The organism is Undibacterium hunanense, from assembly GCF_014284335.1.
Lineage (GTDB): Bacteria > Pseudomonadota > Gammaproteobacteria > Burkholderiales > Burkholderiaceae_D > Undibacterium > Undibacterium hunanense.
On sequence record NZ_JACOGF010000001.1, the window covers coordinates 346,030 to 403,700 of the forward strand.

48 protein-coding genes (2 of these 48 only partly in view) are annotated in these 57,671 nt (G+C 51.2%); 15 read left to right on the forward strand and 33 right to left on the reverse strand.

Annotated features, from left to right (window positions below):
- From H8L32_RS01545 to H8L32_RS01560, 4 genes are all read left to right on the forward strand, one after another.
- Positions 1–37: the final stretch of an arginine/lysine/ornithine decarboxylase gene (locus H8L32_RS01545; RefSeq protein ID WP_186945395.1), read on the forward strand. Its footprint begins 2,234 nt before the window's first position; 37 of the gene's 2,271 nt are visible here — the last part of the coding sequence; its start codon lies beyond the left edge, outside the window; it ends in the stop codon at positions 35–37.
- Positions 38–210: 173 nt separating this feature from the next.
- A complete protein-coding gene (locus H8L32_RS01550; RefSeq protein WP_186945396.1) occupies positions 211–1,140 on the forward strand; it encodes a flagellar brake protein in 930 nt (309 codons plus the stop codon).
- A 369-nt stretch (positions 1,141–1,509) separates the two neighbouring features.
- Positions 1,510–4,002, forward strand: coding sequence for a DUF1800 family protein (locus H8L32_RS01555; RefSeq protein ID WP_186945397.1), 2,493 nt, complete (start codon positions 1,510–1,512; stop codon positions 4,000–4,002).
- A 12-nt stretch (positions 4,003–4,014) separates the two neighbouring features.
- On the forward strand, positions 4,015–5,466 hold the full coding sequence (locus tag H8L32_RS01560; RefSeq protein ID WP_186945398.1) for a DUF1501 domain-containing protein: 1,452 nt from the start codon (positions 4,015–4,017) through the stop codon (positions 5,464–5,466).
- A gap of 99 nt (positions 5,467–5,565) precedes the next feature.
- On the opposite strand, the gene H8L32_RS01565 is transcribed toward H8L32_RS01560, so the two are convergent.
- Together H8L32_RS01565 and dcd are read right to left on the reverse strand one after the other, a co-directional pair.
- Positions 5,566–6,486 carry a glutaminase gene (locus H8L32_RS01565; protein ID WP_186945399.1) on the reverse strand — a complete coding sequence of 307 codons (921 nt, stop codon included), beginning with the start codon at positions 6,484–6,486 and terminating at the stop codon, positions 5,566–5,568.
- On the reverse strand, positions 6,486–7,052 hold the full coding sequence (gene dcd / locus H8L32_RS01570) for a dCTP deaminase (protein WP_186945400.1): 567 nt from the start codon (positions 7,050–7,052) through the stop codon (positions 6,486–6,488). The genes H8L32_RS01565 and dcd overlap by 1 nt, the downstream gene beginning before the upstream one ends.
- A gap of 356 nt (positions 7,053–7,408) precedes the next feature.
- Between dcd and H8L32_RS01575 the strand changes: the two genes are divergently transcribed.
- The 6 genes from H8L32_RS01575 to H8L32_RS01600 all read left to right on the forward strand — a co-directional run bounded on the left by H8L32_RS01575 (position 7,409) and on the right by H8L32_RS01600 (position 16,004).
- A complete protein-coding gene (locus tag H8L32_RS01575; RefSeq protein WP_186945401.1) occupies positions 7,409–9,814 on the forward strand; it encodes a YgiQ family radical SAM protein in 2,406 nt (801 codons plus the stop codon).
- Between the two features lie 158 nt (positions 9,815–9,972).
- Positions 9,973–10,263: a hypothetical protein gene (locus H8L32_RS01580; protein ID WP_222619123.1), complete on the forward strand. Its 291-nt coding sequence runs from the start codon at positions 9,973–9,975 to the stop codon at positions 10,261–10,263.
- A gap of 262 nt (positions 10,264–10,525) precedes the next feature.
- A protein-coding gene (gene prfB, locus H8L32_RS01585; protein ID WP_186945403.1) for a peptide chain release factor 2 occupies positions 10,526–11,630 on the forward strand; the annotation gives its coding sequence in 2 pieces (ribosomal slippage) (positions 10,526–10,606 and positions 10,608–11,630; 1,104 coding nt in all).
- Between the two features lie 92 nt (positions 11,631–11,722).
- Positions 11,723–13,264, forward strand: coding sequence for a lysine--tRNA ligase (gene lysS / locus H8L32_RS01590; protein WP_186945404.1), 1,542 nt, complete (start codon positions 11,723–11,725; stop codon positions 13,262–13,264).
- A 371-nt stretch (positions 13,265–13,635) separates the two neighbouring features.
- On the forward strand, positions 13,636–15,423 hold the full coding sequence (locus H8L32_RS01595; RefSeq protein WP_186945405.1) for an ABC transporter ATP-binding protein: 1,788 nt from the start codon (positions 13,636–13,638) through the stop codon (positions 15,421–15,423).
- Positions 15,424–15,530: 107 nt separating this feature from the next.
- Complete coding sequence (locus H8L32_RS01600) at positions 15,531–16,004, forward strand: cupin domain-containing protein (RefSeq protein ID WP_186945406.1); 474 nt, start codon at positions 15,531–15,533, stop codon at positions 16,002–16,004.
- A 97-nt stretch (positions 16,005–16,101) separates the two neighbouring features.
- Here H8L32_RS01600 and H8L32_RS01605 read toward each other — a convergent pair whose 3' ends face one another.
- Entirely contained in the window at positions 16,102–17,103 is a 1,002-nt protein-coding gene (locus H8L32_RS01605) for an NAD(P)/FAD-dependent oxidoreductase (RefSeq protein WP_186945407.1), read from the reverse strand.
- Positions 17,104–17,188: 85 nt separating this feature from the next.
- Positions 17,189–17,638 (reverse strand): CBS domain-containing protein, encoded by a 450-nt coding sequence (locus H8L32_RS01610; protein WP_186945408.1) that lies wholly within the window; start codon positions 17,636–17,638, stop codon positions 17,189–17,191.
- Between the two features lie 187 nt (positions 17,639–17,825).
- On the opposite strand from H8L32_RS01610, the gene H8L32_RS01615 reads away from it, so the two are divergent.
- From H8L32_RS01615 to H8L32_RS01625, 3 genes are read left to right on the forward strand one after another with little or no spacing between them, the layout of a single operon-like run.
- Positions 17,826–19,136 (forward strand): O-acetylhomoserine aminocarboxypropyltransferase, encoded by a 1,311-nt coding sequence (locus H8L32_RS01615; protein WP_186945409.1) that lies wholly within the window; start codon positions 17,826–17,828, stop codon positions 19,134–19,136.
- A gap of 1 nt (position 19,137) precedes the next feature.
- On the forward strand, positions 19,138–19,944 hold the full coding sequence (locus H8L32_RS01620) for an alpha/beta fold hydrolase (protein WP_186945410.1): 807 nt from the start codon (positions 19,138–19,140) through the stop codon (positions 19,942–19,944).
- Positions 19,945–19,960: 16 nt separating this feature from the next.
- Positions 19,961–20,584 (forward strand): LysE family translocator, encoded by a 624-nt coding sequence (locus tag H8L32_RS01625; protein ID WP_186945411.1) that lies wholly within the window; start codon positions 19,961–19,963, stop codon positions 20,582–20,584.
- Positions 20,585–20,603: 19 nt separating this feature from the next.
- Here H8L32_RS01625 and H8L32_RS01630 read toward each other — a convergent pair whose 3' ends face one another.
- From H8L32_RS01630 to H8L32_RS01645, 4 genes are all read right to left on the reverse strand, one after another.
- A complete protein-coding gene (locus H8L32_RS01630; protein WP_186945412.1) occupies positions 20,604–21,674 on the reverse strand; it encodes a sulfotransferase family protein in 1,071 nt (356 codons plus the stop codon).
- Between the two features lie 86 nt (positions 21,675–21,760).
- Positions 21,761–22,771 carry a hypothetical protein gene (locus H8L32_RS01635; RefSeq protein ID WP_186945413.1) on the reverse strand — a complete coding sequence of 337 codons (1,011 nt, stop codon included), beginning with the start codon at positions 22,769–22,771 and terminating at the stop codon, positions 21,761–21,763.
- Between the two features lie 11 nt (positions 22,772–22,782).
- Positions 22,783–23,337 (reverse strand): adenylyl-sulfate kinase, encoded by a 555-nt coding sequence (cysC, locus tag H8L32_RS01640; RefSeq protein WP_230412036.1) that lies wholly within the window; start codon positions 23,335–23,337, stop codon positions 22,783–22,785.
- Positions 23,338–23,515: 178 nt separating this feature from the next.
- Entirely contained in the window at positions 23,516–25,267 is a 1,752-nt protein-coding gene (locus H8L32_RS01645; RefSeq protein ID WP_186945414.1) for a methyl-accepting chemotaxis protein, read from the reverse strand.
- A gap of 513 nt (positions 25,268–25,780) precedes the next feature.
- On the opposite strand from H8L32_RS01645, the gene H8L32_RS01650 reads away from it, so the two are divergent.
- Entirely contained in the window at positions 25,781–26,113 is a 333-nt protein-coding gene (locus tag H8L32_RS01650; protein ID WP_186945415.1) for a DUF962 domain-containing protein, read from the forward strand.
- A gap of 69 nt (positions 26,114–26,182) precedes the next feature.
- Here the strand turns inward: H8L32_RS01650 and H8L32_RS01655 are convergent, their stop codons facing one another.
- The 11 genes from H8L32_RS01655 to H8L32_RS01705 all read right to left on the reverse strand — a co-directional run bounded on the left by H8L32_RS01655 (position 26,183) and on the right by H8L32_RS01705 (position 36,794).
- On the reverse strand, positions 26,183–26,617 hold the full coding sequence (locus tag H8L32_RS01655; protein ID WP_186945416.1) for a GNAT family N-acetyltransferase: 435 nt from the start codon (positions 26,615–26,617) through the stop codon (positions 26,183–26,185).
- Positions 26,614–27,057, reverse strand: a complete 444-nt coding sequence (locus tag H8L32_RS01660) for an acyl-CoA thioesterase (RefSeq protein ID WP_186945417.1) — start codon at positions 27,055–27,057, stop codon at positions 26,614–26,616. The genes H8L32_RS01655 and H8L32_RS01660 overlap by 4 nt, the downstream gene beginning before the upstream one ends.
- 5 nt (positions 27,058–27,062) lie before the next feature.
- Complete coding sequence (locus H8L32_RS01665) at positions 27,063–27,959, reverse strand: alpha/beta fold hydrolase (RefSeq protein WP_186945418.1); 897 nt, start codon at positions 27,957–27,959, stop codon at positions 27,063–27,065.
- A gap of 33 nt (positions 27,960–27,992) precedes the next feature.
- On the reverse strand, positions 27,993–28,892 hold the full coding sequence (locus H8L32_RS01670) for an SDR family oxidoreductase (protein ID WP_186945419.1): 900 nt from the start codon (positions 28,890–28,892) through the stop codon (positions 27,993–27,995).
- 57 nt (positions 28,893–28,949) lie between these two features.
- A complete protein-coding gene (locus H8L32_RS01675) occupies positions 28,950–29,882 on the reverse strand; it encodes a glutathione S-transferase family protein (RefSeq protein WP_186945420.1) in 933 nt (310 codons plus the stop codon).
- A gap of 33 nt (positions 29,883–29,915) precedes the next feature.
- The gene (locus tag H8L32_RS01680) at positions 29,916–30,926 is read right to left on the reverse strand and encodes an NADP-dependent oxidoreductase (protein WP_186945421.1); all 1,011 of its coding nucleotides are present in this window, start codon (positions 30,924–30,926) and stop codon (positions 29,916–29,918) included.
- 7 nt (positions 30,927–30,933) lie between these two features.
- Complete coding sequence (locus H8L32_RS01685) at positions 30,934–32,193, reverse strand: serine hydrolase domain-containing protein (protein WP_230412019.1); 1,260 nt, start codon at positions 32,191–32,193, stop codon at positions 30,934–30,936.
- A gap of 104 nt (positions 32,194–32,297) precedes the next feature.
- Entirely contained in the window at positions 32,298–32,771 is a 474-nt protein-coding gene (locus H8L32_RS01690) for a PaaI family thioesterase (protein WP_186945423.1), read from the reverse strand.
- An 11-nt stretch (positions 32,772–32,782) separates the two neighbouring features.
- Positions 32,783–33,577 carry an SDR family oxidoreductase gene (locus H8L32_RS01695; RefSeq protein ID WP_186945424.1) on the reverse strand — a complete coding sequence of 265 codons (795 nt, stop codon included), beginning with the start codon at positions 33,575–33,577 and terminating at the stop codon, positions 32,783–32,785.
- A 128-nt stretch (positions 33,578–33,705) separates the two neighbouring features.
- A complete protein-coding gene (locus tag H8L32_RS01700) occupies positions 33,706–35,523 on the reverse strand; it encodes an acyl-CoA dehydrogenase (RefSeq protein WP_186945425.1) in 1,818 nt (605 codons plus the stop codon).
- A 92-nt stretch (positions 35,524–35,615) separates the two neighbouring features.
- Positions 35,616–36,794 (reverse strand): acetyl-CoA C-acyltransferase, encoded by a 1,179-nt coding sequence (locus H8L32_RS01705; RefSeq protein ID WP_186945426.1) that lies wholly within the window; start codon positions 36,792–36,794, stop codon positions 35,616–35,618.
- Between the two features lie 469 nt (positions 36,795–37,263).
- On the opposite strand from H8L32_RS01705, the gene H8L32_RS01710 reads away from it, so the two are divergent.
- A complete protein-coding gene (locus H8L32_RS01710) occupies positions 37,264–38,928 on the forward strand; it encodes an MFS transporter (RefSeq protein ID WP_186945427.1) in 1,665 nt (554 codons plus the stop codon).
- Positions 38,929–39,031: 103 nt separating this feature from the next.
- Here the strand turns inward: H8L32_RS01710 and H8L32_RS01715 are convergent, their stop codons facing one another.
- The 14 genes from H8L32_RS01715 to guaB all read right to left on the reverse strand — a co-directional run.
- The gene (locus H8L32_RS01715; protein ID WP_186945428.1) at positions 39,032–39,934 is read right to left on the reverse strand and encodes an LD-carboxypeptidase; all 903 of its coding nucleotides are present in this window, start codon (positions 39,932–39,934) and stop codon (positions 39,032–39,034) included.
- 82 nt (positions 39,935–40,016) lie between these two features.
- A complete protein-coding gene (tadA, locus tag H8L32_RS01720; protein ID WP_186945429.1) occupies positions 40,017–40,550 on the reverse strand; it encodes a tRNA adenosine(34) deaminase TadA in 534 nt (177 codons plus the stop codon).
- Positions 40,550–40,993 (reverse strand): 6-carboxytetrahydropterin synthase QueD, encoded by a 444-nt coding sequence (gene queD, locus H8L32_RS01725; protein ID WP_186945430.1) that lies wholly within the window; start codon positions 40,991–40,993, stop codon positions 40,550–40,552. Before queD ends, tadA begins: the two co-directional genes overlap by 1 nt.
- A 6-nt stretch (positions 40,994–40,999) precedes the next feature.
- The gene (gene queE, locus H8L32_RS01730; protein ID WP_186945431.1) at positions 41,000–41,635 is read right to left on the reverse strand and encodes a 7-carboxy-7-deazaguanine synthase; all 636 of its coding nucleotides are present in this window, start codon (positions 41,633–41,635) and stop codon (positions 41,000–41,002) included.
- Positions 41,636–42,045: 410 nt separating this feature from the next.
- Entirely contained in the window at positions 42,046–43,611 is a 1,566-nt protein-coding gene (locus H8L32_RS01735; RefSeq protein ID WP_186945432.1) for a hypothetical protein, read from the reverse strand.
- A gap of 11 nt (positions 43,612–43,622) precedes the next feature.
- Positions 43,623–44,648, reverse strand: coding sequence for a hypothetical protein (locus H8L32_RS01740; RefSeq protein WP_186945433.1), 1,026 nt, complete (start codon positions 44,646–44,648; stop codon positions 43,623–43,625).
- A 125-nt stretch (positions 44,649–44,773) separates the two neighbouring features.
- Entirely contained in the window at positions 44,774–47,503 is a 2,730-nt protein-coding gene (locus H8L32_RS01745; RefSeq protein WP_186945434.1) for a hypothetical protein, read from the reverse strand.
- Between the two features lie 437 nt (positions 47,504–47,940).
- Positions 47,941–50,514 carry a TonB-dependent siderophore receptor gene (locus tag H8L32_RS01750; RefSeq protein ID WP_230412020.1) on the reverse strand — a complete coding sequence of 858 codons (2,574 nt, stop codon included), beginning with the start codon at positions 50,512–50,514 and terminating at the stop codon, positions 47,941–47,943.
- A 109-nt stretch (positions 50,515–50,623) separates the two neighbouring features.
- Entirely contained in the window at positions 50,624–51,661 is a 1,038-nt protein-coding gene (locus tag H8L32_RS01755; RefSeq protein ID WP_408058791.1) for a FecR domain-containing protein, read from the reverse strand.
- Between the two features lie 13 nt (positions 51,662–51,674).
- On the reverse strand, positions 51,675–52,184 hold the full coding sequence (locus H8L32_RS01760; RefSeq protein ID WP_186945435.1) for a sigma-70 family RNA polymerase sigma factor: 510 nt from the start codon (positions 52,182–52,184) through the stop codon (positions 51,675–51,677).
- A 250-nt stretch (positions 52,185–52,434) separates the two neighbouring features.
- Positions 52,435–53,985 carry a KAP family P-loop NTPase fold protein gene (locus tag H8L32_RS01765; RefSeq protein WP_186945436.1) on the reverse strand — a complete coding sequence of 517 codons (1,551 nt, stop codon included), beginning with the start codon at positions 53,983–53,985 and terminating at the stop codon, positions 52,435–52,437.
- A 206-nt stretch (positions 53,986–54,191) separates the two neighbouring features.
- Positions 54,192–55,784, reverse strand: coding sequence for a glutamine-hydrolyzing GMP synthase (gene guaA, locus H8L32_RS01770; protein WP_186945437.1), 1,593 nt, complete (start codon positions 55,782–55,784; stop codon positions 54,192–54,194).
- A 3-nt stretch (positions 55,785–55,787) separates the two neighbouring features.
- Positions 55,788–56,837 (reverse strand): GGDEF domain-containing protein, encoded by a 1,050-nt coding sequence (locus H8L32_RS01775; RefSeq protein ID WP_186945438.1) that lies wholly within the window; start codon positions 56,835–56,837, stop codon positions 55,788–55,790.
- A 37-nt stretch (positions 56,838–56,874) separates the two neighbouring features.
- Positions 56,875–57,671: the 3' portion of an IMP dehydrogenase gene (guaB, locus tag H8L32_RS01780; protein WP_186945439.1), read on the reverse strand. The gene runs 664 nt beyond the window's last position; the window shows 797 of its 1,461 coding nt (coding positions 665–1,461); its start codon lies off the right edge, out of view; the stop codon is at positions 56,875–56,877.

The window sequence follows — 57,671 nt, forward strand, 5'->3', positions numbered from 1 at the left end:
TGATTGCGTCAAATCCAGCGCCGAAATCGTCAAATAAGCCCTGCATCGTCATATCCAGGTATTTTGCAAAAAAAAAGCACTTGTCACTGCATTAAAGTGACGGGTGCTTTTTTATTATGCGGAGCAACAACACCACAATTAAATTAAAATCGTTTTCGAGATACAATCAACGCGACATTCAACGCGATAATCAGAAGACGGAAACAGGACATGGGTAGCACGATAGGATTAATGCCAATCAAACATGCTGAAATCAGCGTAGGCGAGACTGTACCCTGGCCTATCTATGATGAGCAGGGGCATTTATTGATGGCCTCCGGTGTCAAGGTAGAAACCCAGAATCAGCTAAACAGCCTGCTGGAACACGGCTATTGCAATCCGGACGCAATGTGGGACACCATTCCCTCGAAACTGACACCGGTATCACGTCCTGTATCGGCGCAATCCAGCCCGGCTGCCAGCACGCCTGCACCAGCACAAGAGTCGAACAAAGACACGCTCATGGAGCTCGACAGCGTACGCTGGAATGTTGGCGAAACCCTGTATCTGCAAGTCCATGACAATGTCGCCACCCGATACACAGTCAAACTGATCGGTTTTGTCAAAAACATGTCGATTCTTGTTACGGCGCCAACAATTGATGGCAGGTCCGTTATCGTCAGAGATGGCCAGACTTTCATCGTCCGCGCCTTTCCTGGCAAAAGAGCCTACGCGTTTTCGGCGTCTGCCATCAAATCGGTCTACACCCCGCACGCCTATCTGCACATTACCTACCCCAAGCAAGTGCGCTGCTCGACCATCCGTCAGGGCTCACGTGCTTCAGTCAAAATCATTGCGTCAGTCACCATAGGCGATCCGGAACAAACAGCAGCAGCAACACTGGGCGATCTGAGCATGGGTGGTGCATCGGGCGTGATTAAAAAATCGCTCGGTAAAAAAGGCGATGTGGGCATTATTAAATTCAAGGTCAGCGCCGCTGGCAATGACGAATACCTCACGCTGAATTTCATCCTGCGCTCGCAAGCCCCGACCGAAAATGGCCTGGAGTTCAGGCATGGTTTTGAATTCGTTGATGTATCAGCACAATCGAAGCTGATACTGTCTGCCTTTGTCCATCAGACCCTGGCGGAAATGGATTAAGTCCGCAAGACCTGACAATAAACACCGCACATAATTGTCGCGACTACATCGCTTCACACACAGCAGGCATTGAAGCTGAGATTTAAAACTGTGATTTAAAGCTGTGATTCAAAGCTGTGACTCAAAGCTGATACTTATGTCATGCCTTGTTGTCGCTGGCATACACCTTGACAAGCAGACCATCAAAGCCTCTCGTCACTGCGAGAACATCAGCCTGCGCGCCACATCATCTTACGCCTTGTTACACACACCCATAGTTTAAGTAAAACTTCACTGTTTGTTACACTTTATGGCGATCACGTAAAGACCCTTGCATTAAAATTGGTTTTCCCAAACGAAATTCTCCGGAATGGATAATCAGGAGTCACCATGCCACCTATCCGGCTAAATGCACGCAAACACTATCTTGTTGCCTTATTCGTTCTGGCGCTCAGCGCCTGCGGTGGCGACGAAAAAACCGCTAGCACCAACACGGCAAATAATCCACCGCCTGCTGCTCCCAGCATGTTGGAACGCCTGTTTGCGCCAGCACCTGTGGTGTCGAGTACAACGGTCAGCTTCAGCGGCAACCGTTCGAATTACACCATCACCAAGGTCACTGGCGGCTATACAGTCAAAGACAACGTAGGCAGCGATGGCACCACCAGCATTACAGCAGATATTCAACAGTTGCTGTTCAAGGATGTATCCGTCAACCTGATCATCGCCGACCTGTCGACGACCATCTCGGCGACCGATCTGAACGCGATCATTGAACTGTATATTGCCTACTTCAACCGGATTCCCGATGCCAATGGGCTGGCTTACTGGATCAATCAGTTCAAGAGCGGCGTGAGTATAGAAAAGATCGGTGAATCTTTTTATATCGCAGCGATACAGGATGCGGCGCTGACTGGCTACCTGCCCAACATGACCAATGCCGATTTCGTCACGGTCGTTTATAAAAATGTATTGAGCCGCACTCCTCCGGATAAAGCCGGACTGGATTACTGGGTGAATGGCCTGGCCAATGGCACAGTAAGCCGTGGTAATGTGGTGCGTTCCATGCTGATAGCCGCCCACGGTTATGCCGGTGATCCGGTATATGGCTGGATCAGCAGCCTGCTGGACAACAAAGACAGCGTTGCCAAAAATTTCTCCATTCAGCAAGGCCTGAGTTACATCAAAACCGAAGATTCCATCAGCAAGGGTATGACGCTGGCGGCGACCATCTCGGCCAACGATACCAGTGTTGCCAATGGTCTTATACAGTCACTGGTCGGCTTTCAGACTGCCAGCGGCAATGCACCAACACCAGCACAGGCATCGCGCTTCCTGGCACAAACCAGTTTTGGCGCCACCAATAATGACATCAATGGCCTGACCAGCAGCAGCTATGATGCCTGGATAGAAAAGCAGTTTGCCATGCCGCAAAAACTGCACCGAAGCTACATGGATGCACAGGCGGCAGGTTTCATCAATGGCTTGAGCGATCTGAGTCAAAACAATTTCTTTGAATCCTTCTGGCAGCAAGCCATTAAGGGGGATGATCAGTTACGTCAGCGCACCACCTTTGCCCTATCGCAAATTTTTGTGGTCTCTTTCCAGGACAGCACCGTGGCCAACTATCCACGTGGTGTTGCCTCTTACTACGATACGCTGGGGGCGAATGCCTTTGGCAATTTCCGTAATCTGCTGGAATCGGTGACCCTGCACCCCATGATGGGCACCTACCTGACTTCCCTGCGCAACCAGAAAGAATCCGGCACCCAGGTCCCGGATGAAAACTATGCGCGTGAAGTCATGCAGTTGTTCACCATAGGCCTGTATCAGTTGAATCAGGATGGCAGTTATGTACTGAATGCCGGCAAGCCAGTCGAAACTTATTCCAGTGTCGACATCAGCGGCCTGGCCAAAGTTTTCACCGGCTGGAGCTGGGCTGGCCCTGACAAGAGCGATACCCGCTTCTTTGGCGGCAATGCCGACCCTAACCGGGATTGGCTGCCGATGCAGAGCTACCCGAAATACCATTCGATTTCAGCCAAGACCTTCCTCGGCACGACCATCGCTGCGCAGTCTGCAGCCAACCCGGAAGCCAGCCTGAAAACCGCACTGGATACGCTGTTCAATCACCCGAATGTTGGCCCTTTCGTTGGCAAGCAGTTGATACAACGTCTGGTGACCAGTAACCCAAGCCCACAATATGTGTCGCGTGTTGCTGCTGCCTTCAACAATAATGGCCAGGGTGTGCGGGGTGACATGCGCGCCGTCATCAAAGCCATCTTGCTGGATAATGAAGCACGCAACGACGCCACACTCGCCTATGCCAATACGGGTAAATTGCGGGAGCCGGTATTGCGTCTGGCGAACTGGATGCGCACTTTCAGTGTCAACTCGACTTCTGGCCGCTTCCTGATGACCAATATGGATGATCCGCTGAGTGGCCTGTCCGAGACACCGATGCGCTCACCTACCGTGTTCAATTTCTATCGCCCTGGTTATGTACCACCCAATTCCGGCATCGCTTCCGCTGGCCTGGTATCGCCAGAGATGCAGATCACCGGTGAAACTTCGGTGGTCGGTTATCTGAATTTCATGCGCGATATTATTCCAAATGGCACGGGTTCTTCGCGTGACGTCAAGGCCGATTACACCAGCATGATAGCCCTGGCAGCGACGCCGGATCAAATGCTGGATCAATTGAATTTACTACTGATGGCAAACCAGATGAGCAGCGGCCTGCGCAGCCAGATATTGACTGCCGTGAATTCCGTCACCATTCCCACCAATAACACTGCCAATGCAGATGCAGCGAAAAAGAACCGTGTTTATCTGGCGACATTCCTGACTATGGCATCACCTGAATATCTGGTCCAAAAATAAAGGGGATCCATCATGACTAAAGTTAATGCTTCACGCCGCCAGTTTTTGCGTTATTCGTCCGCCCTGGGTGCCGCCGGGACTATCGGCAGCGCCAGTCTGCCGTTTGCCCTGAACCTCGCCACCATGGGTTCAGCCGCTGCACAGACGTCAACCGGCGGCTACAAGGCGCTGATCTGCCTGTTCCTGTATGGTGCCAATGACCATGCGAATACCGTGCTGGCAACCGACAGCACCTCATGGACCCAATACACCACCGTACGCACCACCAACGAAGCCGGGTCGATTGCCCTGCCGCCAGTGGGCAGTAACGGCGGCGTCTTGCCAATTACCCCCAACACGACGCAGGCAGGCCGCAGTTTTGCCCTGCACCCTGCCCTGGGCTCATTAAAGACCCTGTTTGACAGTGGCCGCGTGGCTATCGTCAGCAATGTCGGCCCCTTGATCGTACCGACCACGCTACAGCAATACAAGGCAGCCAGCGTGCCGTTACCACCCAAGCTGTTTTCCCATAACGACCAGCAATCCCTGTGGCAGGCCTATGCGCCTGAGGGTGCGACTTATGGCTGGGGCGGACGTATGGGTGATTTGCTGGCAGCCGGCAATGCCTATCCGGTATTTACGGCGATTTCTGCCTCTGGCAATGCAGTGTTCCTGTCCGGGCGTACCGTCAACCAGTATCAGGTCAGTGCTTCAGGTGCAGTACCTATAGGTGGGCTCACCGGTGCGCTGTTTGGCTCGACTACGGCAGGCAATCCACTGAAGTCCATCATCACGACAGACAGCAACAATCTGTTCCAGAAAGAACACGCCAACGTCACCAACCGCTCGATCAACGCACAAAGCCTGCTCAGTCCTGCCATGGCACCGGCAGGCGGTACCGGGGTACCTAATCCTACCCAATATACCAACCCCAACACAGGTGCTTTGGCAACCAATGGCCTGGCCTCACAATTGCAAACTGTGGCACGCATCATCGCTGGCCGCAGTGCACTTGGAGCGCAGCGTCAGGTATTTTTCGTCAGTATGGGCGGTTTTGATACTCATGACTTCCAGCGCACGGCACATGCCGATCTGATGGCGAGACTGGCACATGCCATCACCTATTTCGACGGTGTCCTTGGCAGCTTGCAAGGCACGGACATGCGCAATCAGGTCACCATGTTCACCGCCTCTGATTTTGGCCGGACCTTTACCAGCAACGGCGATGGTACGGATCATGGCTGGGGTTCACACCACTTTGTCATTGGCGGTGCGGTAAAGGGTAAGAACATTTATGGCGAATTCCCGGTCACAGGCCTGAAACATACGCTGGATGTGGGTTCCGGCAGCCTGCTACCGCAAATCTCCGTCGATCAGTATGGCGCCACACTGGCAAACTGGTTTGGTCTCAGTACATCGCAGATCAATGATGTCTTCCCGAATATCGTGAATTTCTCCAATCGCAATCTGGGCTTCCTGGGCTAAAATTCCGACAAACAAAAACACCCTGTTGCCCGGCAAGGCAACAGGGTGTTTTGCTTTCAGGCTGGCAAACAAGCCAGCCAGCAGCAATAATCTGAAAAATCAGAAAATCGATCTGGCAGTCAGCGTCGTAAAGCGTTCCAGCGCATAGGTGCCTGCCAGTGAATTGCCGGTAGCATCCAGACCCGGTGACCAGACGGCCACGGCCAGCTCGCCCGGCACCAGCGCCAGTATGCCGCCGCCGACTCCACTCTTGGCTGGCAAACCGACGCGGTAGGCAAAGTCACCTGCTGCATCATAGGTGCCGCAGGTCAGCATCAGTGCGTTCAGGCGCTTGGCTGAACTGGGATCCAGTATCTGCAGACCACTCCAGGGTATCGTGCCGTGATTGGCCAAAAAACTGCCTGCCTTGGCCAGTTCAGCACAGGTCATGGTAATGGAGCATTGACGGCAATAACTGTCGATGACTGCCTTGACCGGATTATGCAGATTGCCAAAATCTTTCATCAGATGGGCGATGGCGTAATTACGATGTGCCGTCATCCGTTCTGACTGGGCAACTGCCATATCAAAGTCCACACTGTTTTCGCCGGCGATGGTGCGGGCAAACTGTAGCACCGCAATATCTGACTGCACAAAGCGCCCCGACAGGATATCCGTCATGACCAGCGCACCGGCATTAATGAAGGGATTGCGCGGCTTGCCTTTTTCATACTCAAGCTGCACCAGGGAATTGAAAGGATTGCCTGAAGGCTCACGCCCCACCCTTTCCCAGATGGCATCGCCTTCACGGGCAAATGCCAGCGCCAGGGCAAACAGCTTGGTAACGCTTTGCAGCGAAAATTTTTGCCCGCCGTCACCTATCGAATACGTACTGCCGTCGAGGCAATGCACTGCCATGCCAAAATGCTGGGCAGAGACCTTAGACAATTCCGGAATGTACGAAGCAACCTTGCCTTGTGACAACAGAGGTTGAACTTCCGCAAAAATCGTCTCAAGGATTGCGGTGTAATCAGGCTGCATCAGGTTTTTGGTAAGGTCACGCCAACTTGTCCCTGGTATTTACCGCCACGGTCCTTGTATGAGGTCTCACACACTTCATCACTCTCAAAGAACAATACCTGCGCACAACCTTCGCCAGCGTAAATCTTGGCTGGCAACGGTGTGGTATTGGAAAATTCCAGCGTGACATAGCCTTCCCATTCTGGCTCGAACGGTGTGACGTTGACGATGATGCCACAACGGGCATAGGTTGATTTGCCCAGGCAGATCGTCAATACGCTGCGTGGTATGCGGAAATATTCCATGGTGCGGGCCAGCGCGAAAGAATTCGGCGGGATGATGCAGACATCTCCCTTGAAATCGACGAAAGACTTTTCATCGAAGTTTTTCGGATCAACGATAGTGCTGTTGATATTGGTAAAAATCTTGAATTCATCGGCGCAGCGAATATCGTAGCCATAAGACGACGTGCCATAGCTGACGATGCGGTTACCATCACGCTCGCGCACCTGGCCCGGTTCAAACGGCTCTATCATGCCAGTTTGCTCAGCCATACGACGTATCCACTTGTCTGATTTGATGCTCATCTACTTCTCCTGCCCAATTGATATTGGCGCGATTTTACGCGAAAACAGCTATATCTAATATGGAATTAGCTCTGAAAAATACAAACAAATTCGAGAAAATCCACCTAAGCCTGGCTGCACTGTCTGCCGCAATATCCATTTTTACGGCACCAAAGCAATATCTTCCGCAAATAAGGGATAAATCCACGGGCTTTTCTATTGCCAGCAAGCACGCGGACAGCCTCTCAGGCAGCAGGGGTAATCAATCAACGAAAAATTAACAAAAAATTACACCAATCACATGCAAGCTTTTGATTTTTCAGCAGAATTTCTTTTGATGCGCACAAAACAAGCGGGTTTCCGGTACAATCCTGCCCATGAACGCTCAGCCTAAAAATCTATTCTCATTCCCACGTTTCCGTCCCGAAGTTGGCGGAAAAAATACCGCACCCTTTTTACCCATGTCGCGTGCCGAAATGGATGTACTGGGCTGGGATAGTTGCGATGTCATCCTCGTAACGGGCGACGCCTATATCGACCACCCCAGTTTTGGCATGGCACTGATTGGCCGCCTGCTGGAACATCATGGCTTTCGCGTCGGCATTATCAGCCAGCCTGACTGGCAGTCAGCCGATGCCTTCCGTGCGCTGGGCAAACCAAATTTGTACTTTGGCGTGACTTCCGGCAATATGGATTCCATGGTGAATCGTTACACAGCTGACCGCAAGATACGTTCTGAAGATGCCTATACGCCCGATGGCGACCGTACCAAACGCCCCGATCGTGCGCTGGTGGTCTACGCCCAGCGTGCCCGTGAAGCCTACCCTGACGCAAACGTCGTTGCCGGCAGCATAGAAGCCAGCCTGCGCCGTATTGCGCATTACGATTACTGGTCTGACAAGGTAAGACGCTCTGTACTGCCAGATTCCAAGGCCGACATCCTGCTGTTTGGCAATGCGGAACGTGCATTGATCGACCTGACGCACAGGCTGGCGCAGGGCGAAGCCATCAAGGATATACGTGACTTACGCGGCACCGCCTTCATGACGCCACGTGGCTGGTTGCCAGATGATGACTGGACAGAAATCAACTCTGTCAAAATCGACACCCCAGGCAAGGTAGAAGCGCATACCGACCCGTATGCAATGGTGCCAGAGAAAGAAGCGAAATGCGCCACGGGTGATGCGCCCGCTGCCTCTGAATCTACAGAAGCAAAGCCCGCAGTCAAAGCCGAAACCAAGGCTGATGTCGTGCAACTGCAGGCCATACGCATCATGAGCCGCGAAGAGCGCCAACTCATGCTGCGTAACAAGCAACACAAGTCTGTGATACGCCTGCCATCCTTTGATGAAGTCAAGGAAGATGCTGTCCTGTATGCCCATGCCTCACGCGTATTCCATCTGGAAGCCAATCCTGGCAATGCCAAGGCATTGGTGCAGGGCCATGGTGACCGCGATGTGTGGCTGAACCCGCCACCGCTGCCACTGGCCATGGATGAGATGGACGGCGTGTATGACCGCGCCTACGCACGGGCACCGCACCCTGCCTACGGCAAGTCACGCATACCGGCGTGGGAAATGATACGTTTCTCGGTGAATATCATGCGCGGCTGCTTTGGCGGCTGCACCTTCTGCTCGATTACCGAACATGAAGGCCGCATCATACAAAGCCGTTCCGAGCCTTCGATTTTGCGTGAGATAGAAGAAATCCGTGACAAGGTCAAAGGTTTCACCGGTACGATTTCCGATCTGGGCGGCCCGACTGCCAACATGTACCGTCTGGCCTGTAAAGATAAAAAGATAGAAGAATCCTGCCGTCGCCTGTCCTGCGTGTACCCAAGCATCTGCTCCAACCTGGGTACAGATCACAGCAAGCTGATTTCGATTTACCGCAAGGCGCGCGCCCTGCCCGGCATCAAAAAAATACTGGTCAGTTCGGGCCTGCGTTATGACCTGGCAGTACGTTCACCTGAGTATGTGAAAGAACTGGTAACCCATCACGTCGGTGGCCTGCTGAAAATTGCACCTGAACATACTGAAGCCGATACCCTGTCGAAAATGATGAAACCCGGCATAGGCAGCTATGACGAGTTCAAGGCCATGTTCCAGAAGTATTCGAAAGAAGCGGGCAAAGAGCAATACCTGATACCGTACTTTATCGCCGCCCATCCGGGTTCGACGGATGAAGACATGATCAACCTGGCGATCTGGTTAAAGAAAAATGACTTCAAGCTGGATCAGGTACAGACCTTCATGCCCACGCCAATGGCACTGGCCACAACCATGTACCATACCCGCAAGAACCCACTGAAGAAAGTAACGGCGGATTCCGAAGTGGTAGAAACAGCGCGCTCAGGCAAGGTGCGCAAACTGCACAAGGCGCTGCTGCGCTATCACGCACCGGAAAACTGGGAAATCATCCACGAAGCCCTGCAACGCATGGGCAGACGCGACCTGATAGGTAGCGGACCACGTCATTTGATCCCATCCCGCCAACCACACATCCCCATCACCATTGATGAAAGTGGTGTTGCCAATGGCCGACGGATCGCCGCACCCAAAATTGATACTTTTGGCAAAAAACCGGCAGCGCGCCCGAATGCGATGGGCTCAGGTTTAAAAACGGGCTTAAAAACAGGTGTAAAAACTGCCATGAAGACAGCACCAAAAACAACAGCCAGGGGCGCAAGCAACTCAGCCGCACCTGCTGCGGGCCGTCCGGCGCTCGCCTACAAATCAGGCAAACCCAAAGCGGCCAGCAGCAATAAATCGGGACGGCGCTAAGTTGGTTCCATGATGTATCAAAAACATCATTCCATATAGATCAAAGCTGCGTTTTTCAACGCAGCTTTTTTTTCAGCATTTGCCTCCCATACTGTAGCGCTGATGTAAAATCAATTCATTGCTTGCAGCAACTTCAGGCCCCTTAGCAAGGAGATAGTATGAAGCACATGAAAACAGTTTTGATACTTGAGCATACCGAAGAAGTGTTCGACAAGCTCACCTGTGATGTCTGCGGCGCTGAATCCCACTGGGATGAAAACTGGGGCAGCAAGGAACATGAAAAAATCATCACCACGCTCAACCTGGAAGAGGAAGAGTCCTTCCCCAATGGCGGGCAATCGACCCTGACGCAATACCATATCTGTCCACCCTGCTTCAAAAACCATCTGGCAAAATGGATGGAAAGTCACAGAAATAGCGCGCCAACGGTGAGTAAATCAGTCTGGTGATATCTGGTAATGATGCTTGACAATAAATAATGCGGGCATCGGTCTGTGGGCGGCACATGCACAGGCCACCCTGCCTGCCAATTGCGACTCCCCGCGCAAGCTGTGTCAAGAAGTACAACGCTCCCACCCGAAATACGGCCAAGGTCAGTACTTCAACTGACATTCTTGCAGTTTATACATATGTTCAGCGCCTAATTTACTCATGCAGACGCATGCCAAGGTATAATGCAAGGTTTGATTGCATTAGAAAAGAATACCTATCATGGAAGCTGAACGCCTCAATAGCCTGTCCGCCCTGCTCGCCGACCTGACCGTCCGCGAAGCCGAACTCCGGAGGTATCTTTGACTTCGATATCAAGTCAGAGAAACTGGAACAAGTCAACGCCGAACTGGAAGATCCTGCCGTCTGGAATGACCCCAAACGCGCCCAGGAATTAGGCAAAGAAAAGAAATCCCTGGAAAATGTTGTCAACACGCTCGTGAAAGCGGACAGTGGCCTGCGCGACGCCAATGACCTGTTTGCCATGGCACGCGAAGAGAATGATGACGATACTCTGGAAGCCATAGAAGTTGACGCACAAGGTTTGCGTGAGCTGGTCGAGGGCATGGAATTCCGCCGTATGTTCAACAACCCCATGGACCCGAACAACTGCTTTATTGATATCCAGGCTGGTGCCGGTGGCACTGAAGCACAGGATTGGGCATCGATGCTGTTGCGTCAGTACTTGCGCTATTGCGAACGCAAGGGCTTCAAAGTAGAAATCATGGAACAGTCTGACGGTGACATCGCTGGCATCAAGACCGCTACTTTGAAGGTGGAAGGCGAATATGCCTATGGCTTCCTGCGCACGGAAACCGGCGTACACCGCCTGGTACGCAAGTCACCGTTTGACTCCAACAATGGCCGCCATACATCCTTTTCCAGCCTGTTTGTTTACCCTGAAGTAGATGACTCGTTTGAAATCGACATCAACCCGGCAGATGTGCGCACCGATACTTACCGCGCTTCTGGTGCCGGTGGTCAGCATATTAATAAAACCGATTCCGCTGTCCGATTGACGCATGGCCCTTCCGGCATCGTTGTCCAATGCCAGAATGACCGCAGCCAGCACAGGAACCGTGCTGAAGCCTGGGAAATGTTGAAAGCCAAACTGTTTGAGCTCGAACTGCGCAAGCGCATGAGCGAAAAACAAAATCTGGAAGATTCCAAGACCGATGTCGGCTGGGGTCACCAGATCCGTTCTTATGTACTGGATCAATCCCGCATTAAGGATTTACGCACGAATTTTGAATCTGGCAACACCAAAGCAATTCTGGATGGTGACCTGGATGAATTCATTGCGGCATCCTTAAAGCAAGGCGTGTAATACAGCATGTACATTGCGCAGGCGATCCGCCTGCGCAGCCTTAAAGAATCAAAACCTGCAGGCCAGATGCCTGCCCTCCCTTAGGGAAAATTATGTCTGATATCAATAATAATGCTGCACCAGCCGAAGAAGTAGCCGTTGACGAACATTCTGTCATTGCTGTGCGTCGTGCAAAACTGGATGCCATCCGTACCAAAGGCATCGCCTTCCCGAATGACTTCCGTCCGGAAAACAAAGCCGCTGCACTGCACGAACAATATGCGTCAAAAACACGCGAAGAACTGGAAGCACTGAACATTGAAGTCAGTGTTGCCGGTCGCTTGATGTTAAGCCGCTCTGCTGGCAAGAAAGCTGCGTTTGCCACATTGCAGGATGCGTCCGGCATCAAGGCTGATGGTCGCATACAGTTGTATATCACTACTGATAAAACTGGCGAAGCTGAAATGGAAGCCTTCCATCAGTATGACCTGGGTGATATTCTCGGTGTTGTCGGCGTTCTGTTCAAAACCAAAACCGACGAACTGACCGTCAAGGTTACAACACTGCGTCTGCTGACCAAATCCCTGCGCCCATTGCCTGACAAATTCCATGGCCTGGCCAATCAGGAAACCAAATACCGTCAGCGTTATGTCGACCTGATCATGAGCGAAGACACGCGTCGTACCTTCAAGGCACGCACGGCAGCCATGAACTCCATACGCACATTCATGAACAGCAATGATTTCATGGAAGTGGAAACACCAATGCTGCACGTGATACCTGGCGGCGCTGCTGCCAAGCCTTTCATCACACATCACAATGCGCTGGACATGCAGATGTATTTGCGTATCGCGCCTGAACTGTATCTGAAACGTCTGGTAGTCGGCGGCTTCGACCGCGTGTTTGAAGTCAACCGCAACTTCCGCAATGAAGGCGTATCACCACGCCACAATCCGGAATTCACGATGATGGAATTCTATGCAGCCTATGTCGATTACAAATGGCTCATGGATTTCACCGAGCAAGTCATACGCAAGGCAGCTGAAGATGCACATGGCACAGCCGTACTGACCTATCAGGGCCGTGAACTGGATTTGAGCAAGCCTTTCCAGCGTCTGACCATCGTTGGCGCCATCAACAAATACGCGCCAAATTACACGAATGAGCAATTGCATGATGCTGAATTCATCAAGGCAGAATTGCTGAAATTTGGTGTCAAACCTTTCGCTACAGCCGGCCTGGGTGCATTGCAATTGGCCCTGTTTGAAGAAACCGCCGAAGCACAGTTGTGGGACCCGACCTATATCATCGATTACCCGGTCGAAGTCTCACCATTGGCACGTGCATCTGACACTGTTGCAGGTATCACAGAACGTTTCGAGTTGTTCATGACCGGTCGCGAAATCGCCAATGGCTTCTCGGAATTGAATGACGCCGAAGACCAGGCAGCGCGCTTCCAGGCACAGGTAGCAGCCAAGGATGCCGGTGACGAAGAAGCCATGTACTACGACGCCGATTACATCCGCGCCCTGGAATATGGCCTGCCACCAACCGGTGGCTGCGGCATAGGCATAGACCGTTTGATGATGCTGATTACCGATTCACCAAACATCCGTGACGTGATCCTGTTCCCGCATTTGCGCCGGGAAGATTAGAACTCATTTCATAAATAGGGGTGAGATGCGTTTGTCTCATAACGAGGGCTGGCAAGGCGGACGAGGCAGTCAATAGCGGGTCTATTGACAACGAGTCCAACGCAGTCCAGCACGCGTTATGAGGCAAACCCTTCGGGAGCTGGCGATTCGGGCGCATTGCAGCGTTGCGCCGCTTGCTAAGGCACCAGCCTTAGCTGCGCGTCACGCCTTGCACTGCATCCCGAATCGCCTTGCTCGCACTCATCCCTATTGATGAAATGAGTTCTAATAATTGACATAGTCAAGCATAAATGATGAAGGGACTGTAGAATTTGCAGTCCCTTTTTTTTTTGCCATCTTCCGCCATCTTCTGCCATCAAGTAAATCCTGCCATGCCACCAGTCCATCCGCTTAAAAAACTCCTGAATTATGCCAAGGCCTATAAAACAGATTTTCGCCTGGCAACCATTTATTCAATATTGAACAAATTCTTTGATGTTTTGCCGGAAGTATTGATTGGTGTCGCTGTCGATATCGTCATCAATGGCGACAAGAGTTTTCTCGCAAAACGGGTCCTGGGCGGCTTTGGCATTACCGACACCTGGCACCAACTGATGTTCCTTGGCATAGTGAATGCCATCATCTGGGGTGGTGAATCCTGGTTTGAATACCTGCTATCCATCAAATGGCGCAAGCTTGCACAGAATCTGCAACATGACTTGCGACTGGATGCCTATGACCATGTGCAAAAACTGGAAATGGCCTATTTCGAAAACCAGCGCACCGGCAACCTGATGTCCATCCTGAATGAAGATATCAACCAGATGGAACGCTTCCTGAATGGTGGCGCAAATCAGATCATCCAGGTCATCTGCTCATCCATCATGGTTAGCGCGGTATTCTTTACATTGCAACCTTCGCTGGCAGTCATTTCGCTGTTGCCGGTACCGGCCATTCTCATCGGTGCGTTCTGGTTTCAAAAACGTCTGGCGCCTCGCTATTCGGAAGTACGTGAAGCAGCCGGCGATGTCAGCGCCAGGTTGAATAATAATTTGCTGGGCCTGGCTACCATCAAGGCCTTCGCTACCGAAAGCTTTGAAAAAAACCACATCGCCGAAGCCAGTGACGCCTACAGGCAGGCAAATACGCGCGCCATTGCCATCAGTTCAGCCATCACGCCTGTCATCCGTATGGCGATTCTGGCTGGCTTTACCGCCACTCTGGTATATGGTGGCTGGCTGACCTTGCAGGGCGAACTGGCGGTGGGTGCTTATTCTGTGCTGGTCTACCTGACCCAGCGCCTGCTATGGCCCATGACAGGTCTGGCAGAGGTTGCCGACATGTATCAACGTTCCATGTCCGCGATAGACCGGGCCATGGGCTTGCTGGATACCAAAATCAATATCACTTATGAAGGCAAGCATGTATCGCCAGACCAGGTCAAAGGTGAATTGCATTTCAATAACGTCGAATTTGCCTACGGTGAACAAAAAACCCTGCAGGCAATCAACCTGCACATCCCGGCAGGCAAAACCGTTGCTTTTGTCGGCTCTACCGGCTCCGGCAAATCCACGCTGGTTAAACTGCTGTTGCGCTTTTATTCACCCACCTCAGGTCGTATTACCCTGGACGGGAATGAAATCAGCGAACTGAATTTGCAGGATTTACGCCGCACGATCGGCTATGTGGCACAAGACAGCTTCCTGACCGATGGTACGATCGCCGAAAATATTGCCTACGGCGTGCACGGTGCCAGTGATGCAGCCATTGCCGAAGCCGCACAAGCTGCCGAGGCCACGGAATTCATTTCCAGATTGCCACTGGGTTTTGCCACCCGCATTGGTGAACGTGGTCAAAAATTGTCAGGCGGTCAACGCCAGCGCCTCGCATTGGCCAGGGCTATCCTGAAGAATCCGCCCATCCTGATCCTGGATGAAGCCACCAGTGCAGTCGACAATGAAACCGAAGCCGCCATACAGCGCAGCCTGGACGTGGTCAGCCGCAACCGCAGTACCATCGTGATTGCCCACCGCCTGTCTACCGTGCGCCAGGCTGATTGCATACATCTGCTGGAAGCTGGCAAAATAATGGAAAGCGGTACTCATGAAGAATTGTTAAGCCTGGATGGCGGCTATGCTGCCCTGTGGCGCTTGCAGACTGGCGAAAGAAGCCATGCCTGATACATACGGGCATGCCAGTTACCAGGCTATGCCATCCATGATTTGACGATATTTTTCATCATATGCCGGAAGATAATGTTACTCTCGCGCCAAGGAGTGTATATCGCATGAAGAAATCTCTTACCATAGGCGTGGCCGCTGGCGTGATGACCTTGCTGGGTATCACCTCATACCAGGCTATCGCCTACGTGACCCAGGTTGCGCCTGCCAGCAGCGCAGCAGTCAGCATGCCGGTCAAGGCTTTTGAAGTTGATCCAACCTGGGTCAAGGAAGGCACCCCCAACTTCAGGGCAACCGAATTTTTCAAATCCCATGATGGCAAAACCAGTTCCGGCATTTTTGAATGCGATGGCCCCTCCACTTTTGAATGGCATTACCAGCTTGATGAAACCATCTATGTACTCGACGGTGGAGTAGATATCGAGTATCAGGGCAAGCGCTTCTCACTGAAACCAGGTGAAACCGCATTTTTCCGCGCAGGTACAAGCGCACTCTGGCATGTCCCCAAAGGCATACGCAAAACCTGGACCCTGCATGACGCAGGCAAACCAGCCCGTGGCCTGGCCAAATTGCTGGGCTGATCCAGTTAATTCAGTTGATCCAGCATTTCCCTCAACAAAAGAAGCTTGCCCAATCCAGGCAAGCTTCTTCGCTTAAATTGACTTAAGCCTAACTGACTTAAGCCTTCCAGGTCACTGCTTTGGCCAGTGCCAGGGCACTCAGGAAAGCATTTTCCACTCTGCCCGCCCCCTCCAGACCAGCAGCAAACCAGTCACCGCAAACGCCAAGGCCTTGTTTGTCATTCCACAGGCAATCCACAGCCAAAGGGTTTTCTGCCTGCGCATATCGCCAGCGATGGGCGACTGCGTGTATCGGCTGTATACGGGAACCCGTAGCCTCATGGAAAGCCTTGGTCAATTTTTCCTTGACGCGTTCCGCGTCGTCTTCCAGATGTTCGAGGCTCCAGGCAGGTGTTGCATGACAGACCCAGCGCTCACCAGCACGATGCAGCGGTTTTGCATTGTCACGCGCAATCCAGCCCAGACGTGACTGATTGACCCAGGCACCGTCATAGGTCAGATCAAGCGAGCTTTGAAAACCCAGCATCAGCGTCCAGCATGGCGCCAGTCTGGCTTGTTTGGCCTGCTTTGCCATGGCAGGTGCGACTGACAACAAGACTTCTGCCTGGTCTGCGGGTATCGCCAGGATAACGCCGTCGAAGGGGCCAGCCGTAGCAGCAATGGGAACGGTACTGGATTGCACTGACAGTAACCATTGTTTACCCTGATTTTCCAGTGCGGTGACCTGCTGCTCGCTACGGATATCCAGCCCATGTGCAAGCTGCTTGCATAAAGCGTTCATACCCGGTACCGGCACATACCGTGTACCACTGCGGCCGGCTGCCTTGCTGATGCCAGCATCCAGTGTCGCCAGCTTGGCAGTCCAGGGTACCACCCAGCCAAATTTTTTCCAGTCTGCAATCTCTTTCTTGAAACGATCCGATGTCGCGGTGAAATATTGCGCGCCATGATCAAAGCCACCCAGTTCAGTTTGCCTGGTACTCATGCGGCCGCTGACACCCATGCTTTTTTCATACACGGTGACATGATGGCCTTGCGATTGCAATTGCCGCGCAACGGTCAAACCCGATAATCCTGCACCAACAACAGCGATATGCATAGTATTTCCCTTTATTTGAGGCAATAAAAAACGCCCGCTTAGTGTGCTTGCGGGCGTCAATTTAAATTCGGTCAGGCATCCGGGATCACTGCTCGTTTTCTTCAACTGGCCAGTCGCGGATATATGCCTTCAGCATCTTGTTTTCAAAGCTTTGCGCTTCGAGTACGGCTTTCGCCACATCATAGAATGAAATCACCCCAAGCAGGGTTTTCGCATTCATCACAGGCAGGTAGCGCGAGTGTTTTTCCAGCATCATGCGACGCACTTCATTGACTTCAGTTTCCGGTGTCACCGTCAGCGGGTGATCATCCATATATTTGCGCACAGTGCCTGCGCCCAGGGAGCCCTGGTTTTTATGAATCGCGCGTATGACTTCGCGGAAGGTCAGTATGCCAACCAGATCACCGTACTCCATCACGACCAGAGAACCGATATCTTTCTCTTCCATGAAGCTGACAGCGTCGGTAATAGGGATATCAGGCGTGATCGTGAAAAGTATGTTGCCTTTCACTTGAAGTATCTCTGAGACTTTCATGATGCCCCTCCGTTTGTGTTTTTGTGATCGTTATGTGGACGTTATTTGGTCGTTATTGGCAATGTATAGCAAGCCCTGCAAAAAATCCAGCACGTAACATATTTTTCCTGCCAAAAACACGCGAATTTTGCAAGCAGCACTGCAGCGATGGTAGCATTGCTGCCTTACATATGGAGAGTCTCCCCCCATGAGCGGACCTAAATACCACGGCTTTGACACCTTATCCCTGCATGCCGGTGCTGCGCCAGACCCAGCCACCGGTGCACGCGCCACACCTATCTATCTTACCTCTTCTTTTGTTTTCAAGGATTCTGACCACGCAGCCTCGCTTTTCAATATGGAGCGCGCTGGCCATGTTTATTCACGCATATCGAATCCAACCAATGCCGTACTCGAAGAAAGAATTGCCGCACTGGAAGGTGGCGTTGCCGGTATCGCCGTTGCCAGCGGGCAAGCTGCCATGCATCTGGGTCTGTGCACCATTGCCGGCGCTGGCTCTCACGTAGTGGCTTCACGTGCCCTCTATGGCGGCTCGCAAAACCTGCTGGCTTACACCATGAAACGGTTTGGCATAGAAACGAGCTTTGTCGACCCGCGCGATCTGGATGCCTGGCGTGCTGCCATACGCCCGAATACCAAGGTATTGTTTGCCGAGACCCTGGGTAACCCTGGTCTGGATGTATTGAATATCCCCGCTGTAGCCGCCATTGCGCATGAAAATCATTTACCACTAATGGTAGATGCCACCTTTACCACCCCCTATCTGCTGAAACCATTTGAACATGGTGCTGACCTGGTGTTTCACTCTGCCACCAAATTCCTGTGCGGTCATGGCACGGCTATCGGCGGCTTACTGGTGGATGGCGGTACATTTGACTGGCAGGCTGCCTATGAAAAAACGGGCCGTTTTGCTGAATTGTGTGAACCCTATGACGGCTTTCATGGCATGGTTTTTTCAGAAGAATCTACCGTTGCTGCATTCTCGCTACGGGCCAGACGCGAGGGCTTGCGTGATTTCGGCGCCTGCATGAGTCCGCACAATGCCTTTAACATATTACAAGGCATAGAAACCCTGGGCTTGCGCATGGACAGGCATGTCGCCAATACCCGCAAGGTCGTCGAATTTCTGGTGGCACATCCGGCAGTGGCGTCGGTCTCTTACCCTGAACTGGAATCCCATCCTGACCATGTGCTGGCAAAAACCTTGTTACCCAAAGGTTGCGGCGCAGTATTTTCATTCAATCTCAAGGGCGATCGCGCTGCGGGCCAGCGCTTTGTCGAAGCGCTCAATATCTTCTCTCATCTTGCCAATGTAGGTGATGCGAAGTCTCTCGTGATCCATCCGGCATCCACCACCCATTTCCGGGTACCGGCAGAACAATTGCTGGCATCCGGCATCAGCGAAGGCACCATGCGCCTGTCCATAGGACTGGAAGATGCAGATGATTTAATCGACGACCTGACACGCGGCCTGAAAGCGGCCCTGAAAGGAGCCTGAGATGATTTTCCAGGTAAACGGCCAGGCAGCCTATTGTTATACCGGTGGTAAAAACTTCAATCCGGCGCAGACGACGGTAGTATTCATTCACGGTGCCCAGAATGATCATTCAGTGTGGGGCTTACAGACACGTTATTTTGCCCATCACGGTTTTAATGTGCTGGCAGTTGACTTGCCAGGCCATGGACGCAGCAAAGGGGCAGCACTGAGCAGTGTGGAACAGATGGCTGACTGGCTGCTTGCCTTGCTGGATGTGGCAGGCTTAGAACAAGCCATGCTGGTTGGACACAGCATGGGTTCACTGATCGCACTGGAAGCCTGCTACAAGGCTCCAGCACGTGTCAGCAGGCTGGTCATGGTTGGTACTGCCTACCCCATGCGGGTATCGGATACGTTACTGAATGCGGCACGTGACGAAGAACAAACAGCCATTGATATGGTAAATATCTGGTCACACACTTCGATTGCGCACAAACCATCCTGTCCGGGCCCGGGATTTTACGTCATGGGCGTCAGTCAGCGTTTGATGCAGCGCATTTCGGCCATCAATCCGGATAAAGTATTCCACACCGACTTTGCCGCCTGCAACGCCTATGCCAATGGTGAAGTGGCTGCGCTCTCAGTAGCTTGCCCTACTTTGTTTATTCTCGGCAAGAAAGACATGATGACACCTGTCAAGGCCAGCCTTGTCCTGAGTAAGGCCATCGCCCACAGCCGGCAAATCATCATAGAAAACTGCGGTCATTCGCTGATGGCAGAACAGGCCGATCAGGTTTTGACGGCCTTACTCGACTTTGCCAGGGTTTGATAATGACGGTAAAAAGATGGCGATGACACTGGAAAGCTGGGCATTATTCACCGCCACCGAAGCGGCCCTGTCGCTATCGCCCGGCCCGGCAGTGATGATGGTGGTAGCGTATGGCATAGCACGCGGCTGGCGCACATCACTGTTTGTGACGCTAGGGATATTGACGGGCAATGCAATTTATTTTGCAGTATCGGCGACCGGCATAGGTTCGCTGATACTGGCTTCACCCAAAGTATTCATGGCGATCAAGTATCTGGGTGCGGCTTATCTTGTCTATCTTGGCTTGTCGGCCATTTTTGGCAAGCCATCACCGCTGACCATATCCAAACTGGATGGAGTGGCGCTCAGCGGCAGAAGGATATTCAGCAGCGCATTGATGCTGCAATTGACCAACCCCAAAACCCTGCTGATGTTCGTGGCGATATTGCCGCAATTTATCGACCCCAAAGAACCGGTCGGTGTGCAGATGATGATACTGGCAGCCTGTTCCATCATCCCGGAATTTTTTATCCTGCTGGGATATGGCATGCTGGCCAGCAAAGCCAGCCATTGGGCAACGCAGGAAAGGTATGCGGTCATTACAGAAAGAATTGCCGGCACCCTGGTGACAGGGGCCGGTATCATGGTCGCACTGGTTTAATTCTGTATGCCTGGCGTTCTTATGCGTGGGCGGGCAAGCGCTGGTTCAGGCCTGCCAGATAATCTGCCCTGAAACGGCGCAGGACATAGTCCTTGTAATTGTCATGTTTGAGTGTGTCCCAGGCCACTTCCCTGCCCTTGCAGGATTTTTCCTTGGCGGCGGTGAGTACCTCCTGGCTCAGTTCCAGGTTGGCATCGGTCATCAATTCATAGCCATACAGTTGCATGAATTCCTTGGTCAGGCTTTCTATTACTTCAATTTCGCGCATGCTCAACTGCTGTTTGAACTTGTCCTTGTTCGCCATCACCGGCGGGAAGCGATTTGTTTCCCACAGGGCTGACATATGAGATATTTGCTGCGCCTCGGCAGAATGGCTGACATCCAGCATTTCCGGCAAAAATGTGATGCCAAAAAACGTGCAAATCGCCCGCAAGACCGTTTCCTGGTTACTTAAAAAATCTTCATAGCGTATCGTCAATACCTGATCAGGGTGCCGCTGTATGATATCGCGCGACAACTGATGCGCTTCCAGCCAGGCCATGGCGTTCAGGGTGGAATCATAATCATGAATGATGGCCTTGTTCATGGACGCAACCTGGGCCCTGGGGTCCCGTACCACGTTCAGGAACAGCATATTCGGAAATATCTGCAAAAGCTCTTCTGCGTAATGCACGCTGTCCAGCGATTTATCCATGACGATGCTGGCATGGTGATGTTCGCCCGTGCGTAGCAGCAGCTCCCACAATATCCTGTGCACGCTACGTTTGTCGTTCCGGATCGATTCAAAGACATCCACGGGATCAAATACCATGTCTTTCCATTTCACCATGCTGGCAGCCTGCAAGCCAACCACATCAACCACCAGACGGAAATAGTTTTCATCATCCTCCAGATCGCCGTAGCGTGGAACCAAAGGCATGAAATCGATAATATGCAGGGGATAAGGCGAATAAAATTCTTCGCTATTGTTCAGACGCAAACGCAGGGCATGGCTGCCACAACGTCGCAACGGTATCATCAGCACAGGAGTTGGTCGCTTACTGGCGGTTGCCACTTCTTTTACGCTGGTCACACTATCTGATCCTGCCATGATGCTCTCCCCATGCTTAAGTTTTGAAAGGGTTTGAAATATCTGAAAGGTCTGAACCCGAAAGATCGCCTTACTTTCCTGCCTGCTTATGACAGGCTGAACTGCTGTTTTTCCATTTTTTCGAAATAAGCAATAAAAGTTTGTATGAAACTGTCCACTTCCGATGCCGGTAAATGATTAATGCCACCTGCACCACGTCGCCCACCGCCACTGACAAACGCAGTACAGAATTGATTTGCCGGGCAATTGTCGGTATCACCTGAACGTATGCTGACAACATAACTGCCATCCGGCTTTGCCGTCAGCACGGCAAAGGATTTGCCAGGCTGTTCCTGTGTTAACTGATTCGCCAGGATGCCTGAAACACGCCTGGCCCAGGCTTGTGCGGGCAAGACATAGACGGCAGACAATTCACTTTGCGTAGAGGCCCGCAAGCCCTGCATGGCAGCCATGTCGCTGGCATACGCATCACGTAGTACAGAAAACGGCACGGCATTATTCACAAAATCAAAAGGATCCAGATAGGCATGTATTGCCCCGTACAAAACTGCGGGATGAAAATGCAAGTCATCCACCGATTCGCCATAAGCGTTGTAATTGAACAGTGTGCCAAGCTCTTGCAATTGGCTGCATTGCGATGTATCCAGGCCAGCCTGACTGGCAATGGCCTGGGCTACTTCCGGTAAATTGTCACCATAGGCGGCGACTACTGCCCATTTCCAATGTTTGCCATTCAAATGACGATTAACCAGTATGCTGCTGCAGACATCTGCCGCCATATCGCAATGCAGACGCAGGCGTTCATGCGTAAAAGCCTGCGTCGCAGCATGGTGATCGAAATACGTAATCTCTGCACCGGCAGCAAGGTGCTGGCGCAATGCCACGATATTGCTGTCCAGAGAAATATCCAGCACAGTCAGCAGGTCACCCAACTGTGATTTGAAACGACTCAGCAAATCGATATCCCGCTTGGCACCGGTAATTAATTTCGCCTGACGCGGTTCTGCCAGCCTGAGTTGATGCAAGGCACAAATGCCATCAGCATCACCATTGAATACATCATAGGCATGTACAGAATTGTTGGTATCGGCAAACATGGATTTTCCCGCTATTTGATATAACACAATCCTATCAGGTGCCTGTACAGTTTTTCTGCTGCTTCTTCTATCGTAAACATTTCAGAATTGATTTCCAGATCAGGGTCCTGCGGTGCTTCATACGGTGCAGAGATACCTGTAAATTCTGGTATCTCGCCCCTGCGTGCTTTTGCATACAGACCTTTGGGGTCACGTCTTTCGCAGACCACACCAGGCGTGCTGACATGCACTTCGATGAAACGTTCTTCACTGATGATTTCTTTGGCCATGGCCCGGTCAGCCTGAAATGGAGAAATAAAAGCCGTAATAACGATCATGCCGGCTTCATTGAGCAGGTGGGCAACCTCTGCAGCCCGGCGGATGTTTTCACGCCTGTCATGCGGTGAAAACCCCAGATCACTGTTAAGGTGATGCCGCAGGTTATCCCCGTCCACCACGAAGCAGCAATGGCCACGTTCCAGCAAGAGTTTTTCCAGTGCGTATGCCAGCGTCGATTTACCCGCACCACTCAAGCCAGTCAGCCACAAGGTCGCTGGACTCTGGCGCAACAAGCGTTCGCGTGCCATCGAAGTGACAGCGCCGTAATGCCAGTTGATGTCTCCCACACGGGACTGTGGATTGTGCACAAAACGCCCCATTTTGGTCCTGCGTTCAACCTGCACATTTTCTTTCGGCGCTTCGTCCAGTACTCTTGTGCTTACTTGCATTTTCAGACTCCCGGTTCAACAAAGACGATGTTTACTTTCAGAATTCTTCCCAATCCTGCGTGTCCGTTTTGCGGACAGCACTGGCACTACCTGTGCTGGTAACCCGTTTGATCTGTTTGACATTTGCCTTGTTTTTTTCCATCGTCGCCTTCTTGATCAGCGAGACGACTTTTTTATCGTTGACCATCGGCTCACGCCAGCCAGGTTCCGCAAATTTTTCGGATGCAAGCTGGAAGGTGCTGACCAGCGATGACAAATCGTCTGCCTGATTTTGCAAGGCACTGGCAGCAGCGGCGGCTTCTTCCACCAGAGCAGCATTTTGCTGGGTCACATCATCCATCTGCACGATGGCTTCGTTGATTTGCTCTATGCCTGCGGTCTGTTCCTGACTGGCCATCATGATTTCAGTCATGATGCTGGTCACGCGTTTGATACTGGCGACGATTTCTTCCATCGTGACACCCGCCTGATCAACCAGTTTTGCGCCGATATCCACCTTGGTGACGGAATCATCAATCAGGAACTTGATTTCACGCGCTGCCTCGGCTGAACGTTGCGCAAGATTGCGCACTTCTGTTGCTACCACGGCAAAGCCACGCCCCTGCTCACCCGCACGTGCAGCTTCCACTGCCGCGTTCAATGCGAGAATATTGGTTTGAAATGCAATGCCATCAATCACACCGATGATGTCAACAATCTTGCGGGAAGATGTGTTGATGGAACCCATGGTTTGCACCACCTCGGACACCACAGTGCCGCCCTTGACAGCCACATCCGACGCAGATTGCGCCAGCACATTGGCCTGTCTTGCACTGTCCGCATTTTGTTTGACTGTCGAAGTCAGCTCTTCCATCGATGAAGCCGTTTCTTCGAGCGAGCCAGCCTGTTGTTCAGTGCGTGAAGACAGATCCATATTGCCGGATGCAATCTGCCTGGATGCAGTTGCTATCGTATCGGTACCTGAACGTACCTGCCCAACGATACTGGCCAGCCCATTTTGCATTTCCTGCATGGCATGCATGAGACTATGCGTATCCTTGTCAGCCAGGCGTATCGGTACCGACAGATCGCCTGCTGCAATTCTTTCGGCAATCGTAACGGCATAACGTGGTTCGCCACCCAGTTGTTTCAACAGACTCCTGACGATCATCAAGGCAGCCAGCACACCGACAAACAGGGCAACCGCACCAAATATATACATGAGCTTATTGGCACTGGCGTAATCAAGCTCTGCCTGCGCAATGGCATCTGTGTTCTGTTTTTCTTCCAGAGCAATCATGTCACTCAGCAATTCCCACCATTTTTTCTGTATGGGGCGGAATTCAAAACGCAGCATCTTGTATGCTTCCGGGCCTTGCTTGTTGACACCTAATTCAGCGGCTTTGGCGATGAAAGGTTCAGACAGTCTGGCCTGGTCGCGAATACGGCCCAGCAAGGCCAGCTCTTCTGAGGATGCATTGGAATCTCCCTTGAGCATCTTGGTGAGTTTTTCTTCGGCATCAGCATATTTGCCTGCCTGCGCCTTGATACGATTGACCTCTATCTGAATTTCAGCAGCATCCGACAAAAGGATAAGATTGCGCAAGGCCAGGGCACGCTCGGTCACCGTCAGGTACATGGTCGAGGCCAGCTTGGATTGCACATTATTGACGTTGGCAATTTCTTCCATGCGCTGATGCATCTTTGCCATATACGTGGTCCCCAACAACAAAACCACCAGCAACAAGCTCAACACCAGTCCAAAACCAGTAATAAGCCTGGTCGAGACTTTCAAGTTTTCAATCTTCATGATTTCTCCCAAAAACGTGAGTCAGCTAAAAAGTTTGACTGGGTCCGGGCTTGCTGCAAATTAATGCATAAGCACATATTGCCACATAGATTTTGATGCCACAAGGAAATTATTAAATATTGTTAACTTGCATATTCCCGTTTAATATCAATTACTTAAACAGATTAATTATGACTATCACCATCAAATTCTTAGTAGCAAAAACCAAATAACCATATTTGTTTAATAGATATCAGATTGCATCTTAGTGTATATTTTTATAATGTCAATATTGCAATTTGGTATTTTTATTAATTTAATTTCTCACCTGCATGTCCTGATCGCACGTTGCAAATTACATACACCTATAAGACCAGTTTAAAAAACCGGATGATTAATCCATAATAAAAATCTGAATGCACAGCAGTAGATTTAATGATTAATTTAGCGGTTGATTTAGCCATTAAAACCAAGCAGGGAAGCAGCTAAATCCAGATCAGTAAAATAAAAAATGATGGGCGAGGAGACAAGGCAATGGCAGAAAAATATACGAACTTTTCAGCGTTCTATGCGTTTTACCTGACAGAACACAGCAACCGGACCTGCCGGCAATTGCACTTTATGGGGTCCAGTCTGGTGCTGCTTTGCATAGCGCTGTTTGCGTACACCGGTAATGGCCAGTTTCTACTGGGTGCGCCTGTCTGCGGCTATGGTTTCGCCTGGATAGGACATTTCATGTTTGAGAAAAACCGGCCCGCTTCTTTCAAACAGCCAGTGTTTTCCTTCATGGGGGATTGGGTCATGTACTGGCAATTACTGACTGGAAAAATCAGCTTTGGCCAGCAAGATACAACGCGCAAGACCTGAAATGACAATGCCGCCCTGCCATCGCCCTGTCGTTTGGCCAGAGCGGCATTGCATCAGAACAGAAAACAATCAGGCAAACAGATACACCATGCTGACATGGGGAATGCCAGCTTCTTCAAACAGTTCACCGTCGCGCACAAAACCTTCCTTGAGATAGAAATTTTCTGCTGACTGCTGTGCATTCAGGCGCACGGCCTGATCACCCCTCGCCTGCGCCTCTTTCATCAAAGCGCGCAAAATCTTTGCCCCGACACCCTGGCCGCGTGCTTCTGCCAGTACAGCCATACGGCCAATATGTGCATCAGGCAAAAGGCGTCCTGTCCCAACTGCCTTGCCATCTGCATCATAGGCAACTGCATGCACGCACTGTGCATCGGCTGCATCCCATTCCAGTTCAGCCGGAATCTTTTGTTCAATGACAAACACGGCATAGCGCACGCCCTGCGCATCTGTTTGCAGGGTAGCCCAGTCGGCAATGACCAGGCGCAGGTTTTCAGTATTCATGTTCGGGTATCCGCTGGCAGGTGCGTTTCAAAGGATGAAATTATCGCACGCCATGTATCGCTAACGGCAACTGCCTTGCGTTTTTCGGTATCGGCATAGACATACACCAGCTCGCCAGATATCAAATGGTTTTCACCAAGATAAATTTCGAGGATGAATTGCATGGAAGAACGACCGATACTGGCACAACGCACACCGATATCAAGCTCATCATCAAACCTGGCGGGTGCCATGTATTCAACCGTGGATTTGCGGGCAAACAGTTCCTTGCCCTCAGCTGCCTGGGTGATGACATTCGGCAAACCGGTGGCACGCCAGTATTCGGTAAACGCCACGTCAAAATAATTGAGGTAATTACCATTGAAGACAATCGCCTGCATATCGACTTCTGACCAGCGTACCCGCAAGCGATGAAAGAAAGCAAAATCTGCTTTGGCCATAAATCCTAACTCTGCAAAAATTGACGAATGAGACGGTTGACGCGTTCCGGCTGTTCATGGATAACCCAGTGTGAACCTTCAGGAATACGCTGTATCTGGATATCGTCAACAAAATTCTCCAGACCGTCCAGCAAGGTTTTGGGCAGCGCCTTGTCGTTTTCACCCCAGATAACACGGGTTGGTACCTTCACCTGGAAATCAGCAGGATTCAGATTCAGTTTCAACGGCCCCGGATTGGTTTCTGTAGGTGGATGCAGTGGAGAAGCACGATAGTAATTGACCCCGCCACTCAAACCACGTGCCCAGCAGGCATGGTAAGCCGCCTGGGTATCTGCATCAAACCAGGCAGCATCGCCCTGCCCCATGCCGTTAAAGAAACCATCCATGAGAGCAAAATCATCCTTGGCCAGGGCGTCCTCAGAACCCGGATTACGCAGCCAGTTCATGTATTCACTGGAAGTCTTTTGCGCAGGATCAGTCGCCAGCGCCTGCATGAACAGATAAGGATGTGGCGAATTGATGATAATCAGTTTTTCAAACAAGGCAGGCAGGGCAATCGCCATATTCCAGCATACCGCTCCACCCCAGTCATGGGCCACGACCGTGGCTTGCTGATAACCTAGATGGGCAATCAGCAAACGCAAGTCATCGACGATATGCCTGGCCTTGTAAGCGGCAACATCGGCAGGCATGTCGGACAGATTGAAACCGCGCAAATCCGGCGCTACCGCAAAATAGTCTTGTCCAAATTCGGCCAACTGAGCCGACCATTCATACCAGAACTCTGGAAAGCCATGCACGAACAGTATCAGTGGCCGCCCCCGCTCACCGGCGCTGGCAAAATGCAAGCGAGTTCCATTGTCCAGTGTGGCAAACTGATTGCTTATTATTTCTGCTGTCATTGATGCTTCTCCCTGATGCCTGCAAAGTGATGATTAAGCCTTCAACTTGGCTCTGAGCATGTCACGGATATGCGGCGCTGCCTTGTAAGGGTCACCTGGGTTGCGTTGCAGGACGATGTCTTCCATACGTTCCTGCACATTACCCAGAGCACCGGGATGCGAGAAGATATAGAACTGTTCGTCAGCAATCGCCTTGAAGGTGTTTTCAGCCACTTCTTCAGCGGTCACCTTGCCGGAATTCACAGCCTTGTCTGACATGGCCTGTGCCGCCCTTTGGCTGGCAGTTGGTGCAGAACCTGGCACGTCTTCCGGGCGATTTCTATGTGATTGTGAAATGCCGGTAGGCACAAAATACGGACACAACACAGAAGCGCCGATTGGTGCTTCGACCAGTTTCAAATCCTGATACAGGGATTCTGACAAAGACACCACAGCATGTTTGGAGACGTTATACACACCCATGGTCGGTGCATTGAGCAAGCCTGCCATGGAAGCCGTATTCACGATATGGCCTTCAAATTGCGGGTCTTTCTTCGCACATTCCAGCATCAGGTTAGTGAAGATACGCACGCCATGAATCACACCCCAAAGATTGACGCCTATCACCCAATCCCAGTCAGCCTGGGTGTTTTCCCAGATCAGGCCGCCAGAGCCAACACCGGCATTATTGAATACCAGATGCACGGCACCGAATTTTTCCATGGCGGCATCAGCCAGGGCCTGCACTTCTTCTGCGTGGCGTACATCGCAACGCATGGCCAGCACCTGTGCACCTTGCGCTTCCAGCTCTGCTTTGGTTTTATCCAGGGCATCTTGCTGCACATCAGCCAGCACCAGCTTCATACCCAGGCGTGCACCGATAATCGCAAACTCACGGCCAAAACCGCTGGCACCACCGGTGATGACGGCTACTCTGTCTTTAAATACTTTCATGTTGTCTCCTGTAATTAGTTTATTTAATGATTTTTAAATTGTGCACTTTGCCTGAATTTATTTTACGCGTTTCATCTGGAAGCCTACGCGTGGGAAATGCACGACCACTGTCCCAGCCCGTTCATCTTGGCGACGCACGGCCAATTCATTGTCACTGGCAATCACCAGTTCACCCGCGACCGGGTCCAGCGCATAGTCAGTCGGCATGATGACAACCTGCTCACCCAAAGGTATGCCGTGGCTATCAAAAAACTTGCGCCCCTCTATATCAAAACCCTGCGCATTTTTTGCGATATCCAGCGCGTCTGTACTGCTTAAAGTTTCGGACTGATGATGGCCAAAAGCGGCAACCAGATCCATCCACTTCAACAGTTTGGGATATGTGTCAAAGATAGTGCTGATTGCCGGTGCCAAGCGTATCAACCACAATGCCTGGTAGACAGAAAAATCCGCAATGCTGGCTTGTGCCCCCAATAGAAATGGAGTATCACCACTGAGCATATTTTCAAGGCGCCTTAAATATTCAGATAGCTGCCCTTTGGCTTCCCCCAGGCTGGTACGTGGCGCGTTACCACGCATGGCGGTGCGGTCGGCGCTAAAGGCCTGCATTTCTTCCGCACTGATATTGCCGAACAAGGAAGGAATGGCTGCTGGTTGAAATGCGTACGGGATTACCGTCCAGAACAAGGTACTGTCCGCCCATTGCGCCAGGTTGCGCGCCAGGCCGCTGATGGCAGCGGGATATAATGAAGGTGAAGGTACACGCTTCTCCAGCACTTCGGCAATCAGCGAAGTATCGCAATAAACATCCGCGCCAATTTGTAACAGGGGCGTACGTCGATAACCGCCGGTCAATGCCGTCACATCAGGCTTGGGCATGATGGTGGGCACCGTGACTGATTTCCAGTTCAATTGTTTAAAGCCGAAAATCAAACGGATTTTTTCGGAAAACGGGGAAACCGCAAAATGATGAAAGATGATATCGGACATGGTTGCGCTACGCTTTCAGGTTTAAAAATTAGCCTAAATCAGTTTCACCAGTTGCTTGCCGAAATTCTTGCCTTTCAACAGACCGATAAATGCCTCCGGCGCAGCGGCAATTCCTTCAGCGACCGATTCACGGAATTTCAATTTACCCGTCGCGACCAGGCCGCCCAGTTCTTTCAAACCCTGCGGCCACAAATCCATGTGTTCGGAAACGATAAAGCCGCGCATGGTCAAACGCATGGTCAAAAATACGCGGGCATTTTTGATACTCATCTGTTCACCGTTATAACCCGCAATCAAACCGCACAGGGCAATACGACCAAAGGCATTCATACGCGCCAGGCTGGCATCGAAAATATCACCACCGACGTTTTCAAAAACGGCATCAATACCGTCCGGTGTTGCGGCAGCCAGATCAGCTTCCAGATTGCCCGCCTTGTAATCGATACAGGCATCAAAACCCAGTTCATTGACGACATAAGCACATTTATCCACGCCGCCAGCAATACCAACCACGCGACATCCCATCTGTTTGGCCAATTGACCAACCACGCTGCCCACCGCGCCACTGGCAGCCGATACCACGACGGTTTCACCAGCCTTGGGTTGCATGATCTGGGTCAGGCCATACCAGGCTGTCAGGCCAGGCATGCCGACTGAGCCCAGGTAAGCCGACAAGGGAATATGGGTTGTATCGACTTTACGCAACAGCAAGCCATCAGAAACCCCCATTTCTGACCAGCCCAGCATGCCGATGACCTTGTCACCGACATTGAATTTGGCATTCTTGCTGGCGACCACTTCACCGACCGTACCACCTATCATGGTTTCACCGATGACTTGTGGGGCGGCATAACTTTTGGCATCTTCCATACGGCCGCGCATGTAAGGGTCCAGCGACATGTAGTGATTGCGTACCAGTAATTCGCCATCTTTCAGTTCTGGCACAGGCAGAGATTCAAGCCGGAAATTTTCTGGCACAACCTGTCCTTTGGGGCGGGAAGCCAGCACGATACGTTGATACGCAAGTTGAGAATTAGTCGTCATGGTTTACTCATTTCATCAAGTGATTTGCCATCGCCTGAAAGGCGCGGTAAGTGACAGGGTCAGTCGCGCCATTGGCAGCGACGGGATGGGAAGAAAATTTAACGATGACCATTTCGGCCACCGGATCGATATAAATACGCTGCCCATGTATGCCACGGGCTTCAAATGTCTGGTGGCTGTTATGCCCTACCCACCACATATTGCGGTATGAATAACCGGGCAAGGTAGCATAGCCTGCCTTGGCAAACCTGGCCGGGTCAGCGCCTTTGCGTATGTCTTCTACTGCAGCGGCAGGAATGATTTGCTGCCCATTGAATTTGCCATTCAGACGCATCATTTCACCAAAGCGTGCCATATCACGCAGCGTCAGGTTCAAACCACCACCACCCTGCTCGGTACCTACGCTGTCTACCGCAAAATAGGCATCGTTCTCGGTACCCAGTTTTTGCCAGATACGCTCAGATAACAGATCAGACAGATTTTGCCCGCTTGCTCGCCTGAGTATCCAGGCCAGCACCTCCGCATTCACGGTTTTGTAGGCAAAGGCTTCATCATGCCTGCCTTCTTTTTTTAATTTCACCAGGAAATCGTAAAAGGTTTTGGGGCCATCGTAAGTTGGCGCTGTCGGCAGCAAACCGCCTGATCTGGCGTAATCCCAGATTTCTGCCTTGGGGTCAGCATAAACTTCAGAATACTGCACACCTATCGTCATATCCATGACCTGGCGCACCGTAGCATCGCCATAGGCAGTATCTTTCAGTTCAGGAATATATTGCGTAACGGACGCCATGGGATCAAGTTTGCCCTCTGCTGCCAGGCTAGCCGCCAGCGTGCCGACAAAGGATTTGGTGACCGACATTGCAATATGCGGTAAATGTGGCTTGGTAATACCCAGGTAGCGCTCGTAGACGATTTTGCCCTTATGCAGCACCAGTATGCTGTCGGTGTAGGTACGGGCCTGCATGTCGACCCAACTGATGTCGGTGCCCTTTTCATCTGCAAAACGTAACTGATCAAGCTCACCTGGTTTACCTAAGGCCACAGGCAAAGCCGATACCGGCCCTGTCCCATGCCATATATTGCTGGTTGGTCCCAGTTCACGTCCGTGCGAAAACGACCAGCGCGTACGCGGGAACTGATAATTACTGCCATTGGCAAACTTGATGATCTTGTCCGGTGCAGGCGGAAAACCCTGCATCCAGCCCAATTTTTGCGGGTCGCTTGCCTCGGCATCCGGCAAGGCAGTTTGTGCCAAAGACATATTCATGAATGGTCCACCGAGTAATGCTATGACAAGAATGGCAAAGCGGGTCTGCTGCATGTTGGTCTCCATATATTTTTTATTGGACTTGCAGGCACTACTTTTTGACTTCAATCACTACCGTACAGTTTTTTCATATTCTCGCCAGATTTAAGGCGTCGCAGATACTTGAACGTACCCATGGCCTTGGCGATCAGCTTGTCACCATTCCAGACTTCGCCTTCGCAAAAGCACATGGTGGTAGACCGATGAAAAGCCTTGCCACGTGCTTCCATACGGCCACCCGGCACACCACCGGGTTGCAGGAATGTGGTCTTCATCTCTACCGTCACCACGCCCTTCAGATCGCTGCTGAGAGAACGTCCTGCCATTGCCATGACCACATCCAGCATGGTCATGGTGACGCCGCCATGGGCAATTTGCCAGCTGTTCATATGGCGCTCACTCAGATCCAGTGCCAGCCGTGCCTGGCCATTTTCCATCTCCAGAAACTCCACCCCCAAATCATGCAAAAAGGGATTCAGTACCGGTGTTGGCTGGGAAATTGGAAGCGCGGAAGGCGCAGGAGTTTCAGGAAGCGACATGTCTGTCTCCGTCACACCGCAGACACACCGCCGTCCACGGCCAGGGTCTGGCCAGTAATGTGTTTGCCGGCATCGCTGGCGAACAGCATGGCTACGCCTTTCAGGTCTTCATCATCACCGATGCGCTGCAAGGGTGCTTCCTGCGCGAGTTTTTCTTCACCCAGATGTTCGAGTATGCCCTTGGTCATCTTGGATGGAAAAAATCCTGGCGCAATCGCGTTGACGGTAATGCCATGCACACCCCATTCACCAGCTAAAGTGCGGGTGAAGTTGATGACAGCCGCCTTTGAGGTGTTATATGCGATAGTCTGCATGGTGCCAGGCGCATTGCCAGCCAGCCCGGCAATCGAGGCAATATTGATGATGCGGCCATATTTGCGCGGTATCATCGAACGCTTGCCAACTGCCTGCGAGATCAAAAAGATGCTGCGGATATTCAGGTTCATCACCTTGTCCCAGGCATCGACCGGATAATCTTCCGCCGGTGCACCCCAGGTAGCGCCAGCGTTATTGATGAGAATGTCGATATGTCCAAGACGGGCCAGCGCTTCATCCACCAGTGGCTGCACTGCCGCATCTTTCGACAGGTCGGCAGCAATCGCGCTGGCATCGATGCCACGGCTTTTCAGATGCGCTACAGCTTCATCCAGGTCAGATTGCTTGCGTGAAGACAGCACCACTTTGGCACCCTGCTCACCCAAAGCTTCTGCCATTTGCAGGCCAAGGCCGCGTGATCCACCGGTCACCAGTGCGGTCTTGCCGCGCAGATCAAATAACTGTTGTACTGAACGTGTCGCTGTCGTCATGCTAGTCTCCTGTTTTTTTGGTTTGGCAGGATGTCATGTGTACTGATACCGGCACACATGCATCACTGTCTCTTGATAGGGAATGATTAGATAAAAATGTCAGTGGATGAGATTGGATGAGGTGTGCCTCAGAACCAGGCATCCTGCATTTCATAGGTGGTCACATCAATATTGGAAAGCAGATCCAGTTGCGGATGTACACGTGGCAATTCCCAATGGAAGAAATATTTGCAGGCCTGCAACTTACCGGCATAAAAATCCGCATCGTGATGATGTTCCTTGCCCAGACAAAGCAGAGCCTGCTCCAGCCAGATCCAGGCCACCACGGCATGCCCGAACACTTCCAGATACAGCGAGGCATTTGCGAGTGTCTTGTTGGTGTCACCGCAGCCATGCAGTTTCTGTGTTGTCGTTGCCAGCCTTTGCAGTACCCGCGCCAGTGATTTGGTGTAATCCAGCAGTTCAGGATGATGGGTAGCCCGCGTTAAGGTTTTGTGCATGACTTCGCCCAGTGCTTCCAGTGCTGCGCCGTCGTGCATGACGACTTTGCGGCCCAGCAAATCCAGCCCCTGTATGCCGTGCGTGCCTTCATGGATGGGGTTCAGACGGTTGTCACGATAAAATTGCTCGACATTGTATTCGCGTGTATAGCCATAGCCGCCGTGCACCTGTATTGCCAGGTTATTGGCTTCCAGGCACCATTGTGAGGGCCAGGATTTGGCAATAGGCGTCAATATTTCCAGCATCTGCGCCGCATGGATGCGTGCTTCCGGTGTCGTGCCGGTACGTTCTTCATCGACCAGACGGGCACAGAACAAGTTCAGCGCCAAGCCACCTTCCACATAGGTTTTTTGTGCCAGCAGCATGCGCTTGACATCGGTATGCTGGATGATAGGGATTTGCGGTGCGACCGGGTCTTTGTTCAGCGGGGCACGGCCTTGCGGACGATTGCGCGCATAATCCAGCGCATGCAGGTAACCAGTGTACCCCAGCATGACAGCACCCAGGCCAACACCAATGCGCGCCTCATTCATCATGTGGAACATATTGGCCATACCACGATGCAGTGTGCCGACCAGATAGCCAATGGCGCCTGCCTTGCCTTGAGGTTTGAATTTACCTTCACCAAAATTGAGCAGGCAATTGGTGGTGCCACGGTAGCCCATTTTATGGTTCAACCCGGCCAGCACCACATCATTGCGCTCGCCCAGACTACCATCGGAATTGACCAGTTTTTTGGGTACGATGAAAAGTGAGATACCTTTGACGCCAGGTATCAGCTTGCCGTTTTCATCTGGCACCTTGGCCAGCACCAGGTGGACGATGTTTTCGGCCAGTTCATGCTCACCGGCAGATATCCACATCTTGTTACCGGTCAGGCGATAGCTACCATCTTCTTGCGGTTCTGCCCGGGTGACGATGTCCGACAGGCTAGAACCTGCCTGCGGTTCAGACAGACACATGGTGCCAAAGAAACGTCCATCCAGCATGGGTTTGACAAAGGTTTCAATCTGCTCAGGCGTACCGCATTTGAGCAGGGTATTGGCATTGCCTATGGTCAGGAAAGGGTAAGACGAAGTACCGACATTCGCGCCTTTGAAATAGGCAAAACCGGCTTTTTCGACCACGCAGGGCAATTGCATGCCGCCAACATCAAAATCCTGCCCTGCCGCCATCAGACCTGCTTCGCAAAACGCTTTCAGCGCTGTTTTGACTTCTGGAATGATGTGTACAGTTTCGCCATCGAAATGTGGCTCATTCTGGTCATTCTTTTTATTGTGGGTGGCAAATAAATCCGTGGCAATTTGCTCGCAGGTATCCAGCGCCGCATTGAAGGTTTCGCGATTATGATCAGCGAAACGGGGCCTTTGATTCAGTGACTCTACGTTCAGCCATTCATACAGCAAAAAATCGAGGTCGCGGCGAGGAATAATTTTAGATTGCATGATGTTTTTTTGGATGAAAAAATGAAATACCAATCTTGCTCACACCGCCTTGCAAACACAAGGCAGTATGAGCACCCAACATGCTACCCAGCTTAAACCACTTCAAACAATCCCGCTGCACCCTGACCACCGCCAATACACATGGTCACCACGACATATTTCGCACCACGGCGCTTGCCTTCGATCAGGGCATGGCCTGTCAGACGCGCGCCTGACACACCGTAAGGATGGCCAACCGCAATCGCACCGCCGTTGACGTTCAGCTTGTCCATAGGAATGCCGAGTTTGTCTGCGCAATACAATACCTGTACCGCAAAAGCTTCATTCAGTTCCCACAAGCCGATATCTTCGACTTTCAAGCCGGCTTTTTTCAATAATTTTGGAATCGCAAATACCGGGCCTATGCCCATTTCATCCGGTTCACAGCCAGCAATCGCAAATCCACGGAAAATACCCAGTGGTTGCAAGCCCTTTGCTTCGGCCAGTTTGCTGTTCATCAAAATAGCGACCGATGCGCCATCAGAAAACTGGCTGGCATTGCCAGCAGTAATAACACCACCTGGGACGGCAGTACGGATTTTGGATACGCCTTCGAGTGTCGTATCAGCACGTATGCCTTCATCCGCAGAAATGGTGACTTCTTTGGTGACCAACATACCGGTAGCCTTGTCTGCCACACCCATGACCGTAGTCATCGGCACGATTTCAGCATCAAACAAACCGGCAGCCTGTGCCGCAGCAGCGCGCAACTGGCTTTGTACGCCGTATTCATCCTGACGTTCACGCGGAATGCCATAGCGTTTGGCAACAGTCTCTGCTGTTTGCAGCATAGGCCAATACACTTCTGGCTTGTGTTGCTTCAACCAGGTTTCCACGATCATGTGGCTATTGGCTTCATTTTGTACGCAAGAAATGGATTCAACACCGCCTGCTGCATAGATATCGCCTTCACCGGCAATAATACGTTGTGCTGCCAGCGCTATCGTCTGCAAGCCTGATGAGCAAAAACGGTTCACCGTCATACCGGCTGTGGTGACCGGGCAACCACCACGCAAGGCAATCTGACGGGCAATATTGCTGCCGGTCGCGCCTTCTGGCGTGGCACAACCCATGATGACATCTTCCACTTCTGCCGCATCAATCTTGGCGCGCTGAATGGCAGCGTCGAGTACATGTCCGCCCATCGTGGCGCCATGTGTCATATTGAAAGCGCCCTTCCAGGATTTTGCCAGGCCGGTACGTGCGGTGGATACGATAACTGCATCAGACATGTAGATCTCCTATGGTGTAAGTATTTTATAGTGCAGCGCTATTGTGCAACGCTGTAGTGCAGGTATTGCCTGCCGGCATGGCCCGGGACACCGATATTACAAGCATCCCTGTTGCAATCCTGCCCGCCCAAACCCTTCATCAGCATACATTTGCATTCCTGCCTGAACTTGCTCCATCCCGACGACCGATGAAGTCAGTTCAAGCTCAAAAACTAGAATATCACAATTTAGTACGACCGTTCGTAAATTTATTGAATTCCATTTTACGCCCAAATACCGTTATTTATTGAACACCTTATTAATATCATTCGTAAGTTTCTGTAAGTTTCGAGCAAGCGTGCCGTAAGTTTCAACTTGCACACTTTGCTTGCAATAAAAAAATGTTGAAATAATCATCGAATTTTTCCGATCCATTTTCCAGCGCATTTTTATTAAGCACACTTAACTATACTTAAAACAGGAGACAAGCATGGCGACAGCACCTATCGCAACGTCAGGCAGCATGACGGCAGAAGAACGCAAGGTTATCTTTGCGTCTTCGCTGGGCACCGTTTTTGAATGGTACGATTTTTACCTGTACGGCTCACTCGCATCCATTATTGCCAAACAGTTCTTTGCTGGCACTGACCCCAACACCGCGTTCATTTTCGCCCTGCTGGCATTTGCCGCCGGTTTCATTGTCCGTCCTTTCGGCGCCCTGGTGTTTGGTCGCCTTGGAGACATGATAGGTCGTAAATACACCTTCCTGGTCACCATTCTGATCATGGGTGGTTCTACTTTCTGTGTAGGCTTGTTGCCCAACTATGAAAGCATAGGCATTGCCGCACCGGTTATCCTGATCTCCCTGCGTATTCTGCAAGGTCTGGCACTGGGTGGTGAATATGGCGGCGCAGCAACTTATGTGGCAGAACATGCGCCACACGGTAAGCGCGGCTCTTTCACTGCATGGATCCAAACCACAGCGACACTGGGTCTGTTCTTGTCCCTGATGGTGATTCTGGGTACACGTACTGCCATCGGCGAAGAAGAATTCAGCGCCTGGGGCTGGCGTGTTCCTTTCCTGGTATCGGTTTTCCTGCTGGCAATTTCTGTCTGGATCCGTTTGTCCATGAATGAATCCCCTGCTTTCGCCAAAATGAAGGCCGAAGGCAAAACTTCCAAAGCGCCTCTGACAGAATCTTTCGGTCAATGGAAAAACCTGAAAATTGTTATCCTGGCATTGCTGGGACTGACAGCAGGTCAGGCTGTGGTCTGGTACACAGGTCAGTTCTATGCCCTGTTCTTCCTGCAGCAAACCCTGAAAGTCGATGGTGCAACAGCCAATATCCTGATCGCGGCATCCCTGCTCATCGGTACACCGTTCTTCCTTGTATTCGGTTCTCTGTCTGACAAGATCGGCCGCAAACCCATTATCCTGGCAGGCTGCCTGATTGCTGCACTCACCTACTTCCCGATTTTCAGCGCCCTGACACACTATGCCAATCCAGCGCTGGAAGCAGCTCTGAAAAACGCTCCAGTGGTTGTTACAGCTGATCCTGATGATTGCCAGTTCCAGTTCAACCCTACCGGCACGAAGAAATTCACTTCTTCATGCGATATCGTTAAAGCAAAACTGGCTGCTGCATCGGTCAACTACTCAAATGAAGCAGCTCCTGCAGGCACCATCGCTTCCGTCAAAGTCGGCGACAAGGTCATTGCTTCGTACAATGCCAAAGGTTTGCCAAAAGACGAAGCCACTGCCAAAGACAAGGCTTTCTCCAAAGAACTGGCCGACTCCATCAAGGCAGCCGGTTATCCACCTAAAGCAGATCCTGCACAAATCAACAAGCCTATGGTGTTGTTGTTGCTGTTCATCCTGGTGCTGTATGTGACCATGGTATATGGCCCTATCGCTGCCATGCTGGTTGAAATGTTCCCAACCCGTATCCGCTACACATCCATGTCCCTGCCTTACCATATCGGTAACGGCTGGTTTGGTGGCTTGCTGCCAACCACGGCATTTGCGCTGGTGGCATTCAAGGGCGATATTTACTATGGCCTCTGGTACCCTATCGTGATTGCAGTAGCAACCTTCATCATCGGTATGTTGTTCGTCAAGGAAACCAAAGACAACGATATCTATGCAGCGGATTAAACTGCACTGATCAGTACTAAACAGTACTAAAGTCAATCAAATAAAAAGCCCGGCAAACTTCATGTTTGCCGGGCTTTTTCGCATTCGGTCACAAACCAAATTGTTACCAGCTATACCGCATGTCCAGGCGTGCCGCGCCTGCTGTAACCGTCAATTCCGCATCACTGCCCACCACCAGACTGGCTCTGGTGCGTATATGCCCAAAGGGCAAGCCGGTAATGACTGGTATATCAATGATGCTGCGCAGATAAGCCAGCATCGCATCAAAATCATAGCCATTGTCATGCGGGGCCAGCTTGTAAGCAGAAAAATTACCCAGGATGATGGCTTTCTGTTTGTTCAGCACACCGGCAAAATGCAGTTGCAACAGCATGCGCTCAATACGGTAAGGGTGTTCACCAATATCTTCCAGAAACAAAATTCCATCCTGCACTTCGGCCCAGAAAGGTGTGCCCACTGCATGGGTCAGCATGGCCAGATTACCGCCCCACAAGCGCCCGTTCAGTGCTACATCTTCATGCGTAGTCTGGAACTCTACTGTATGGGATGTGTTGCTGATGCTCGCCTTGAATTGTGCCAGGGTATAGTCGCATGGCTGCTCACGGGTAAAATCATCGCACAACATGGGGCCGGCAAGACTGTTACGGTTACGTGCCAGCATCGCCAGATGGATGAGAGTGAAATCGCTATATCCGACAAAGCATTTACCACTATGCGCCAGCAAATCCAGATCAAGATGCGGCATCAGCCGGGACATGCCATAACTGCCACGCAGGGCCATGACGATTTGCACATCCGGGTTTTGGGCAGCTTCATGCATCTGCTGCACGCGTTCAACATCGGTGGCACCAAAGCGTTGGAATTTTTGCGCCGGCTGGTAATAGCTATGTACCTTGAAACCCTGCTCTGCCAGCAATGCCAGCCCGCGCTCTACTGCCACGTCATCCAGAGGAGCACCACTGGGTGCAACAACGGCAATGCCAGGCTGTTCTTTTATCTCTTGCATAGGAATATTGTCAGTGTGGATGAAGACTTGGTCGGCCTGTGTCTGCCTACTTGTATGCTTATTTGTGTGCTTGTGCGCCTGCTCATATGCTGGCACCACCTGCCGCTATTTTCTTTTGCGCCGCCACGGCACGCCTGTGGGCAAAAAAGTCCTTGAGCAAGGCGCCGCACTCTTCCGCCATGACACCCGGCGTCACCTTGGTATGATGATTCAATTGATCGAGATCAAATACATTCAGAAGAGAACCGGCGACACCGGTTTTGGGATCACTGGCACCATAAATGACACGCGCCAGGCGTGCATGCATCATGGCACCGGCACACATCATGCAGGGCTCCAGCGTGACATACAGCTCGCATCCGGGTAGCCGGTAATTGCCTACCACCTCAGCCGCCGCCCGCAATGCCATTATTTCTGCGTGTGCAGTAGGGTCGTGTTTGCCTATAGGCCGGTTATAGCCAGTGGCAATCACCTGGCCATCCCTGACCACAACTGCCCCTACCGGCACCTCAGCTTCACCCCAGGCCAGCCTGGCCTGCTGCAAGGCAAGCTGCATCATCTCCAGATCACGCAATTGCTGCGCGTCCGGCGTGACGGGATGAAGTACGCCAGCCATTATCCGTCTATCTCTGCCCAGCAATTTGGTGTTTCGTACAGTGTTACCTTGGTCAGTTCCAAGGTGCGGCCAAACCTGCCGTGATACACCACCTTCAAAATATCAAAGGCAATTTTTGCCAGGTTTTCCACCGTAGGCACACGATCGATGACCACGGTCTTATGTCCAGGCAGTTTTTCCAGGAAATTCTTGATGATGTAATCCTTCTCGTAGACGATGAAGGAATGGTCCCACAGATTGACCAGATGCTCATTGGCCAATGCCTTGATATCACCAAAATCCATGATCATGCCGTTATCCGACTCGCCATCTTTCTCGACAACCTCACCGGTCAGCGTAATTTGCAGGGTATAGCGGTGACCGTGCAAATTGCGACACTGGCTGCCATGATCAGGAATGCGATGACCTGCATCGAATTCCAATTTTCTGGTAATCGTTAACATGAAAACTCAAGGAATCTGTAATAGTTTATGGGTTTGCAAGCTCAGCTTCCATTGCGGATGCTGTTTGCAGAATTCAATTGCAAGACGCAAATTATCGTCTCTTAAAGGGCCATCCATGGCTTGTACAAAGTAATGTTCAAAATCAAGATTTGCATATGCTGCCATATCCTGCCCAAACTGCGGGATCACGACTTTTAACTCACTACCCTGGCGTACCACCAGTTCTGAGCCCATTTTGGGGCTGACGCAAATCCAGTCCACACCCGCCGGTACCGGCAAGGTCCCATTGGTTTCTATGGCAATTTCAAAACCAGCTGCATGCATGGCATCAATCAGGGCGGCATCCAGTTGCAACAAGGGTTCGCCACCGGTAAACACTACATACTTACTGGCAGTATAGGACAAGGGCCACAAAGCGTTGATCGTAGCAGCCAAGGCTTCTGCTGCCTTGAACTTGCCGCCGCCCTCGCCATTTGTGCCGACAAAATCGGTATCACAGAACTGGCAAACCGCCGTCGATCTGTCCTCTTCCCGCCCCGACCATAAATTGCAGCCAGAAAAACGGCAAAACACTGCCGGGCGCCCGGCATGATTGCCCTCGCCCTGTAGAGTATAAAAAATTTCTTTGACGCTATAAGTCACGTCTTATTCCCGCATGATTGTCAGCAGCGACTTTGAAGGCTGCACAGGCAAGGCTTTTGACAAAGCCGCTCTCTTTTACATTGCATGAAAAATGCAATATATGAAATTTTATCGCGTTTTTGGAACGCAAAAGGGAGACATGATACCACGGAGCAGCTTATTGGCCTTCTGACTTTGGCGCAGCGCTTGCGTAATCAGGCGAGGTTTTTGTATTTTATTATTTAAAAAACATTGAACTCATTCAACAAAAAATAGTTTAACCCGATAACAAACGGGCAAAACAATGGGGGCTTAACGGATGCCCTCATGAGCGACTGCCGACATACAGCCAAATGCATGATGGCAGGCTTCGTGCACGCAACCATGAAACATGGCTTGCGTTGGCTGTATTTTCACGGACAGACAAGTGTCTACTGTCCGAGCGGTGTTCGCTTCCATTTCGCTGTACCATTTAACTCTTTACCGTCGTATTTTTGTCCGCCCACTCCTATAGTGCCAACAAAAAGGTTGTCTGCGCGTTCATTTGAGTGCGCCAGATAAAGACCCTGAATAAAAAAAGCTCCGCTCCATGGTGCATTCTCGGCCCTGGTTGGTTTTTTTATAATGCCGCCACCCACTTTTGGCCGGTCGCTATCGCTTGCCTGATACGACATCCAAAAACTGATTGCATTTTCCTTCACAATTTCGCCGGGTGGTCTGTCAATCTGGGACTCTGCCGTTTTTTGAACCACTTCCTTCATGAATTTATCTTCAAATGAAAGTGCCTTGGGATTACACACGAAATCTCGATTCGTTATCGCAAACTGAATTGTCTGGTTAGGCAGGCAGGGATCAATTAGGGGCCATCCAAGCAGAACGGCTCCAGGCAGAGCAACGCTGCCAGTAAATTGCTCTTTATTCGAAGGAAATCCTTTAATAGCGCCAATAAGACCAATCATGGGCGAGCGTCCTTCCTGGGCAGCAACAGGCCATCGCCAGTGACTGTGAAGCGCATGTGGCGCTCCCGGAGTTGAAGACAGACGATCATACGAACTCCAGAAATGGATATTATCCCAGGTAGTAGGCGCAATCTTCGGCGGAGTATCCTCAGTAAGTGTACCGGGCATGCCCTTTACAAGGCCATAACTGCATATTTCATATTTAACAGGTTTTTCATATCCGGTAAACAATGCGTCCAGGCTCATACCGTAACTCACTTCTCCATCACGAAAAATACCCGCCGATGTTGGTTTGGTGGTGTTTTTTAAACGAGAGATCGCATTTGCCGATGGGTCTGACGCAGATCCGTCATAGACGAAATCAAGACCAACATCCAGTTGATAATCAATGCGAATTTGCTCTATCGCTTTACAGTTGGTATGAAACTCAATTAAGGGAAAAAATCTTGCTGCCTCCAATGTTCCTGTAGGTTCATGTGGCGGATTTTTGCCGTAATTAGTAAACAAATACTTTTGAATAACAACGAGGTACTCATCCTCTTTCAGTGCACTCAGAGCACTGGTCGGTCCAACAAGTATATATGCGGCACTAACATGTCCACACACTGCGGTGTTATGGTAGGGAAACGCTGCGTTTGACGCCTTGGATATTTTTTCTTTTACCTTAGATGGCAGATTTAAATTTTCTACCGAGTTGTAATACACGGCAGGTTTATGCAACGCTTGTTTGCCTTTCGTGTTTGCAGGCTTGGTGTGATCACCACCTATGCTGAAATAGCAGAGCTTGAATTCTGGAGTACCCAGACTCAAGGACTTCCACTCCAGATTACTGGGTGGATAACTCACTTCAGATGTTGACGCCGCTGTTTTAATAAAAATATGATCAGCCGCGACCAACGAAGCCAAGCCATAAAGATCATGGCTAATATGTCGAAGCTTGAGTCCGCCTGGCGGAGGCAGCATGTCATTCCGCACGTCAAGCTCCGTCAACCAGAGCCCCATCAATACTTTGATTTTATGTATGGCGTCATGCGGCATCATGTTGGCCCTTATACCAGCGCTGGTGAAGTGTTGCGGACTGTTCCGCTTTCTGACGCAAACGGAACAATCACTATTTGTCCGGTGTGCGCAGTAAGTTCAAGGACGGTATCAACAACCGACAACAGCACATGAAAGTATCCTGGACCAAGGCGTACACTATTGCCCAAGACATCGCCTGAGACACTTGCATCTGTATTTGCTGACAAATTCAGGATGTTCCATTCGCAGCGAAACGAGCCACTTCCACCAAACACTGCCGCGTCGAGCCTGGCTTGCCCGTCAGCCGGCATAACATCAATGCCCGCAGCCAAAGAAAAGCGTGTTGCCGGAATCAGCACCAGTTCGTCCTCATCCGGAATAGCATAGTTGGGGGCGAGCACTGTTTGATGCGCATCGTCCAGCGCATAGACGAGAATGCTTTTTTGACTGACCTCACCAGACGTATCCTTGAATGCCAGAAGCTCGCAAGGCATGATAGCCCCGGTGAACACCGGAACTTGCAGGCTTACCGACAAGACGCTGCAGCCCTTGCCAATTCCGATGTCACCGACACTGCACAAACGGACGTCCACATAGGCACCCAACAGTGGCGCAAGATGACTGGCGTCACCCAGTTGTTGCGACCTCTCAGAGATTGGAATATCAATCCCAAATTTCACCAGCCAGTGCTCAGGCATGACACCCAAAGTTGCCGGCATTTTGGCGGATGTCATTGATCTAGGGCTTGTTGGAATAAAAAGTGTCAGGCGCGGCGGCAATACACGACGAAGCTGGGTATCAAGTGAAGCCAGAAATTTTACCGCCACATCTTTGGCCTGGTCCGAAGTCATCAGACAGGGAATGGATTGTTCACTGAACAGCAATTGCGTAGAAATCGCGTGACAGTGATTATTGCTATCAATAGTCAGTCGAAATCCATCTCCGGGCGCGACACCCATTGCAGCTTGAAATACAGGTGTCAACACTTTATGAAACTCGTTCAATGCCCCAGTTGTCGCCAGTTGATATGCTTTTACCTGTGTTTTTACCTGCATGATGCGTGTCACCTTGTTTGAAGCGCACTGTAGTACACGAAAAACAAACATCGGCACGAGCTGGTAGAACTCATTACCGAAGTTTGTCTGAACCTTAACCCGACTGAAACAACGATAGCCCCGGATTATGGTGATATAGCAGCAGTAGTCGGGGCAACTCCGGATGTAGGCAAGGCGATATCTTTTCCATTCATCGCATTTACCGTTGGACAGCTGGTACCGATTAATGGCAGCTTGACATCTTCCACACATTTCGAACCGCACTCAAGCACGGTCAATGTCGTTGGAACACTCAATTCCCATGGAGCACCCACCTTGACCGGCGCTGACAAAGGCAATATCTCAGCCAGCATATCCAGAATAATGGGGTCGTCAAATGTGGGCGCAGTGGCACTTGTCCATAGCCGTCCGGTCACCATATAGTACAAGAATGCAGCTTCCTTCCCCTCTGCGATAGGCACTGTGACTTTGGCAAATCCAGCCTGCAAGAAAGCTGTCATTGCGGCATCGCTCCCCTTTGCTGTACTTAATTCTGCCCACCTGCAAGTATCTGCATAAAAATACTCATAGAATTTGGTAATCATCAGATCCCAATCCAGGTACGAGTCAAGCAATATGGCACGTTGTGCATCCTGGCAAAATGGGCACTCTATCCGGTTTAATGGTATTTTTTGTTCACGGCACAGATGAAATGCATCTTGCCCGGCAAGTGGCAATTCAGCATCCGGTCCTAAAATTCGCAGACAGGCTTTTTTGATTTCATCGGTGATGATTTTCCGGATGGTGTAATCATCCGCGCTGTACACAATGCTGCCGGCCTGCGCTTTTGCCTCTGCCAGCTTGGCGTTGTAGTCATCCAGTTGTGCCTGATACGCCATCATGATGGTGGAGAAAGTCTTTGCTTGCCAATTTTTAAGTGCCTCTGCAGTGCGCTTGCATTCCACCTTGACTGATACGAAATAATTACGCGAACGCACGATATAGGATACCGTCAGATTGCTGGAAATACCTGGATTAAAAGTGATACTTCCACTGCTACCTGGCAGAGACTGACCTGCAATCGCCAGGGAAAAATAGAAGTTAGTCGTTTCGCCGCTCCCGGCAGGGCCAATGACAGTTGCTTTCGTCGCGGTATACCCTTCAGGAATCGTGATCGCCTTATTTGCGCCAGAAAAATCGAGCGCTGCGTAATCTGCATTGTTATCGGTATTGGTGTCGTGATATGAATCCGACAGATAAATAAATTCGGCAGGTGGCGCAGAAAGCTCAAGACCGTACGCTGCACCCGCTGAAAGATAATTGCTATCGGTCAGATCGGATGGTGATGCCACATTAGGTTTATTGGGTTTAATCAATTCAGTCAAACCAGGAGATTGCGTTTGTGAAAACTTATAAAAGCGTGCAGGCTCATCCACATCGAAGGTGACAGAAAGACGCTGTCCATACGTCCATACCTGCGCACTATATATTTTATTCACCCAGCGATAGCTGCCAACAACATGGCCGCTCCCGGCACGATTGTCATACCCATGCGTATACCTGTCTTCAAACTCTTCTGTCCGTTTGCTTTGCCGTTCCTGAATGACCTTATTGATTACCCGGTCTAAAGCGCGAGCGGTGATTTCTTTCGTTTTCTTGACTGCCTGCTGATCCGCCAGATGGGTTGCATTATGCGATGCAACACCTGTCTCGACCTCATAGCTGACTGTCCCATAATTCCCGGACACTGTGCCGCTGAATTTGACATCAAGTGATGCTTCTGTTTCTTTCTTTGTTGCGGATTCCATCTCAAAACGATCCGTGCTTTGGTTGTCAGTCTCGTGCGTCGTTTCGCTCTCGGTACGCGTCAGGAAAGAATCCTCGGTCCGTACCAGGCGACGGGTAGCCCTCTCTTGATACTCGCCCTGCAAAACGTTCACAATCGCAGCGATTTCACCCGCTTCATAGCGCAGCAAAGTCTGTTCTGCCCGACGATATTCGGCGACATTAAGAATTTGCATACAACAAGGCAAATTTGGAAAAGGATTATCCCGTATTGCAATGTTGATGCCAGGATCCGGTTTTACTGGCACAGTCCCTTCATGCGGAACACGGGACGCCCAAATAGATCCATTGGATAAAACCATTGCTGTTTTTGTTTTCTCAGCTGCATTAAATTGCGTTGTATCGCGCACGCTTTTAGCACCTGTATCGGCAGACATGTCGGCCTTTTGCGCCAAATCCGCTTTTTCTTTAGCCGCAATTTGCAAATTCTCGATTACGACTGGAGGCAAGGCAATGTATGCCCTGGACAGCTCCAGCACATTCCCGGATTGCAGCGGTTCTTTGCTGGCATTCACCAGACTGACGGTGTAGTTGGCAAGTGCGACTGAAGTAAGAGCGTCATAGACTCTCCCATCGCCGCCATTCAGCGCGTGATATATCAGATTATTCCAAAGCCGGCTTGAGAGTTCTTCCGCCAGTGGCTTGATTTTCGATATGTGCTGTATCAACTCGGACGCCTGAGCGCTGGTTCTCAGCTGTTTGAGTGCAAAGCCAATCTCGATAAATTGACCATACTCGGTTTGAATGCTGTGGAAATTAGGAAGATAACTGGATTTTTTTTCAAAATCCGTAGCGCTTTTAGATACTGACCTGGCTGTTTTCGCAGAGGATGCAGATGCGGCATTTGAAACTGGCCTCAAGGAAATAGTGCTATCCAGAATGAACTTCCTTGGCGCACTTACTGTTGTGTAGACATGGGCCGACGGTAACCGTCGCTGCACCCCGCGTAGTGTGACGAAGTTAAACAGTGTGGTCGTTGCAGAAGTGTTTGTAGACACATCAGGTGTATTCGCCATTGTTGGAGTGCTCATCTTTTACCATCCTCATGTAAAAAAACCATCATAGGAGACAGTTAATCAAAAAACAAGCATTAAATTACCAAAAATGCATTTAATTATGACAACCTCATCTTCAAGTGTCAGTACTGACATTCTGCGCATGCAAAAAAACGCAAAGCAACCAAACTGCTTTGCTTTATCGCCTTGCTGATTTGCGTCGCTCAATATTGAGGCAATAAAAACATACCGAATGTCCGTGACCACGGATTACCAGGTCAATGTCGCAGTTAATGCAGGTGGGAAATGTGAGTAAAAGGATGTGCCGCAAAGCGCCATACGTGCAGCCACTGTTTTGGTTTGAACGCAACGCCGGTTTGATATTTAACATACTCTGGAACTACGATTAAATCAGGATGCCTGGCACCCTGATTTAAAAACTACCTGACAATTGTCGCCAGATTACCGCGCCATCACCAGCGATAAGTCGCTGTTGCAGTCACCTTGCGCACATCACCGTAATAACAGGAACCATAACCACAACTGGTCAGATAGGTCTTGTTGGCAGCATTGCGAATATTCAGCTTCAGGTCCCAGGCACCAAAATCGTAGCCCAGCAGCACGTCGAACACGGTATAAGCAGGCAGCTTTGTGCTGGCCGCGTCAGAAATGCCATGATTAGTGCCGTTATAGCGCGCACCCAGGCCAAGTTTCACGCCGCTGTTGAAACGGTAATCTGCCCAGAGTGAACCCGCGTGTTCGGACACACCGTTGGCGTTGACGCCAATCTCCGCAGGGGTGCTGCTGGCAGTAATCTTCGCCGTCGGTGTCCATGCGTATGACATGGTCAGGTTAAAGTGGCGCAAGGGCTCAACGACGGCTTCCATTTCAATACCCTTGACGGTAATTTCACCTGTCTGCCTGGGCTGAAAATTGCCATCGTTGGTGATGTAGTTCTGGCGGCGCAGATCAAACACGGCCATGCTATAGCTGTCACGCGTGCCTGGCGGCTGGTAACGCAGGCCAAGCTCAAGCTGTGCCGCAGTTTCAGGATCAAACGCCTTCCTGGTAACCGGATTGATCGTGGTAGTCGGGACAAAGGATTGCGAATAACTGACATATGGCGCCAAACCCGTCGGCGCCAGATAGACCAGCCCCGCCCTGCCCGTAAACTTGCCATCCGTCTGACTGGTGATCACGGCGCTGGCGCGGTCATCGGTGTCGATGCTCGCGCGGTCATAGCGTCCACCTACTGTGACAACGACCTGGTTATCTATCTTCGATTGCCACTGACCGTAGAGGCCAGTCTGTTTCAGGCGTGTCGTGCCGTCAAAATACGGATCGGAAATACTGATCTTTTGCCCGTACACTGGTGCATACAGGTTGAGTGGTGCATTGGCATCGCCGTAGTAAGTAGCCTGGTCAAAACGGGCGTTCTGATAATCCAGCCCGATCAGCACGGTATGTGCAAAAATCCCCTGCGTCCAGTTTCCCTGCAAGTGGTTGTCGATGGACAGGGTGCGTGCAGTTTCATGGCTACCGAACGAACTGCGGTTGATGATACGGAAATTGGCCGGATCATTGAGATTGGCCGGGTTGACGGTCACATAACTGGTGCCACTGAATACCTCATCCAGCCCGGCCTTGATACGGCCATACCGCAGGTTCTGGCGAAACTGCCAGGTATCGTTCAGGCGATGCTCCAGATTATAGCCAACCGCCCACTGGTCCTGATCCATATGATCAAACTTGGGATCACCAACAAAGGTTGACGCCGGAGTGTAGGATCCATCTGGATTGGGCACCAATGAACCCTGCTCGCGCGTCACGCGGGAATACACCCCGGCACGTCCGCGCAGATAGTGCGACAGTAAGGTCAGCGAAGTGTCTGCATTGGGCTTCCAGGTCAATGCCGGCGCCACATAAACGCGGTCATTGGCAATGCCATCGACTGGATATTCAGATTTGCGCAACACGCTGGTGACACGATACAGCAAGGTGCCATCATCATTCACCGGCCCGGCAAAATCACCCGCCACTTGCTTGCCACCATAATTGCCTAGCTGTACCTGCAATTCGCGGATGGGCTCGCTGCTTGGCCGTTTGCTGACGATATTGACCGTACCACCCGGCGATGCCTGGCCATATAACACGGAAGATGGGCCGCGCAGGACATCAACACGTTCGCTGGCGTAATTATCGGTTTGCCATACCGCCCATGTGTAGTTATTGCGCAGGGACAGACCATCCAGCGTAGGCCCGGGATTATATGTATCAAAACCGCGCAGATAAAACCAGGTGCTTTCAAAACGCGAATCCGGGCCATAGGGCGCGATGTTCACGCCTGGCGTATAGGCCAGCGCATCACGCAGCGTGGTGGCACCGATGGCAGCCATACGATCAGCCGTGACGACAGAAATCGACTGCGGTGTTTCAATGATGGGGGTATCGGTCTTGGTGCCGGTCGCACTGCGTTTTGCAATAAAACCGATCACCGGACTGGTGGCAGTTTCTTGCTCCATGCTGGCCTTGACTTTGACCTCTGGCAAATTCGACTGGCTGTCAAATACCACCGGCGGCAAGGCGGCAGGCTCTGGCCGCTCTGGTTTCCTCGTCAGTGCATAACCACCGTTGGCCTGTGCCACCGCAGCCAGGCCCGTGCCTTGCAGCAGCAAAGGCAACGCTTCCTGCACACTGTAATTGCCACGCAGCCCCCTGCTTTGCAGGCCTGCCGTGATTTCAGCCGAAAAAGACAATAACAAGCCCGTCTCGCGGCCAAAGCGGTTCAATGCCACTTCCAAAGGCCCGGCAGGAATATCGTAAGTTTTTCGGGCCGGTGCAGCAGCCGGGGCAACGTCGGCAGCCAGGGTCGCTTGCGGCAATGCCGCTGTCACCACCAACCCGGCGCTAAATGCATGGCCAATGGCAGCTACCAGCGCATTGCGGACAAAACGAGGCGTGCGTGCAGATAACTCGCCACGTGGATGACTCATTGGCTGATTGAATAAATATTGCTGTCGTGGTGTTTGCCGGGTGCGTGCGCCCATGATTGATTCCTTTTGCGAAAGTTGGAAATATGCAGTGCTTACCTTCCATGTCCCGCGAGAATCCAAAACAGACCAGCCCGTCACAAAAATATTTTCACAACTGCACCCGCTATACCCTTGCCGGTCGCACCATCACCCAATACCGCGTCAGGAAATGGATATCTACCGGCAAGGTAGCGCACAGGGCTTGCAGAATACGCTCAGTATCTGCCAGTGGATAAGTACCGGATACCCTCAAACCCGCAATGGCAGGATCACAACCCAGATAACCTGGGCGGTGCCGCCCCAACTCCGCAAGAAAATCCGCCAGACGCATGCTGCTGGCGACCAGCATGCCGTCAGTCCAGGCTATGCTGTCATCATTGGCAGGCTGCGGGTCAGCTATGGTGCTGTGTGTGAAACTGGTTTGCTCACCTGCGTGCAGGATCAGTGCCTTCCCTGCTGGCAGATCACGCGGTCGAATGGCCACGGCACCTTCAAACACATCGACACGACTGGCATACGCCTGCTGCCGTACTGCAAAGCGTGTACCCAAAGGCTGGAGCTCACCTTGCGCAGTTTCGACAATGAAAGGACGCCCGCTGCCATCCTTGCCAGTGCTGACCAGTATCTCGCCGCCAAGCAGCACGATCTGCCGCTGGTTAGCGTTAAAGCGCACATTGATGGCACTACTGGTATTCAGGGCAACGGTGGTGCCGTCGGCCAGTGTGACCGTACGGCGCTGGCCCACACCGGTGCGTTCATCAGCGGTCCATTCATGCCACGGAATCTGGTCTTGCGCCACCCAGGCAGTGCCACCCGCAAACAGCATGACTGCCAGCGTCTTGATGGCTTCGCGGCGCTTCACAGAGCGCGGTGTGGCCAGCGTGGCATGTGCAATGGCCGCAGCCACCGGGGAAGCCGTGCGTTGCAGATTGCCGAACAGTTGGCCATTGACGGCTTCAATCCTTTGCCAGGCACGCTGATGATCAGGATGTTGCGCCAGCCACTGCTGCATGGCCTGCCGCCTTTTTACTCCATCGACATCGCTGGCATCATACGATTGCAGTTCAACCAGCCACTCTACCGCACGCCGAGCGACCGCAGGAGGAATGGCGGCGGCAGTAGCGTTACTGGTGCCGAACAGGCTGCCAGGATGCGCACTCACACAAGCACCTGCATCAATCTTGCACCAAAGCGAAATAGCACTGCGTGCCTGCACGCACCAGATGACGCTTGACGGTGCTGATGGAAATATCAAGCTCAACCGCAATCTCCGCCTGGCTCATACCGTCAAGCTGGGCCAGCAAGAACGCGCGTTTGGCTTGTGCCGGCAAACCTGCCAGCAAACGGTCAATTTCAATCAGGGTTTCCAGCAGAATGGCGCGCTCTTCAGGGGATGGTGCAAAAGCCTGAGGGGCGTGCGCCAGGGCTTCAAGATAGGCACGTTCGATTTGCTCACGCCGCCAGTGATTGGCCAGCACACGCTGTGCCACGGTAGTCAAAAAAGCACGTGGCTCATGCAGCGCAAGCTGCTCTTCACGCGCCAGCAGACGCAAAAACGTATCCTGCGCCAGATCAGCCGCCCGGTGCGAGCAACCCAGTTTCTGACGCAGCCAGCCATACAGCCAACCATGGTGGTCGCTATACAACGCCCCCACCTGCTGCAAGGCCAACTCAGTTGCCGACATGACACCCCCTACCGGAACGGAATGCCAGGCACCCCTAAATGTGAATGAGAATTAATCTCATTCTAATACATATGAAGGTATTGGTGCAATGTTGGGTTGAACGATCACCAAAACGAATGATGATAAATCTCCCCTATTTATCGCTGATGCTACTAACCATATCTGACAGCAATTTCTTGCTATAAAACGCTAATCGGATGTTCGCTATTTTCGGATTGACTAAGAAAATACGATAACAAAATAACCACAATTAATTACTTTCCAACTTCGAAAATCCACCAGTTCGCCTAATCAAGTCTGGATAAAAAGAAAACTCCCCAGCTGCGAGATGTGATTTGAACATGCTGTCACAATCCGTATAAATTAAATTACCAGGAAATCCATATCTTGGCTGCGCTGCGAAACTTATAGCATTCCACTCCGTACTACTATGGCCCATAGACTTAAAATATAACGCTGCAACCGTGCTGAGCAAAACCATAGTTGGTTGACCTGAGTCATTTCGAAATTCAATAGCACCTCTTCCATTCTTCGGATCTACGGTTGGGAACCCGGTAATTTGCTCAAGATGTCTTACATTCACTACTAATGAATAAACGCCAACATCACGATGATACAAAACGGCAAGAAAAACCAAAAAAAATATATGCACCTGCTTACCATCAAGAAGTGCAAATGCGACATCAAGAATAGTTGTAACCTGCAATAAATCCCTCAGGGATAAATCAAATGCATTGGCATGAAGTTCTAAAACATAAGCTACTACATCAACAGTTGCATTCGGAACTATAACCTGACCAGTCATCGTTTTTAGAAATCCTAAGCCATAAACGACATGTGATATATCCGGCAAGGACATTTCTGCAGTAATAGCAAGGCAAAACTGCTTAGTACTTGGTTCAGGAAGTGAGTACTGAAGATCGAAAAATCTTCTTAAATATGTATGTCCGTCAAATTTTGATCCATAAACGGCTTTAACTGAATGAGACAACTGTTCGAGATTTGTCGAAATAACGAAATAAACGCCTCTAACACCGAACAAGTGCTTTATTCCTTCCAATAGCTCAATTGCGTAATCTGGACGACATCGATCCAATTCATCAACAAAAACTATAATAGGCAGTTGTATTCCATCAATACTATCAAGAGCCTGAATCAAGGCGCCTACCTGTTTCTTGAATTGTCTAATCGATTCTTTTATAGTTCGGTGTTCATTCAACGCTTTACTAATAGCAGTGTTAAGTTTTCTCGCTGCTTCGCTATATGCATCACTTTTTCTCTCGGGTGCATCACTCGACATTTTCACTTCTAAATCTTCATCATCTAAATCTTCATCACTATCGAATAGCTCTTTAATTTGATGCGACGACAAACCTGCAACTTGCTTTACAATCGTAAAGCCAATAATCTTTAAAGCAGGCTTCCAAATCTTATTCAAAGCCTCCAGTGCCTGCTCTTTAGCTTGAACGCTTAAAGGGATATGCTTCAAATACTTATTTAATGAAGAGTTGAATTCAGCAATAAATGCCAGCAAGGGATCTTTAGTGAAGTCATTTTTCCAAGCATCAAAAAACAAAGTAGGATGTTTCTGCTTCTGAGCCTCCTTACACAGTCTTTGAACAAAAAAGGATTTACCAGATCCCCATTTGCCATTTATCGCAAGGACAAATCCATTCTCTTGGGTCTTTGTTAAATTACGCTTTTGGAGAAAGTAGAGTAAATTCGCTCCTTCCTTTTCACGCTCAAGAAAGTCCCCTTTCCAAATTTCACTATCATCAGCTTCTTCAACTTGATCATGCATAAATTTCCAATGTTTTTATTAATAAAAACATACGCTATAACCATGCAAAAATAATGTCAACATCACAGACCATATATACCAATTCAACATTTTGCATGGAGCAACAATTAATATTGCAATTAAGCCACAAAACAAAAAAGCCCGCAATGACGCGGGCTTCCGGGGTGTTTCGTGCTGTCAGTTGCCTGATGTTGCCAGACCTAAAATCACTCCCATTCAATCGTCGCAGGCGGTTTGCCTGAGATGTCGTACACGACGCGGTTGATGCCGCGTACTTCGTTGATGATGCGGTTGGATACTTTTCCCAGCAGTTCATGCGGCAGGTGTGCCCAGTGGGCGGTCATGAAATCCTGGGTTTGTACAGCGCGCAGGGCGACGACGTATTCGTAGGTGCGGCCATCGCCCATCACGCCGACGGATTTAACTGGCAAGAATACGGCAAAGGCCTGGCTGGTGGCGTCGTACCAGCTTTGCGGTTTTTCTGCATGCGGGTCAACGAAGTTGCTGCGCAGTTCTTCGATGAAGATGGCGTCGGCACGGCGCAGCAGGTCGGCAAATTCTTTCTTCACTTCACCCAGGATACGCACGCCCAGACCGGGGCCAGGGAAAGGATGACGGTACACCATGCTGTGCGGCAGGCCAAGGGCAACGCCCAGCTTGCGTACTTCGTCCTTGAACAATTCGCGCAGGGGTTCCAGCAGTTTCAAGTTCAGGGTATCTGGCAAGCCGCCAACGTTGTGATGGCTCTTGATGGTGTGTGAGCCTTTTTTGCCTTTGCCGGCACTTTCGATGACGTCAGGGTAAATCGTGCCCTGGGCCAGCCATTTGGCATTGCTCAGTTTGCCGGATTCTACCTGGAAGACTTCGACAAATTCGCGGCCTATGATCTTGCGTTTGGCTTCCGGATCAGTGACGCCGGCCAGGTGGCCCATGAATTGCGCAGTTGCATCAACATGGATGACTTTGACACCCAGGTTGTTGGCAAACATTTCCATGACCATCTTGCCTTCATCCAGTCGCAACAGACCGTGATCAACAAATACGCAAGTCAGCTTGTCGCCAATGGCACGATGGATCAGGGCTGCGGCAACACTGCTGTCGACACCGCCAGACAGGCCAAGAATGACTTCATCGTCGCCCACTTGGGCACGTATTGAAGCAACTGCTTCGGCGATGTAGTCAGGCATGTTCCAGTCGGATTTGCAGCCGCAGATTTCGTGCACGAAACGGCCAAGTATGGCTTCGCCTTGCAAGGTGTGCGTAACTTCGGGATGGAACTGTACGGCGTAAAAACGACGGTCTTCATCTGCCATTGCCGCGATCGGGCAATTGTCTGTGGATGCCATCAGCTTGAAGCCCGGTGGCATGTCATTGACCTTGTCGCCATGGCTCATCCATACCTTGAGCATGCCGTGACCTTCTGGCGTGACAAAATCATTGATGTCTTTGAACAGGGCTGTATGGCCACGGGCGCGGACTTCGGCGTAACCGAATTCACGCACATGACCATTTTCAACCTTGCCGCCCAGTTGTTCGGCCATGGTCTGCATGCCGTAACAAATACCCAGTACCGGCACACCGGCATCAAACACGGCCATCGGCGCGCGCGGGGTATCGCCTTCTGTCACGCTGCTGGGGCCGCCAGACAGGATGATGCCGGCAGCGCCATAGTTGCGAATGAATTCATCGCTGACGTCATACGGATGCACTTCAGAAAAAACACCTGCATCACGTACGCGACGGGCGATCAGTTGCGTGACCTGGGAACCAAAATCGAGGATAAGAATTTTAGAATGCATAACTCAAATTATCATGTCAGGTTGTGCAGGCCTGGCCTGAACAACACAATTGTTTCCTGCATTTCTGGCTGAAAGCAGGGCTTTTTCTGCAAGGCTGATTAATGCTTCCGGTTCGGCATCCGGAAATAAATCGGTACAGGCGGTGCCTGCACTGATGGTCAGCGAGGTTTCTTTATGATTCACAACTTCAGGGTGCATCATGACGGAAGAACGAATTCTTTCTGCAACGGCAGTAACCACCAGATGCGATGCGCCCGGCAATACAACCAGCAGCAAGTCAGTACCAAAACGCCCCATGGCATCAAACGGGCGCACACAGGAACGTACGCGGCTGACGGTCTTGACCAGCATCATGTCGGTAACGGCAATGCCTTCTGATACGCGCAGGTTTTCCATCTGGTCCAGGCTGGCGATAAGCAGGGCCAGGGGTTTTTCTGCCTTGGAGCAGCGCTCCATTTCTATCTTGAGCGAACGAATGATGGCAGTTTTATTCCAGGTTCCCAGCAAGGGGTCAATTAGGGAATCGCGCTTGAGGCTGCGGTTTTGCTTGATGACTTCCAGCTGATTCAGGTACAGGGCATCAAACGCCAATTCACGCTCTATCATGGCGGCGATGTCGCTGAAGATCTGTCGTTCGTCGTCACCCAGCGTACGCGGCTCATAATCCACCAGCATGACACTACCGATCAGATGGCCGGTATAGTCGTAAATGGGATGTGCCGCAAAAAACCGTAGAAATGGCGCACCGACCACCAGCCCATGCTTGCCCAGTTCTTCATGCAGACGCAGGTCATGAATTTCCAGCAAATCATCGGTGAAGTTGAAGGCATCACAAAACATGGCTTCCACACTGGTGATGGAACGTTCGGCAAAGTCAAAGCGCTTTGACAGATTACCTAAACTGACAAAGCAGTTTGCAACCCCGAACATATTGATGCCCAGACGCTCGAAGCGTGCAAGACGGACATCAATTTTTTCAGATACCATGCGCTCGAATCCCGAATTGACACGCGCCGATGTCGTTGGACTGGATCGATCTAGGGGCGATGACATACTCGTCTCCTGGTACCGTCAATTCGGGGAATATGCATCAGTCAGCCCGGTAGTTAGGCGCCTCTTTCGTGATTTGCACATCATGGACATGCGATTCACGCATACCGGCTGATGTGATTTCGACGAATTCGGATTTGGTATGCAAATCGTCAATCGATGCGCAGCCACAATATCCCATGGAAGAACGCACACCGCCCACCAGTTGATACAGGATAGCCAGCACACTGCCTTTATAAGGTACGCGGCCTTCAATGCCTTCTGGTACCAGTTTGTCAGCATTATTTGCTGCATCCTGGAAGTAACGATCAGCAGATCCATCGGCCATTGCACCCAGGCTACCCATGCCACGATACGATTTATAGCTGCGGCCCTGGAACAGGATCACTTCGCCCGGCGCTTCTTCAGTACCGGCAAACATGCTGCCCATCATCACTGTGGATGCACCGGCAGCCAGTGCCTTGGACACGTCACCAGAGAAACGCACACCACCGTCAGCGATACATGGAACACCAGTACCCTTGAGTGCATTGGCGACATTGGAAATGGCAGAAATCTGCGGCACACCAACACCGGCAACGATACGCGTGGTGCAAATGGAGCCTGGGCCGATGCCAACCTTGACCGCATCCGCGCCATGTTCTACCAGTGCCAGTGCAGCTGCTGCCGTGGCGATATTGCCGCCGATGACTTCAATATGCGGGTAATTGGTTTTAACCCAGCGTACGCGATCCAGCACGCCCTTGGAATGACCATGTGCCGTATCAACCACGATAACGTCCACACCAGCCTTGGCCAGCAAGTCGATCCGCTCTTCATTATCGACACCCACACCGA

Bases quoted from the DNA above. Each gene is read 5' to 3' on its own strand.
- H8L32_RS01550 (WP_186945396.1), top strand. From the start codon at position 211: ATGGGTAGCACGATAGGATTAATGCCAATCAAACATGCTGAAATCAGC.
- H8L32_RS01555 (WP_186945397.1), top strand. From the start codon at position 1,510: ATGCCACCTATCCGGCTAAATGCACGCAAACACTATCTTGTTGCCTTA.
- H8L32_RS01560 (WP_186945398.1), top strand. From the start codon at position 4,015: ATGACTAAAGTTAATGCTTCACGCCGCCAGTTTTTGCGTTATTCGTCC.
- H8L32_RS01565 (WP_186945399.1), bottom strand. From the start codon at position 6,486: ATGCAGCCTGATTACACCGCAATCCTTGAGACGATTTTTGCGGAAGTT.
- dcd (WP_186945400.1), bottom strand. From the start codon at position 7,052: ATGAGCATCAAATCAGACAAGTGGATACGTCGTATGGCTGAGCAAACT.
- H8L32_RS01575 (WP_186945401.1), top strand. From the start codon at position 7,409: ATGAACGCTCAGCCTAAAAATCTATTCTCATTCCCACGTTTCCGTCCC.
- H8L32_RS01580 (WP_222619123.1), top strand. From the start codon at position 9,973: ATGAAGCACATGAAAACAGTTTTGATACTTGAGCATACCGAAGAAGTG.
- lysS (WP_186945404.1), top strand. From the start codon at position 11,723: ATGTCTGATATCAATAATAATGCTGCACCAGCCGAAGAAGTAGCCGTT.
- H8L32_RS01595 (WP_186945405.1), top strand. From the start codon at position 13,636: ATGCCACCAGTCCATCCGCTTAAAAAACTCCTGAATTATGCCAAGGCC.
- H8L32_RS01600 (WP_186945406.1), top strand. From the start codon at position 15,531: ATGAAGAAATCTCTTACCATAGGCGTGGCCGCTGGCGTGATGACCTTG.
- H8L32_RS01605 (WP_186945407.1), bottom strand. From the start codon at position 17,103: ATGCATATCGCTGTTGTTGGTGCAGGATTATCGGGTTTGACCGTTGCG.
- H8L32_RS01610 (WP_186945408.1), bottom strand. From the start codon at position 17,638: ATGAAAGTCTCAGAGATACTTCAAGTGAAAGGCAACATACTTTTCACG.
- H8L32_RS01615 (WP_186945409.1), top strand. From the start codon at position 17,826: ATGAGCGGACCTAAATACCACGGCTTTGACACCTTATCCCTGCATGCC.
- H8L32_RS01620 (WP_186945410.1), top strand. From the start codon at position 19,138: ATGATTTTCCAGGTAAACGGCCAGGCAGCCTATTGTTATACCGGTGGT.
- H8L32_RS01625 (WP_186945411.1), top strand. From the start codon at position 19,961: ATGGCGATGACACTGGAAAGCTGGGCATTATTCACCGCCACCGAAGCG.
- H8L32_RS01630 (WP_186945412.1), bottom strand. From the start codon at position 21,674: ATGGCAGGATCAGATAGTGTGACCAGCGTAAAAGAAGTGGCAACCGCC.
- H8L32_RS01635 (WP_186945413.1), bottom strand. From the start codon at position 22,771: ATGTTTGCCGATACCAACAATTCTGTACATGCCTATGATGTATTCAAT.
- cysC (WP_230412036.1), bottom strand. From the start codon at position 23,337: ATGGCACGCGAACGCTTGTTGCGCCAGAGTCCAGCGACCTTGTGGCTG.
- H8L32_RS01645 (WP_186945414.1), bottom strand. From the start codon at position 25,267: ATGAAGATTGAAAACTTGAAAGTCTCGACCAGGCTTATTACTGGTTTT.
- H8L32_RS01650 (WP_186945415.1), top strand. From the start codon at position 25,781: ATGGCAGAAAAATATACGAACTTTTCAGCGTTCTATGCGTTTTACCTG.
- H8L32_RS01655 (WP_186945416.1), bottom strand. From the start codon at position 26,617: ATGAATACTGAAAACCTGCGCCTGGTCATTGCCGACTGGGCTACCCTG.
- H8L32_RS01660 (WP_186945417.1), bottom strand. From the start codon at position 27,057: ATGGCCAAAGCAGATTTTGCTTTCTTTCATCGCTTGCGGGTACGCTGG.
- H8L32_RS01665 (WP_186945418.1), bottom strand. From the start codon at position 27,959: ATGACAGCAGAAATAATAAGCAATCAGTTTGCCACACTGGACAATGGA.
- H8L32_RS01670 (WP_186945419.1), bottom strand. From the start codon at position 28,892: ATGAAAGTATTTAAAGACAGAGTAGCCGTCATCACCGGTGGTGCCAGC.
- H8L32_RS01675 (WP_186945420.1), bottom strand. From the start codon at position 29,882: ATGTCCGATATCATCTTTCATCATTTTGCGGTTTCCCCGTTTTCCGAA.
- H8L32_RS01680 (WP_186945421.1), bottom strand. From the start codon at position 30,926: ATGACGACTAATTCTCAACTTGCGTATCAACGTATCGTGCTGGCTTCC.
- H8L32_RS01685 (WP_230412019.1), bottom strand. From the start codon at position 32,193: ATGAATATGTCTTTGGCACAAACTGCCTTGCCGGATGCCGAGGCAAGC.
- H8L32_RS01690 (WP_186945423.1), bottom strand. From the start codon at position 32,771: ATGTCGCTTCCTGAAACTCCTGCGCCTTCCGCGCTTCCAATTTCCCAG.
- H8L32_RS01695 (WP_186945424.1), bottom strand. From the start codon at position 33,577: ATGACGACAGCGACACGTTCAGTACAACAGTTATTTGATCTGCGCGGC.
- H8L32_RS01700 (WP_186945425.1), bottom strand. From the start codon at position 35,523: ATGCAATCTAAAATTATTCCTCGCCGCGACCTCGATTTTTTGCTGTAT.
- H8L32_RS01705 (WP_186945426.1), bottom strand. From the start codon at position 36,794: ATGTCTGATGCAGTTATCGTATCCACCGCACGTACCGGCCTGGCAAAA.
- H8L32_RS01710 (WP_186945427.1), top strand. From the start codon at position 37,264: ATGGCGACAGCACCTATCGCAACGTCAGGCAGCATGACGGCAGAAGAA.
- H8L32_RS01715 (WP_186945428.1), bottom strand. From the start codon at position 39,934: ATGCAAGAGATAAAAGAACAGCCTGGCATTGCCGTTGTTGCACCCAGT.
- tadA (WP_186945429.1), bottom strand. From the start codon at position 40,550: ATGGCTGGCGTACTTCATCCCGTCACGCCGGACGCGCAGCAATTGCGT.
- queD (WP_186945430.1), bottom strand. From the start codon at position 40,993: ATGTTAACGATTACCAGAAAATTGGAATTCGATGCAGGTCATCGCATT.
- H8L32_RS01735 (WP_186945432.1), bottom strand. From the start codon at position 43,611: ATGCCGCATGACGCCATACATAAAATCAAAGTATTGATGGGGCTCTGG.
- H8L32_RS01740 (WP_186945433.1), bottom strand. From the start codon at position 44,648: ATGCAGGTAAAAACACAGGTAAAAGCATATCAACTGGCGACAACTGGG.
- H8L32_RS01745 (WP_186945434.1), bottom strand. From the start codon at position 47,503: ATGAGCACTCCAACAATGGCGAATACACCTGATGTGTCTACAAACACT.
- H8L32_RS01750 (WP_230412020.1), bottom strand. From the start codon at position 50,514: ATGGGCGCACGCACCCGGCAAACACCACGACAGCAATATTTATTCAAT.
- H8L32_RS01760 (WP_186945435.1), bottom strand. From the start codon at position 52,184: ATGTCGGCAACTGAGTTGGCCTTGCAGCAGGTGGGGGCGTTGTATAGC.
- H8L32_RS01765 (WP_186945436.1), bottom strand. From the start codon at position 53,985: ATGCATGATCAAGTTGAAGAAGCTGATGATAGTGAAATTTGGAAAGGG.
- guaA (WP_186945437.1), bottom strand. From the start codon at position 55,784: ATGCATTCTAAAATTCTTATCCTCGATTTTGGTTCCCAGGTCACGCAA.
- H8L32_RS01775 (WP_186945438.1), bottom strand. From the start codon at position 56,837: ATGTCATCGCCCCTAGATCGATCCAGTCCAACGACATCGGCGCGTGTC.